The sequence below is a fragment of the Paraburkholderia unamae genome (assembly GCF_003268775.1).
In the GTDB taxonomy this organism is placed as follows: domain Bacteria; phylum Pseudomonadota; class Gammaproteobacteria; order Burkholderiales; family Burkholderiaceae; genus Paraburkholderia; species Paraburkholderia unamae.
Window position 1 is genome coordinate 1 of sequence record NZ_QLSU01000048.1, and the last position, 57,671, is coordinate 57,671.

Genomic DNA, 57,671 nt, shown 5'->3' on the forward strand with positions numbered 1-57,671 from the left:
GCGCCGCGTGGTCCCGTCATCGGCCTTGATGCTGAAGACCGCGTCACGGCTCAGGAAGTCGGCGCGCAATAACTGCTGCGGGTGGGTTAGCTCAACATGGACGATGTTGGGTTCGCCCATCTTTTCGGTGGCTGTGAACGACACGACCGAGAATTGCGCCGCGCTTTCCGTTCCCGGCACCGCCCGGTGGTAGGACTGACGCCCCGAGATATTTCCAGGCAATAGATCAAACTCGGCCATGCTATCTCCATATCAAATTAGTATTCCTGATTCTGCCGCTCTTGAATTTGTGCAACAGCAGACAAATCCTAAATACGGATGCGGATTGGGCAAAGTCCGGCCCGCTTGCCTGATAGCAAGCGGCCTCTCGCACGACAAGTCACTTGCTCGCTGCCATTCAGGCGGCAGCGCTCACTTCGGGAAGCTGCTCAAGAAACGTTTCAGCGGCACTTCGAACGAGATCGAGCAGGCAGCGTGTAGCCTTCTGCCGGTGCTGGTCAGTTGCGACCTGCTCGATACGGTCTGCCAGGAGAGACATGCATTCGCGGAAAGCAAGCTGCCGTTCAAGCAGCAGGTTCAGGCGCGCGATTTCGCTACCCAACTCGTCGCGGGCATATCCACCAGGAAACTGACGTTGCACGTTTTCCGCTCCGGTTCAGGAAACGGCCCGCCCGGTGATATGGGGGAGTAAGGGTGAGCGGGCACTGAACAGGGTTAACAGACTGGGCATGGCGACCAGCGAGCCTCGCGGCTCCCCCGCCCAGGCCCGCCCACAGAAACCTGTGGACGAACAAAGGCTGTCCCACACCCTTGCAGGTGTGGGAGTCATGCTTTCCGGCTGTCAAACCGATCCTGCACCACCAGCCGAGGCTGGCGGCCTGAAGATTCTGAACCGGCCCGCAATTTCCACCATGACAGGCGTCAAGGCTTGCGGAGAGACCGGCGCAGCAATTTACGCTGTGCTTGAGCCGGTCGGCCAGCCCAGAAGTCGTCTGAAAATCACAGGGTGTGATTTTTGTGATTCTGTACATACAGTCTTTTAACCTGCATCATGCGCCCGCCACCCCTGACCGCCGCCGAGCTGGCGGCCATCTACGACGCCGAGCCGACCGCGACCGTCTAGCGGCTCATGCACGAAATCCGGCGGTTGCACGGAGTTATGCGCCGCGCGCGCCAGATCCGCACGATGATAGGGCCGCGCCACCAAGGGGTCACAGACGCCGTATGGATGGCCTTCAAAACGAGCTGGTTGCGGAGCCGTACCTGACCGACCCACCGACGCCCAGGCAGCAGGCCAGGGTAGGCCGGATGATCGAACGGCGAACGCGGAAATAAAAATGCGACCCCGAAGGGTCGCCAGAAATGTTCCGCCATGGAACGACAGCAGCAGTAAAGCGGGGCTGTCGCCCCTGCGAGTGGGCGCGGCGCTGTCAAGCCTTGTCGTGGCCTTCGAGATCCGGCAGCACAACCGGCTCCGTTGAACCGGCAGCCGCAAGAATGCGTCGCGCTTCGCTAACGTCCAGCACGCCTTCCCATCGCGCGATCACGATCGTTGCGACTACGTTGCCGATCATGTTCACCAGTGCGCGCACCTCGTTGAGAATCCGGCCGATGTCAATGATGAGCGCGACCCCTGCGACCGGAATAATGTCGCGCGTCGATTGCTACCGATCGTGAACGCCGCCATCGCGCAACAGTCTCCTGTGCGAACAGATTCGCGCCGGGACGCAAGATCACCTCATTGGTGACGGCGCGCTGTCCTGCTCGCCATGCGGTCCTCGATATTCGCCGGCACCCGGCGCGCGCGTAATTTGCCGCGGGCCGAGTGGTTCCTCAATACGGATCGTCTCGGCGGACTGCGATTCCTGTTCGACCTCGATCGATACCTCTTTCAATTGCTTCTTGACTTCTTCGATGCGCTTGGTGATTTGCGCTCTGGGGTTGCTGACGAATCCGTCGCCGTCGTCGGAAACTCTGGCGCGTTGCGCCAGAAGCGCCTTGAGTTCGGCCGTGAGGGCTTCCATTTCGAGAACAGCAACGTCGCCCAACTGCGGATAATGCACGGATAGCAGCAATGGGTGAAGAATGACGCACAGCCCAAGCTGCTCGCTCATTCGTTGTGCGAAATGGGCGATGACGACGCGCCGGACATCGTCCGAATGAAGGGCGGCGCGGGGCGTATTGATGACAATGCTCTTCAGCAGCTCCAGGCAGTCTTTGAGCGTGGATTTAATCAGCGCTTTATGTTGTTCGACGTCCAGCCGTTTCGCGTTGAGGTAAAAGCTCGTCCAGTTCTGCTGGTCTACCGATTCCACGAAAACCGACGCGTGGGCGTTGATGGTAATGGTGGTCTGGGTGCCGGGCCGCTGAATGAAAAGCGGCACCTCCTCGGAGAAAGGAAGCCGCGTCAGCTCATTCATCCGGTCGATGATCGGGTCCCTGCCCGGCTCCAGCCGGAACGTGATCGCCTCGAGTCCGTAAGTTCTGGCGAGTGTCTCATTCACCGCCTGAAGCACTCTGGCCGGCAGGTCCAGACGGCGAGCGGGCTGCACCGCGTCGTGAAACACTCCGCTTGCGTCTTTGGCCACGGGAACGCCATTGACATACGGAGAACTGTAGTAGTCGAGCGCGCTCTCCGAACTGAGCGCAGTGCGAACCGCTTCCGATATGGACACTTTTACGCGGTCCTCGAAATCGTCATATGCCGAAAGCGCCCGCGCGAAGGTGTCGCCGCCCTGCTGATGAACGCGCACCTCCACCTTGATCCTGACGACGGCCTTGATCGTCGGGTCCTGAAGGCCGTACTCTCCCTCGTCGATCGGGATCGGATGACCTTGAATGAAGTCGATCTGAGGAATCGCAAGAATCGCCGCCACCGAAACGATTCGATAACCCACCTGTGCCGCCGAGGCCTCGATGCTTGCCGTGATCGACCTGGAGAATTCGCGGTCGCCATCCACACCGTTGAGATAGTTTCCGATCACCTCCTCGAAGCGCTTGTTCAGCAGGTACGCCTTCGATGCTTCGGCGGCATAGCTCTTGAGAAATTCCTTCGGTATGGGCGCGCCGTTCGCCTCCCACCGGTCGCGGTCGATCAGTTTGTACTGGATGGCATGCTCGACTTCGATGCCATCCCCCTTCACGCCGTTGACCGGATAGCGTGCAGTGAATCTGATCGTGGTTTCGGCGGGGGCCGCCTCGGCATCGAGCACCGGATAAAGAATCAGCGTCTGCACGATGCGGCCGGTTCCGGGACCGAGCGCGAGGGACAGTTTGCGGGCCAGCTCGCTGCAAAATGCCGGCGTCGCCGCGCAGATATTGACCCACGTTTCCTTCGACAGCTCCTCCGCAAGCAGCGCCCGAAACCACGCCTCGACAGGTTGAATCTGGTTGGGCATCCATGGATTCCTGAGCCGCGCGCCCGGCTGACGGCCCTCGACCGTACCGTCGTAGGTCAGCCGTGCGACCGAACTTTGCTCGGTCGTCCCCCAAGTGAGTCGGGCCTTGTAGCCGATCCGGTTACTCTGCAACATGTCCGACGTGCGTACCGTCAGCGAATTGGACGGGTCGTTGAAATCGACGGATTCGCGCGTGTCCGCCGTAACAGACCTGATCAGCACGTTCTCGATCGGAAAGTTCTGTTCGGTCAGCGCGTCCTTGATCGCCGCGCACCAGGGCTCCCAACCGGGGCGTCTGTCCCAGCGCCTCGCAAACGTATCGTGAATATCGCGGCCATAACGTGCCGTGGCGTTGCCAATCGCCTCCTTGAATGTCGTTTCGAAGTCGAAATCGATCTTGAGCGCGCGCTGCAAGAACTTGCGCGCCGCCTCGGGGGTGGATGCCACTACGCCTTCAAGGCGAACCGCGCAGCGCATGACGCGCGTGGTCGAGGTGCTCATGTCCGGAACGTCGAGCTTGACCTCCGTGACGAACCGCCGGTTTGTGAATACGCGCACGACTTCGCGGTCCGAAAACAGACCGAGTATCGTGCCGATCCTGCGGGCCGCGCGCTCGATCGGAAATTGCCACTCATCGCGGGTCACGGGCGGCGGCTTCTTCCCTTTGGGAACGAATTCGAACAGCGACTGGATATCCATGTGACTCTTCTCTCCGTGTGAAACAGCCGTGCCAGGCGCGTACGCGCGCTCCAGCCGCAACGTGGCAGTCCGGTCTTCAGCCCAGCGCCTTGAGGCAATTGACGAACACCGTCAAGGTCGTGACGCGATCATCCAATGCGGCCTTGGCCTCGTCGAGGTCGACTTTCGGAAACTGGCTCTTTTTGATCCGATACCAGTTCGACAGCAGCGGCCAACAGTCGTCCACACACTTGAGCAATGCCTGCGCGCGCGATTGCGATCCTTCGCGACTGGTCAACCAGGTGCGCAAGGTGCCGGAAAACACGAAGTCACCGGGCCCGGCGGTTGCCGACTCGGGATGCGAAGCCGTGCGATGCGTCATCGCCATGAGAACCACCACCGGCAGCATCGCGAGCAACGGTCGAATGGCGGCGCCGAAACGAATCAGCCAGGGATGAGGGTCCGGGTCCGGCTTCACAAGGCTTTCCCAGTACCACCCGCTGGCAAACGGCGGCGTCCGAGGGTCGTTTGGATCAAGGCCCATTTGCAACGCGAGCCAACAGCTCAGCGCATCGTATTCGGCAGTGCCAAACGAAGCACAGGCGAACACCGCGTCGGCGACCTGGCGCGCGATGTACCACAACGTTCGCTCCTCAGCGTACACATCGTCCGGCGTGTCGGTCGCGGATCGCTCAATCGGAGTTTCCCGGTTGAGCCAGGCGCAGACGTACGGGCTCGACAGCACGTGCATCAGGCTGGTCTCGCGCTGTTCGGCCGCCACATTGCCGGGCTCGGCGGGAGCCCACGGTTCGACAGCCGACCAGCGCAGCCCCCACACGGCGCGATTCAGATAATGTGCGCAGGTTTCAGTGAGCAAGATCACGTCGGCGTGAGTCGGCGGCTCAGCCTTGATCCTGTAGAAGCAGCGAACAATATTGTCGATCAGGCCGACCAGCATCGTCAGGCTGTCAAAACCTGCCAAGGCAATCGGCCACCCCTCGCCTTTCTCGACAGAATGAAAGTGCTGGCGCAACGTGTTCACGAGTGCCGCGCGCGCGTCGTCATCGTCGGCGGTTCGGGCGAGGAACAGGCTTCGATAGCTTTCGAGTGTTATCCGGCGCGGATACTGGGTGTACAGATGCCAGAACAGCAGCGCCCTGCTCTCGGCAAGCAACACGCGGGGCAGCACCACATCGGGCATGGGGTCGGGCGAACACAGCGAGCCGATCACTTCCAGCAAGCGGTCGTCGGGCGAGGCGCCCGCGAGCTCGGCGATCAGGGCCGGCGTGCGCTCCACCGAGCGCGCTAGCGCACGTTCGTGGCTCACGAGCTGGGCCGATTCGGACACGCCGGGCCGGGGGGCGCGCTGGCATTGAAGGTCGCCGTACACGAGCCGCTTCAGTCGCTCTTGCGCCGCGACCTGGTCTTCGTAGATCAGTGACCGGATGGTGCCGAGCTCGAGCTCCATGAATCGCTTGGCGAGCGCGTTCGATGTGTGGCCGTGCGCAAGCCGATGACCGAGATGGCGAACGTAGCGTTCGCGCAATAACGGCGCTTCACGCTCGAACATCAACTGGAAGATCGCAGCGCGCCGGTGGCTGTCGACGTCCGTTTCGCCGTCCCGATCACGCGTGCCGGCCAGCTCCGCGATGGGCGAGCCACGCCCGGCTGGCGTAAAGCGGATGTTGCACTTCTCGAGGATGCGGTCCGTGATGCCATCGAAGCGGCGAACGCGATTGGACGGATACTGTTTCGAAGGGGTTTCCGATGCCAGTTCGTCCCCGAGTTCGATGATCTGATCGGCGCTCAACTGCGAAAAATGCGAGACCAGAAACAGACAGGCGGCTTCGCGAGGGGAATCTTCTTCGCCATCGAGAACACAGGTGCGAAAGAACGCCAGCGATTGCTCGTTTTCCGGTGACTTCGATTGCCAGGCCCTCTGGATGAAGGCCGCATGGCCCGGCATGTTCAGGCTTGCCAGGATGGCCTCGAGCGACCACGTCCTGTGCATGTTCAGGACCAGATCTTCAAGGCCACGCTCTTCATCGAGATCGAGCGACGCCTCGACACCGAGGTTACGGATCGTCTGCACGACGATCTCGAACGCACGCTCCGAAACGTTAAGCAATACCGGCAACGCGTCAACTGGCCCCATCGTGCGGGCGTTGTCTGCCAGCATCAGGCAGATCACGCCGTGCCGCAGCGCGGGTGCGGCGCAAGCGGACGCAAGCGATACCACGCTCGCGTGATCGATGTGTTCGGCATCCCAGGCGAGCATGAACAATGGGCCGTCCGGCGCACTCAGGTCCTCGCATTTGCGAAGGAAGTCTCGGGGACGACGGTGCATGCGCGTCACGCTGCTCAGCCGCTCGATGCCGGACGGTGGCGCGTCGCGCGGGATATAGATGTCCGGCGAGGCAAAGAGTTCAGCGGCGGCAAATCCCAGCAGACGCTCGTCCGCGGCGATGATCCCCGTGCGTGCGCCCGTGGCTGGAGAGCCGAGAACCTTGCGCAATGCGCCGACGACTGCATGCCAAAGCGTGTCGTCAATGCCGACTCTGAAGCGGAATGAAGAGAGGGCTTCAGCCGTGGAGAAGCCAGTGTCCTGACTGCCAACGGTGCGCGTCTGGGCGGGTCCGGGTCCTGCCGCTGGTCCTGCTGCTAATCCTGCTGCTAATCCTGTCACCGGTCCTGCCGATGCTCCCGCGCCGCTTGGCGATGGCTCGCCTGCGCTCGCCGCCACGCCAACCGCATCCTTTGCGCGATCCGGTGTCGAAGCATTGCCACCGGGCGCGGCATGACCGGCCGGTTTGCTCTCTTGGGGGGCTTGTGCCGCGCCTGCGGGTTCGTCAGTCATGGTCGCGCCCTGCCAACGTCTTGACGAGCACGACCGCGGTGGCTGCGCCGCCTTCCGATTGCCGCGTGAGTTGGCCGCCTTCGTTCAGGTGCCAGAAATTCGGTGCGCCGGCAACGAGACCCAGGCGATAAAGCGTTGCGCGCGGCAAGGCGTAGACTTCGCGAAGGCGCTTCGCCTGACTCGCGTCGGGAAGCGAGAGCCCGAACTGGCCGAGCCCGTCCTGCAAGTGACGTACCGACGATTCATTGACGGCCAGCGACCCCGCGTTGTCGGGCCGCGCCCCGCCGGGCAACATGTAGTCCTCCCAGAAACGGGCCCGGGAGGTCGCGAGCGGACCGCTCGAAACCCAAAAACCACGCATTGCATGATCGGCGGGCCAGATCAGCGTAAGACCGAGCGCCAGGCTCTCATGCTGGCAGATCGTCCGCCCCTCGGTCATCCGCCGCGCGAAGCCGCGTTGCTCGGCGCACGCTTGCGGAAGATCTCGCGCAGCCCAGCCTTGCGATTCGACCATCGAGTCTATTGCGGGCAGCCGCTTGATGAACTGACTATTCCAGTAACTCTCGAAGTCGGGCAAATCTGTGGTGAGAAAGTCGAGTAACTCCTGGCGTGTGATATTCAGCAGGTCGAAGATGTGCTCGTACTGATGTTTCACGCCCCTCATTGCGGTTTGCGCGGCGCTTTCATAAAACCCTGCGTCGGGCAACGCACCCTCCCGGTGCACGGAGAAGTCGAGCGGCGCGATGATATTGGAAAAGTTCCAGTCACGATGCAGCAGTTGGGTGTTCGGGCCGGTGACGCTTTGCCATTGATCGGGCGACATCGGATGCCAGCGAATCGGCACGATCATGGATTTACGCAGTTCATCGAGCGTGGACTCCGGGCACCCTTCGATGAAGCGGTCAGCGATGCGATCGACCCGGCTGCGGAACAACTCCATTTCGAAGTTGCACATCTCGCTAAAGATCCATAGCGGCGACTGATTCCAGAAAAACAGGATCGACGAGCCCGCAGCGCGAACCAGTTCGGCGCTCCAGTCGGCGCCCGAGCGGATGCCCCGCTCTTCGTCCGTATCCTTAAAGATCCTCACGGAAGCGGGTAACACGACTTCGGCGAGCCGCTTTTCCATCGACTGGAATAACGCGTCGAGTCCCGGTCCGCCGCGTTTGCGCGGGTAACTCCAGAAGGCGTTGACGCGATCGTTCTGCGGCCGGTTCATTGGCTGGCTCCGGGGCCCCCGCCAAGCGCGCTGCACGCACCCTGCGCGGCGCGCGCGGAGCTTTCATCGGTGATAAGGGCCGGCTGCCCGGCCACGTTGACGGTGAACCGATACTGTACGCAGCCGCCGTTTGCCGCCCCAGGTCGCGCCACACGGAAAAGAACGGTGACGCTCACCTCACACGTCGGCGACTGGGGATTGCAGGTGGCGGTTTGCGTGGAGGGCACGGGCTTGTAGTCGCGCTCCGGCCACTTGCTGAAAAGGTACGGAAAGTATTTTCCGGGTTGCGAGTGGGGATCGCCGCCGTAAGTGACCGCGGACGCTGCGTACAGCTTGAGCAGGGCGTCCGGATTGCCTTGCGGTGCGTTGATCGCGTCGAACCACTGGCTGATGACGGCATTGGCGCGTTGCTCCGGCGCGTTGCCATCGTTGCCGGCCGACGCGTGCTGCGAACTCTTGAGCACAATAAACGCCAGTGCACCTGCGGCTGCTATGCCGAACGCAATGAATGCGCGGCTTCGACGTGCCTGCGCCGGCGTCGGGCGCGACGGGGAAGACGGCCCCGGCGAGACCGGTGTTTGGCCGACCTTGTCCGAAGCGGGCGCCTCGCGCGCCGACGCGCACCACGGACAGCCGCCCTCCATATCGGCGCGGTATGTGTGCGTGTTGTCCACCTCGCATGTGCGCATCGACGATGCCATTGCCGCCAGTTCGCGCGACCAGCGTTCGGCGTCCGGGCGCGGCGTGGACCGCGTGCTGGAAGGGTCGGCAGCCCGACGGAAACAAGCGACGAGGCCCGGTGACAGCATGCTCGGCGTCACACGATGCGCGCCGCCTGCGGGCGCGCTGCGCGCGTGTTCGCCGTTGAATAGCGCCGCCCAGTCACCCACGCTATTCTGGGTCTGGCCGTCATCGAGAAACACGAGTTTGAAAATCAGCCGCGCCAGCGTGAAATTGTCGTGATCGATCGTTCTCACTGTGCTTTCGCCTCGCCCGGTTTGCAACTCCGGTGGCGGGCATTGCAGTTCGGCGGCTGAATCCGATGGATCGATCGCTTCTCCCTCGAGGAGAAAACTATCGCAGCGCGTAAGTATTAACTCGTTATGCGAATCGATTAGCACATTGTGCAAATCAAGGTCGCCCACCAGCATATTCTCGGCATGGACGGTCGCAACGCATTGCGCCAGTTGGCCGGCGAAGCGCACGACGCCGCGCCAGTCGAGATCGGGAAAACTCGCTTGACGCTTCGCAGGCGGTATCCGTTGCGCGAGTGTCGATTGGTGCGCGACGAACGCAACGGCGACAGCGTCTTTTTCCTGGAACGTAAACGTTTCCATGGGCCACGCACATCGCGCGCGCAGCCGGGACGAGCCCGACGAGATCAGGCGGCCGATGCGTTCCATCCGGGCCTGACTATGTGGCGTCCGATAGATTTTTAGCAACCTGTAGTCGTTCTCGAGACGATATGAATCCGACTGCCTGCCTGCACTCACGCGCTCGCGCAACTTCGGATGTTCGTTATCAAAACCCATATGCGGCGGCTCCAATACGGTACCGATTTGCCACTTGCGAACCACGGAACGGCCAGCAAACGCAGTCCGACCCGGCTGTTGCCAGCCCGGTCGTCAAATCAGTCGACATCGCCGGAGAATTCACATCGAAAACGTGAGCACGTTCCCGCATTAGAGTACGAGTATCGGTTCGGTCAGCAATGTGCGGCAACGCACATCCACGGGCAGCGAAGCGCCCTCCCCACGCCATGCGCACGAGATGCCTTCAACCTGATCGTGTCGAATCGGCGCTGGATCCGGGAACGCGGCTCCAGGGTGCGCGCCTGCTAAAGCGCAAAAGAGAATATGTAGTCCACGGCGCACAGCACCCCGGCGAACAAGATCGCCATCGACAATAGCCTCCTCTTTTGCGTTTCCCAATCGCCTAGCCTTTCGGACGCTTCGCGCCGAGTCACCCCGCGCAGGGCAAAGGGCTCGCTTTCGATCGCCTCCTTCATCCTCTTGATGTGCAGGCACAAACTGACATGTGACACCAGCGCGAATGTCCCGACAACGCCGACAATGCAAACCAGGTCCGCTATCTTCATCTGCGGTCCTGCGAAGATTCGACGGCAGTGGCCTGCTTCGGCAGGAACACCGCGACGAAGCCCAGCACCGGGAGCCACGCACAAAGTGTGTAGACTGCCGTGATACCCAAGTGGTCCGCCATCCAGCCCAACGTGGCTGCACCGATTCCCCCCAGACCGAACGCAAAGCCGAAAAACAAGCCGGACACCATGCCGACTCGTCCAGGCATCAACTCCTGCGCATAAACCAGAATGGCCGAGAACGCCGACGATACGATCAGGCCAATCAGCGTGATCAGGATCGTTGTGACCGCAAGATTGGCGTAAGGCAGTGCAATCGTAAAAGGCGCGGCGCCCAGGATCGAAAACCAGATCACGGTCTTTCTGCCGAGCCGGTCTCCCAATGGGCCGACAATCAACGTCCCCAACGCCACCGCGCCGAGAAACATGAACAGGTGCAACTGCGCCGCACGTACGCTGATTCCGAATTTCTCCGTTAAATAGAACGTCAGGTAGTTGCTGATGCTCACCGTGTAGAAATACTTCGAGAACATCAGGACCACCAGAATGCCGACAACCGGCGCCACCACACGCGCGTCGATTGGCGGGACGTTAGCCTTTGCCTTGCGGAGTTTTCTCTGCGCGAGCTGGTCGTCGTACCACCAGCTCACGTGCCACAGCAAGATCATCGCCAGCAGGGCCGCGATCGTGAACCATGCAATGCTACCCTGACCGTTCGGCACGACGACCAAAGCCGCAAGAAGCGGACCAATCGCACTACCGGCGTTGCCGCCCACCTGGAAGATCGACTGCGCAAGTCCATGACGTCCGCCGGACGCAAGCCGCGCCACGCGTGACGTCTCCGGATGAAATACCGATGAGCCGACGCCCACCAGCATCGCCGCGCCAATCAACGCGAAGAACCCCCGTGCAGCCGACAGCGCGAACAGCCCGCAGAAGCTGAATATCATCGCGAGCGGCAATGAATACGGTTGTGGCCGGCGATCCGTGAAGCGCCCGATGAGCGGTTGCAAAAGACTGGCGGTGAGCTGGTAAGCCAAGGTGACAAAACCGATCTGCCAATACGATAGATGCAGCCCAACCTTGAAAACCGGATACACGGCAATCATCAAGGATTGAATCATGTCGTTGAGCAAATGCGATGCGCTCGTGACGCCGAGTATCCCGAATGCCGTCTCGTGTCGAGCCTTGCTGGCCGGTTTCGATCGATCGGTGCTGTGAACTGGAGTGGGCGCGATCTTCATGGCGTGAAAGAGGGTGAAGTTGGCAGCGCAGTTTAGGGATACACTGATCACCTGTCTCACGAGAAATTCCGCCCAATCGTCGCAAAACGGACATGCCACGCCACGCTTCCACCCAACGCGATCATCACCGCGACACGGTCCCGGTGAGCAGCCGGGCCGTCGATTTCCCGGCTGGCCATATCCGCCCGTTACACCATCATTCCGTCGCACAACTGATTTATGCGGTCGATGGCGTCATGGTTGTCAGCAGCGAAGCCGGTCAATGGATCGTGCCGCCCACTCAGGCCATCTGGATGCCGGCTCACACGGCGCATACGGTGCGCATGGTGAATGCGGTGACGATGCGTACGCTCTATATTCAACCGGACGCCGCGCGCGGTTTGCCGCAGCGATGCCACACCGTTGCGATCTCCGACCTCCTGCGGCAGTTGATTCTGAGCGCCATGGACATAAAAGGCGACTACACAGCGGATTCTCGCGACGGGCGGCTGATGGGATTGCTTCTGGATGAGCTGAACTTCCTGCCCGTGCTCCCCCTGCATCTCCCGCTTCCCACCCATCCGTATCTCGTCGAAATTTGCCGACAGCTACTCGATGCGCCAGACGACAAGCGAACGCTGCTTGAATGGGCGCAGGTCGTCGGCGTCGATCCCAAAACGGTCCAGCGCACCTTCGCCCAGCAACTGAGCATGACCTTCGGCCAGTGGCGGCAGCAAGCCCGCCTGCTGATGGCGCTGGAGCGGCTCGCGACGGGTCGGAGCATTCTGGATGTCGCCCTCGGCCTGGGTTACGACAGCCCCAGCGCATTTACCGCGATGTTCAAAAAGCAGCTTGGCGTGGTGCCGAGCGAGTATTTCCGGCTCAGCGAGTGACCATAGCGCACGGCTGGATGCGCAGCGGCATCCGTTTCGCCGCGGCCTCCTTGTCCGGTTGCTCGACCGGCAGACCGGGCTTGACTTCGACTTTCGGTGAACGCGCAACGAAGCCGCTCAGTCGTGCAGGACCACGTTGAATCCCCTTGTCACGTGGTCACGTGGCCCACAACAACGCTGAACGGCCCCGAAAATCACCGGCATCTCTACGCTATACGCTCCAGTTCGCGCGAGTACTGTTGCCCCCGCTCGTGATACTCCAGCGCATTCGCATAGAGGCCCTGTGCAACGTCCGCCGTTACCGCGCGATGAAGCCTCGCGGGCGCGCCGATGAGCATGCTCTCGGCGGGAAATATCTTGCCCTCCCCAACCAGCGCGCCTGCGCCCACAAGGCAGCCATCACCGATCGTCGAACCGTTGAGCAGCACCGCCTGTATGCCGATCAGGCACCGGTTGCCCACCGTGCAGCCATGCAGCATCGCTTGATGGCCAATCGACGTCCACTCGCCTATCGTCGCCGGAAACCCCGGATCCGCGTGGATCACCGCGCCGTCCTGCACGTTGGTCCCGCGTCCGATGACAATGCGTTCGTTGTCACCGCGCAGGATCGCACCCGGCCACACCGACGCGTCCTCGTGGATTTCGACATCGCCTATGATGACCGCGTGTTCGGAAACGTAGGCCCCACGGTGCAAAGACGGCGTCTTCGTCCCCAATCGATAGACCGCCATCTCAGACCTTTTCCGCTTGATCGGCGCGGCTCGCCTCCCAGTCCGCCGCAAGCATCGCGCGCACATCCTTCTTCGTGATCTTGCCGTACGCCGATTTCGGCAATGTCTCCCAGAACACAAATTGTCGCGGACACTTGTAGCGCGCGAGCCTCCCGTCGAGATGTTCCAGCAGCGCCTCGGGCGTCACCTCGCATCCCGCGCGGCACACGACTACGGCCACACCCATTTCGCCCCATTTCGGATCGGGCATGCCGAGCACCGCGACCTCGTGCACGGCATCATGAAGCAGCAGCGCCTCTTCGACTTCGCGCGGATACACGTTGGAGCCGCCGGAAATATACATATCCGATGACCTCCCGGTGATATACAGGAATCCTTCACGATCCAGATGGCCGAGATCGCCTGTGTGGAACCAGCCGTGCTTGAAGGCCTTGGCATTCGCCTCCGGGTTGTTGTCGTACCCGCTCATCACGGCCGGCCCGCGCACGCAGATTTCGCCCGTCTCGAACGCTTCGAGCCGGTGACCGGCGTCGTCGAGAATCGCAATTTCGATGCCCGTGCGCGCGTAGCCGCACGTGCCGGGGCGGCTGCCGGGGTTGTCGTCGTCGGCTTCGTGCAAATGTGGCGGCAGCACGGTGATGTTGCCGGTCACTTCGCCAAGGCCGTAGTACTGCACGAGCACGCGCCCCAGCTTGCGCAGCGCGTGCTTCTGGTCGGCGCGATACATCGGCGCGCCGGCGTAGATCACGAACTTGAGCGAGCGGTGATCGTACTGATCGACCGCGGCGTGTTCCGTGAGCATCTTCACGATGGTGGGCACCGTGAACATGTTGTCGATACGATACCGCTCGACGAGCGCCCACACTTCCTCGGGATCGAGCTTTTCGCTGTTCGGCAGCACGCTTGCCGCGCCGCGCGCCGTGTTCACGATGGCGTGAATACCCGCGCCATGCGAAAGTGGCGCGACGACGAGCGAGCGCGAGCGCGCATCGAGGCCCGGCATCAGATCGGCGAGATGGTTCGTGACGACGAAAGCCATTTGCCCGTGCGTGAGCGTGCCCGCCTTGGGGTGCCCGGTCGTGCCCGAGGTATAGAAGAACCACAGCGGATCGTCGCGCTCGACTTCCTCCGCCCGGAAGCTGCCGCCAGGCTGCGCCGCCAGCGCTTCATACGCCAACTCTCCCGCGCGCGGTTCGCCCAGCGCGACCACGTGTTCGAGCGTGGGCGTGGCGGCGCGCACTGCATCGACATAGTGCCCGAAACCGTGGTCGTACAGCATCACGCGCGCCCCGCTCGAACGTCCGAGATACGCCGCCTCGGGCGGCGCGATGCGGTAGTTGGTCGGCACCCAGACGGCGCCCAGCTTGAACGCGACCCATGCGCTTTCGAACAGCGGCAGGTTGTTGCGCGAGTGAACCAGGATGCGGTCGCCCTTGCGCACGCCGCGCTCGCGCAGCGCGGCGCAAACGGCATCCACGCGGCGGTTGATCCCGGACCAGCTCCAGGTCGCGCCGTGCGCGATGAAGCCGGGCTCGTCGGCGTGGCGCTGCGCCACCTGGGTCAGCAGGTCGCCGAGATTCATGACATTCGTTAGCATGCTTTAACCTATGTTCGGATGACGAAGCCAATCGCCTTCAAAATTGCCGTTCGAGGATGCTCAGATAATTCGTGACTGCCGCGCCGCCCATGTTGAACACGCCTGCCATCGCCGCGTTGGCGATTTGCATGTCGCCGGCCTCGCCCGCGAGTTGCATCGCCGCCATCACGTGCATCGACACACCGGTTGCGCCGATTGGGTGCCCCTTCGACTTCAGGCCGCCAGAAGGATTGACCGGCAAACGCCCGTCCCGCGCACTCACGCCGTCCAGAATCACGCGCGCGCCCTCGCCCGGTTTCGCGAGTCCCATGGCTTCGTATTCGAGGAGTTCCGCAACGGTGAAGCAATCATGCGTTTCTACCAGCGCGAGATCATCGAGCGTGACCCGTGCTTCCTCCAGGCCGCGTTGCCATGCGCGGCGCGCGCCCGCGAACTCCGTGCGGTCGCGGCGCGAAAGCGGCAGGTAGTCGCTCACCTGCACACTCGCGCGAAAGCCGATGCCGCGCCGTGCGCCCTGGGCGCTGTCCGCGGCGGCGATCACCAGGGCCGCCGCGCCATCGGAAATCAGCGAGCAGTCGGTGCGCTTGAGCGGCCCCGCGACAAACGGATTCTTTTCCGACGGCGTGCGGCAGAAGTCGAAACCGAAGTCGCGCCGCATATGCGCATAAGGATTCGCCGTGCCGTTTCGATGGTTCTTCGCCGCAATGGCCGCGAGCGCATCGGACTGGTCGCCATAGCGTTCGAAATACGCCTGCGCAATGGTGCCGAAGATGCCCGCGAAGCCGCCGGGCACGCCGGCTTCCTCCTTCGCGTACGAGCACTTCTGCAAGATTTCGCCCACTTGCGCGGTGGGCAACCCGTTCATCTTCTCCACGCCGATGACGAGCGCGACTTTCGAGCGGCCCGAGCGCACCGCATCCAGCGCCGAATAAACGGCCGCTGATCCGGTCGCGCAAGCGTTCTCGCAGCGCACCGTGGACGCATAGCGAAGCTCGGGAATGGCGTTGAAAACGAGCGCGGACGGAAAGTCCTGGTACACGAAGCCGCCGTTGAACATGCCCACGTGCACCGAGTCGACGAGCGCGGCGTCGACGCCCGCATGGTCGAGCGCACCGCGCGCGGACTGGGCGATCATGTCTTCCGGCTCCAGCGCATCGAACTTGCCGAACGGCAGGTGGCTCCAGCCTACGATTAGAGGTTCTGCTTTCACGAAATATCCTTGATCATTAGCATGACTAATCACTACGGCGTCATTGACTTCGTAGCATCGCGTTGAAACCGCTCAGATTTCGAGCACGCCTGCCGCGACGAAGCCGCCGTCCACCGCGAGCGTCTGGCCGGTGACGTACGAGGCGTCTTCGGAAGCGAGGAACGCCACCGCCCCTGCGATCTCGTCGGGCGTGCCATAACGGCGCATCGGCACCGCGCGCAGATAGTTGTCGCGCGCCACGTCCGAATGCAGCGCCGCCACCATCGGCGTTTCGATCGGCCCCGGCGCAATGGCGTTGGCGGTGATGCCGTGATCCGCCAGCTCGATCGCCATCTGGCGCGTGAGCCCGATCACCGCCGACTTCGAAGTGCCGTAGGCCGTGCGCCCCGCGCTCGCGCGGATGCCGCTTACCGAGGCGATGTTGATCACGCGGCCCCAGCGGCGCTTGATCATGTGGTGCGAAACGCGCTGCGCGAGCAGCATCGGCCCCGTCACGTTCACCTCCATCACGGCGCGCCAGTGATCGACGGGATAGCTTTCGAACGGATAGGTCTTCGCAATGCCCGCATTGTTGACGAGCACGTCGCAGCGCTCGAAGCGCGTGCCGATCTGCTCGACGAGCGACTCGATCGACGCGGCGCTGCCGACGTCGAGCGCCATCGCAACGGCTTCGTGGCCCTGCTCGCAGGCTTCGCGCGCCGTGGCCTCGGCGGCCGCGACGTTGAGATCGGCGACGACGACGGTGAAGCCGTCGTCCGCGAGGCGGCGGGCGATGGCGGCGCCGATGCCCATGGCGCCGCCGGTGACGAGTGCGACGCGCCCACGCGCGTTGTTGACACGGCGGGCGGCAGTTTCGGAAACGGTGATATCTAGCATGAACGACTCCGGATTGCGGATCAGAAAGAAGGAGCGGCGGAAAGGAAGCCGGTGGAAATCCACGGCACGAACGTCACGACGACGAGCGCCACGAGGAGCGCGAGCAGATAGCGCCAGACGCGGCGGCCCACACCGTCGGGCGAGACCTTGCCGATTGCGCAGGCCGCATAGAAGCCCACGCCGAAAGGCGGTGCGAAGAGGCCCAGGCCCATCGCGAGGATCACGACCATGGCGTAGTGCACGTCGTTGATATGCAGCGCGTGCGCGGCCGGAAACAGCAGCGGGCCGAACAGCACGATGGCGGGAATGCCTTCGAGCACGCTGCCCAGAATGGCGAAGCAGACGATCGTGACGAGCAGGAAGCCGGTCTTGCCGCCGGGCACGCTCTGCATCATGTCGACGAGTTGGCCCGAGAAGCCCGAGCGCGTGAGCGCCCATGCCATCGAGGTCGCGAGGCCGATGATGAGCAGGATCGCGCCGGAAAGCGCGGCGGCGTCCACGAGCATGCGGTACAGGCGGCGCAGCGGCACGGGCTTGCCCGCCGCGCGAGCCGCGAGCGCGAACAGCAGCGTATAGGCCACGCCGAGCGTCGAGACTTCGGTGGCGGTGGCAATGCCTTCCACCACGGCCACGCGAATCAGCACCGGCAGCACCAGCGCGGGCAGCGCCACGACGAAGGTGCGCGCGATCTGCGCGAACGGCGCGCGTGCGGCACTGGCCGCGCTCTCGCGGCGCGCGCGCAGCCAGCATACCGCGCCGATCAGCAGCGTGGCGACCACGGCGGGCATCAGGCCGCCCACGAACAGCGCGCTGATCGACACGCCGCAAACCGCGCCGATCGTGATGAGCACGAGGCTGGGCGGAATGGTCTCGGTCATGGCGCCCGATGCGGCGAGCAGCGCGGCAAGCTCCTCGGGATCGGAGCCCCGTTTGCGCATCTCGGGAAAGAGCGCGGGCGCGACGGCGGCCATGTCGGCGGCCTTCGAGCCCGAAATGCCCGAGACGAGGAAGATCGCGCCGAGCAGCACGAATTGCAGACCGCCGCGTACATGCCCAAGCAGCGCGCACATGAAGTCGATGAGCGAGCGCGCCAGCCCGCTCATTTCGAGCAACGAGCCGAGCAGCACGAACACGGGCACGGCGAGCAGCACGAGATTGGCCATGCCCTCGTCCATGCGGCTCACCACGATGCCGAGCGGCGCATGCGTGACGAGCGTGAGATAGCTCACCGTGGCAATGCCAAACGCAAAGGCAATGGGTGTGCCCACAACGATCGCGCCGGCCACGAGCGCCACGAAGAACACGAGCAGATTGAGGTTGCCCATGGCGAGCAGCGCGGGCGCGGCAAGCCAGAGCGCAGCGGCCACGGCCCCTACCGTCACGATGGCCGCGATCCGCGCTCGCGTGCCGGGCAACGCAAGCATGCGCGCGACGGCCACGCAGAACATCAGCGCCGCGCCCACGGGCAAGGCCATGGCGCGCCAGCCGTCGGGCATGTCGAGCGCCGGGGTGGAGATCTCCATCTGGCCGCTCGCATGGTGCGCGGCGGGCACCACGATCATGGCCACGAACACGCACACGACGAGCGACGCAACGCTCTGCGCCCACGCCTGCCATGCAGGCGACCAGCGTTTGACCACGGCGGTCATTTTCATGTGCTCGCCGCGCAGGAGGGCGAGCACCGAGCCGAGCATCGCGAGCCAGCTAAAGAGCGCCGAGGCCAGTTCGTCAGACCACACGAGCGGCGAGTCGAGCGCATAGCGCCAGATCACGCCGCACAGCAGGATCCCGACTTCGGCCACCAGCAGCGCGGCGGCGGCGAACTCGACGAGATGAATCACGGCGCGCGACACCGCGCGCGCCGGACTGATGGGCGCGCCCGCCTGCGAGCCGCCCTGAGCGAGAGTTTGCGAAGTCTGCATGGTTCACCCCAGCTTGCCGGAATACTTTTCCAGTAGCGCCCACGCCTGCGGGCCGAATTTTTTCTGCCAGTCGGCGTAGAAGCCCGAGGCCTGCAACTGCTTGCGGAACGCGGCCTGATCCACTTCGTTGAACTTCAGCCCCACGCCTTCGAGCTTCGCGCGCAGGTTCTGGTCCATCTGGACCACGTCCTGACGCTGCTTGACCGCCGCGTCGTTCACGGCGTTGCGCACGATGGCCTGGAGATCGGGAGGCAAACGCGAGAACGAGTCCTTGTTGCCGAGGAACCAGAAGCCGTCCCACATGTGGTTGGTGAGCGAGCAAAACTTCTGCACTTCGTACAGCTTGCCCGTGTAGATGATCGAAAGCGGGTTCTCCTGGCCTTCCACCACATGCGTCTGCAAGGCCGAATACACCTCGGCGAAATTCACGCTCGCGGGCGAGGCGCCAAAGTCCTTGAACATGGAGGTCCAAAGCGGGCTGGGCGGCACGCGCAGCTTCACGCCCTGCAAGTCCTTCGGCTGCGCCACCGGCTTTGCGGCCATCGTGATCTGGCGAAAGCCGCCGTTCCAGATCTTGTCGAACGCGAAGATCGAGGTGGCGCCGATCTGCTTGCGCACATGCGCGCCGAGGTCGCCGTCAAGCGCGGCCCAGACGTTGTCGTAGTCCTTGAACGCGAATCCCATGCCGCTGATCTGCGCGGCCGGAATGAAGGTGCCGAGGATGAGCGGCGAGAGCGTGAAGAAGTCCACCGCGCCCGAGCGCAATTGCGAAAGGGTGTCGGTGTCGCTGCCGAGCTGGTTGTTCGGGAACACCTGGAGCTCCACGCGCCCTTTCGACTCCGCGAGCACGCGCGCGGCCATCTCTTTCGCGCGGGCGTTCATGGGGTGCGCGGCCGGCAGATTGTTCGCGTAACGCAGCGTGAATTCGGCGGCGCGCGCGGGCCGCGAGACGAGCGAAAGCGCGGGAGCCGCGGCGGCGAGCGAGAGCGCCTGAAGGAACGAACGTCTACTGATGTGCTGCATGGTTGTCTCCTGTTGAGCCGGTGTGCCGGCCTTATGTGAAAACCGCGGTGAGAACAGCAGTCAAAACGGCGGCGCTCACCACTTGAACCTGCGGAAATGACGTTGAGTCGCCAAAGCGCTGGCGTGCGCCCCGGCGCTACGGGTCAGGCGAACCGGGGGCGACCTGGCCTGCCGAGGCCGGCTTGCGCCCATTCGCTTTCGAGAGCGTCGGACAGCGCGAACGATTCGCCATCGACGAGCGTGGCGCCCGAGTCGCGAATATGAGGAATCCCGAGCGACTTGAGCTGACGATAGAGCGTCGATCGGCAGATGCCGAGATCGCGCGCAGCCACCGAGAGGTTCCAGCGCGTATGCGCGAGCACGCGAAGCACGCGTTCGCGCTGCGCGCCGCGCTTCGTATGCGGATCGGCACTGACCTGAGGTGGCGCGCTACGCGGTGCAGATGCGTGGAGGCGTGATTCGGCATGCGCCCGCACGCGCAGCAGTTCGTGGGGAAGATCGCCTTCCTCGATATGCGCGTTGCGAGCCACCGCGCAGGCATAGCGCAGCGCGGCGCGCAACTGCCGCACGTTGCCGGGCCACTCGCACGCGAGCAGGTGCTGCCATGCAGCCGATGTGATCGTCACCGCACGTCCGCTTTCTTCCTGCGCGATGGCGAGGGCCAGCGCGCGCAGATCGCTGCGCTCGCGCAGCGGCGGCAGATGCAGCACGCCCACGGCAACGCGGTAATAGAGGTCGGCGCGAAAGAGTCCGGCTTCGACGAGCGCATCGAGCCGCTGATGCGTCGCGCAGATGAGCTGGAAGTCGAGCGCGACGGGCGCGGCGGCGCCCAGCGGCGTGATTTCGCGTTCGGAGAGCGCGCGTAGCAGGCGCGCTTGCTGTGCGGCCGGCATATCGCCAATCTCGTCGAGGAACAGCGTGCCGCCGTGCGCCTGAGCGAGTTTGCCCTTCATGCCGCCTGGCAGCGCGCCGGAAAACGCACCGCGTGCATAACCGAAGAGTTCGCTCTCGATGAGCGTCTCGGGAATCGAGGCGCAGTTCAGCGCCACGATCGGTTCGGCACGGCGCGCGCCGTACGCGTGCAGTGCGCGGGCGAGCAGCTCCTTGCCGGTGCCGGTCTCGCCGAGAATCAATACGGGTAAGCCACGATCGATAAAGCGCTTGCCGCGAATCATCACCTCGCGCATGGCGCTGTCCATCTCTGCCTGCTCGTCCAGATCGTGGCGCGGGTCGTTCCCTTGGTGCCAGACTGGGACGTGGTGGGCTGCTTTGTGGGCGCTCACGAATGTCTCCGTTCTTGGGGGCGGCGGCCGTGGCCGCCTGCTTTCGGTCTTCGCATGCCTGCCCGCTTCGGCTTGTGGCGCTCGCGTGCTGCATTGCTGTAGCGGTGAGAGTAGTGCGCGCGATTAATATTTTCCAATACAATAATCGTCACGCTGTAATACCTCTTGGGTATCAATGCATTCGCACGGGCATCAGAGGCTTGCACCGCAGCCGGCAAGCCGCGTTCGCAGGCCCGCTATTCATGGAGACAGGCCCTCATATGGAATTGCGGCATCTTCAGTACTTCGCGGTGCTGGGCGAAACCCTGCATTTCGGGCGCGCGGCCGAACGCCTGCACATCTCGCAGCCGCCGCTGTCACGCCAGATCGCGTTGCTCGAGGAGGAGTTGGGCGTCGTGCTGCTCGATCGCACGCGGCGCTCGGTCAAGCTCTCGGCGGCCGGCGAACGCTTTCTTCAGGACGCCAAGGACATCCTCGCCTCGGTCGAGCGCGCCAAGCGCAACGCGCTCACGGCAAGCCTCGGCCATAGCGGCTCGCTTTCGGTGGGCTTCATGTTCGCCGCGGCCTATAGCGTCGTGCCACCCATCACGCGGGCGTACACCTCCGAGTTTCCGGGCGTGGACGTGCACCTCACCGAGTCCATTCCACGCCTGCTGATGCAGGACATTCGCGAGAGCAACACCGACGTCGCGATCATGTATCCGCCGAGCGAGCTTGAGGGGCTGGAAACCCGCACCGTGTTCAGCGAGCCGCTCGTGGTCGCCCTGCCCGCCGAGCATCCGCTCGCACGGCGCACCGGCACGCTCGACGCCGCCCAGTTGCGCGGCGAGTCCTTCCTGATCTCGCCGCGCGTGGCCGCGCCGTACATCTACGATGCGATCGTCTCGCACTGCAAGCGCTGCGGCTTCACGCCCAAGATCCGGCTGGAAACCAACTATCAGCAGACGATAGTCAACCTCGTGGGCCAGGGGATAGGCGTCGCGCTCGTGCATCGTTCGATGAAAACCGCCCGGCCGATCAACGTGAAATTCCGCACGCTCGCGAATCCGCCTTACGTCGACGTGAACGTGACCTGGAACGGGCTCAACCACAATCCCTGCATTCAGACCTTCGTCGCCCTCTCGGAAAAACTGGGCGCGGAGCTGAAGCCCGGCGGCTAAAGATATACGCGGACATGCGCGGGCATGCGCGACAGGTGTCGCGTTTTCGCGCAACACCTGTCGCATGGCGGGACACACGCTGCATGCCCGCGCGCCGCCCGTTCGTATCGGCGCAACGCCGCCGCCACGGCCTTCGCATTCGTTGCGCACGCATCGTTTTCACACCGGCATCGTTCTTGCATGAAGGCAGCCGCCCTATCCGGGCATTGCCAGGAGAACCCCTTCCATGCTTCAAACGATGTTTCCACCGGACGGCCTTGCGGCACAAGCGCAAGCCGCGCGCCGGAATCTGGCCGGCACGCCGGTTTTTGCCGCTCTCGTCACGCATCCGGGTCGCGCGCAAGCGCCCCGCGTGCTCGACGCCACAACCGGAAATCGCACGCGCGAGTTCAACGTCATCCTGCCCGGCGGCACGCGGGTTGGCGCCGCGTTGCGCGGCCTGCTCGATGGCTGGGGTGCCGGCGCGGGCTGCGGCCGCATCGTGGCCGGCGCGTGCGCGCGGGTGCAGTACCACGTCATGACGCACGCCACCGAAGGCCCGCGCCCCTATGTGTATGGACCGCCCATCGTCACGAGCGGCGAGAACACGCTAATCGGCGCGGCAATCACCATTGGCCGGCGAGAGGATGGCGTGCGCATTCTGCACTGCCACGGCGGCTTCGTCGACGCGCAGGGACGACATCACGGCGGCCACGTGATTCTCGATGAAACATTCGCGGCCGCCACGGGCCTGCATATTCGCCTGTGCCTGTTCGACGGCATCGATCTGGTGGTCTCGCCCGACGCCGAAACAACTTTTGATCTGCTCCAACCGGTCTGAATCCATGAACACATCCGCCCCTTCTACCATCACCGTCGAATCGGGCCACTACGGCCGTCTCGTTGTCGCCCGCCTCAAACCCGGCGAGGATCTCGTCGATGCGCTCGTTCAGTTGTGCGAGTCGCATGGAATCCGGCGTGCTGTTGTTCGCAGCGCGGTGGGCAGTCTGCTGGAAGCGCGACTCGCGCACGGGTCCGCAGAGGCCGCGCAATCGGTCAACGTGCCGGGGCCGGGCGTGGAAATTCTCAACGCGTTCGGCGAAGTCTCGCTCGACGACGGCGCGCGCACGTCCATTAGCGGCATGGTGGCCGACACGCAGGGCCGCATGTACGCGGGCTACTTCGTGCCCGGCGCGAACCGCTCCTTCATTACCATCGAGGTGACGTTGCAGGAATGGATCGTGGAGGGATGGACGCAGGAGAGCGTGCCTGCGTGATCGTGATTGCCGCAGCGCCGCCGCGCCGCCGCGTCATTAAGCGGGCGGCGGCGTGCGTGACGCCGCGCCGCCTCGCCTGGTTGCGCCGTGCGGCATGCGCAATCAGGTGCTGGCTTCAGGCGTAGCGAGCGGAACACCGAGCGCGGCTCGTCTCGACAACCAGGGGCTGGGTCGATAACGCGGCTCGCGGTAACGTTCGTGCAGCGCCTCAAGAATCCGCAACACCCCCTTCGCGCCAAGCGAATCGCCAAGCGCAAACGGTCCTTGTGGATACGCCAGGGCCAGCTTTACCGTGTTGTCGATATCGGAAGGCGACGCGATGCGCTGCTGCGCCATATTGCACGCCACATTCACGATCGACGCGCAGATTCGCTGCGCGACAAAACCAGGACTATCGTTGATCACCGAAACAGGTATCCCGTCTGTCGCCAGAAGGGCCTTCGCCTGATCGCGAAACAAGGCGTCCGTGACCGGCGTGAGCATCACCGTGCGGCGCCGGTCCAGGAATAGCGGGTCGACCGCCACCGTATGGCGCGGGTCGGTTTGCTGGCGAACGCAAGCTGCCGTCGCGTCTTCGCCAATGGGAAGCAGGATGGCCAAAGCCCCGGCGGAGGGCTTTTCGCCCGCTTCCAGATGGACGTTCGACGCGCGCACCAACGCGCGTATCGCATCGTGGCCGGACGTGTCGCCTGCCTCGACCCAAACCGGAATGTCGCGAAGCGCGGGCGCGCTCGCGGAGGCGCCTGGATTGCGCCTGCCGCTTTCGTCGTACTCGTAAAAGCCCCGCCGCGTCTTTCGCCCGAGGAGCCCGCCCGCCAGGCGCTGACGCGTGATCAGCGAAGGCTGAAACCTCGGCTCCTCGTAAAACTGCCGATAAATCGATTCCCCGGCGACATGCGACACATCGAGGCCGGTCAGGTCGAACAGTTCGAAAGGCCCCATACGGAACTCACACGCGTCACGGAGAATCTCGTCGATCACGGCGAAATCCGCGACGCCTTCGGACGCAATGCGCAACGCTTCGGGGCCGTAGCCCCTGCCCGCATGATTGGCGATAAAGCCCGGGCTGTCCTTTGCGCGAACAGGCTCGTGTCCGATCCGGCGAACGAGGTCGACGAGACGATCGCAGACCCACGGCGCGGTTCGCACACCGTCAATGACCTCAGCGATTTTCATGCGCGGCACGGGGCTGAAAAAGTGCAGCCCGGCCACGCGCTCAGGATGCGCGCACCCTGCGGCGACTTCCGTCACCAATAACGAAGACGTATTGGTCGCCAGCACACAGTGCTCGCCCACGATCGACTCCAGGCGCCGAAGCAGTTCCTGCTTGGCGGGAAGCGATTCGATGATCGCCTCGATAACAACGGAGCACGATGCCACCTCCTCGATCTGCATGGCTGGCGCAAGCCGGTTGCATGAGCGCGCTGCGTCTTGCGGATTCAACCGCCCCTTGTCGACCAAAGCATCCCATGCGTGTTTGATCTGTCCGCAGGCTTCGACGGCAGCGCCGGGCTTCGCATCGTACAACCGCACGCGGATACCGGCCTGAGCGGCGACTTGCGCGATGCCCCGCCCCATCAGCCCGGCTCCGATCACGCCGATTTCGAAGTCACTATCGAACACAGGCTTCATCGCATTCATTCCGCGTCGTTGTTCAACGTGCACTGGCGATCACCGTGGCCTGATTGAGATGATCGCGGCCGCTCCGCAGAACAGCACCGCGGCAGCAACGTAAGATCCCGCGCTGAGTTGATGCGTGACGCTCGCCATCCAGCCAATGACCGACGGCGCGATCAATCCGCCGATCTGGGCAACGCTGCTGATCAGCGCGATCGCCCCTGCCGCCGCCGTCCCGGTCAGAAAGCCGGTGGGAATGGTCCAGAAGATCGCCACACACGACAAATAGCCGACCGCCAGCACGGCAAGGCACACAATCGCCATGACGGTGTCGCCATGCAACAGTCCGAGGCCGATCGCACCGAACGCCGAGAGCGACGCCAGCGCGCCGAAGTGAAAGTGTCGTTCCTCGGTCGCGTCCGAATGACGGGAGAACAGGATCATGCCGATCGCGCCGACAATGAACGGCACCGCGGACAGCAAGCCGATGTGCCAGGCGCCCGTCACGCCCGACTGGCGGATAATCGCCGGCGCCCAGTAATTGAGGATGCTTCCGGCCCACGTGAGCGAAAACCAGCCCAACGTGCAGATATAAACCTTCGGATTGCGAAGCGCCTCACCAAAGTGATGCGTCGCCTTTGTCACACCGGCCGCCACCTGGTGGCGCGCGAGCTCGTCTTTAATGGCTTCACGCTCGGCCGCTGACAACCAGCGCGCATGGTCGGGACTATCCGGCAAATACGCCAGCGCAAAGAGTCCGGCAAGCACCGCCGGGATCCCTTCGAGCAGGAACAGCCACTGCCAGCTGCGCATGCCGTGCAGGCCTTCGGTCGAAGAGAGTATCCACCCGGATATCGGGCCGCCCACGATGCCCGCCACCGCAATGGCCAGCACGAACGTCGAGATGATGCGGGCGCGCAAGTGGTCGGGGAACCACGAGCTCAGGTAGAAGATGATGCCCGGAAAAAAGCCCGCTTCGGCGATGCCGAGTACGACGCGCGCCGTGTAGAACTGCATTGGCGTTTGCACGAACATCATCCCGGCCGACGCGATGCCCCACAAGATCATGATCCGTCCGATCGTCTTTCTCGCGCCGATCTTGCGCATGAGAAGATTGCTCGGCACTTCGAACAACACATAGCCGACGAAGAAAATACCGACGCCGAAGCCGAACGCCGCTTCCGAGAGGTTCAGATCGGTGCGCAGTTGCAGGTGCGCGAAGCTCAGATTCACGCGATCGATGTAATTGATCACGTAGCAGAGAAACAGGAACGGCACGAGCCGCGCCGCCACTCTCCGGAAAACGGATGCCGTCTGCTCGGCGGAGAACGCCGTGCCCGAAGGCTGCCCGGACGCCACCATCGGGTCGTTCGGGTTGTCTGCAAGTTGATGCGTGCTCAATGGGGTCTCCTCTATTAGTCTCGTCTGGTGGGCCGCCCGCTGCGCGCGGCGGCCCTCGTCAATGCGCGCCTAGTCGAGCGTCTCGACAGTTGGCGCGAACGCGAGGCGCGCGCCGGATGCGGCCTGAAGCGCTTCCCGACTGATCCCGCGTGCAAGCGCGCGGACCACGAAACCGCGCTCGCGCTCCACGTCGAGAATCGCCATGTCGGTGTAGACCGTGCTCACGACGCCCTTGCCGGTCAGCGGGAACGTGCAGGCATCGAGCAGACGCGGCTCCCCTTTACGGGTCGTATGCTCCATCGCCACGATCACACGCCGCGCGCCGGCGACGAGGTCCATTGCGCCACCGATGCCGGGCACGCCGTCGTCGCCGGTAGACCAGCTCGCGATATCGCCGCTGCTCGACACCTGAAACGCGCCGAGCACGGTCGCGTCGAGGTGGCCTCCGCGCATCATCGCGAACGACAGTGACTGGTCGCTGATCGAAGTTCCCGTGACCATCTGCACATAGCCCTTGCTCGCATTGATCAGGTCCTGATCCTGCGGCTGCCCCGGCTCCAGATCCCTGAGCCCGAGAATGCCGTTCTCGCTGTGCAGGACGATTTCCTTCGTGGGATCGAGATAGCGCGCCACCAGCGTGGGAATCCCCAGTCCCAGGTTCACATAGCTGCCCGGTGCAATGTCCTGCGCGATGATCTGGGCAACGCGCTCCCGGCTCAATCTGTTCTCAGCGCCCACGCCCGCTCTCCTTTTGAACGATGGCTTCGATAAAAATGCCGGGGGTCATCACCGACTCCGGCGCAATGGCGCCGAGCGGCACGATGTCGTCGACCTGCGCGATCGCATGCTTCGCCGCCATGCACATCACCGGGCCAAAGCCGCGCGAGGCGAGGCGCCAGGTCAGGTTCCCCCAGCGATCCGCGTGATAGGCCTTCACGAGCGCGAAGTCCGCATGCAGCGGCACTTCGAGCACATAGCCCTTGCCGTCGTATTCGCGCTGTTCCTTGCCCTGGGCGATCGGCGTACCGTAGCCCGTCGGCGTGAAAAACGGGCCGAGCCCCGCGCCTGCCGCGCGCATGCGCTCGATCAGCGTGCCCTGCGGCACCAGTTCGAGTTCCACCCGCTTCGCTTTGTACAGCTCGGCGAACACGTCCGCACCGGACGATTTCGGATACGAGCAAATCACCTTGCGCACACGCCCCGCGAGAAGCAGCGCCGCCAGCCCGTTCGTGCCCGTTCCGGCGTTATTGCTGATGATGGTGAGGTCTTTCGCGCCGTGCTCGACCAGCGCGTCGAGCAGCTCGAATGGCAGCCCCGAGTCGCCGAATCCCGCCACCATCACCGACGCTCCGTCCGTGATTGGCGCCACGGCATCGCGCAGGGTGGGAACAATCTTGTTGATCATTGTCTTTTGGTCCGTCTTTTCAGAATCGCTTTCGCGTCCCTATGGATTGCATCGTTCACAACGCAGCGGCCGAGCCGAGAATGGCGGTCGACTGGCTCGACAGGGTCGCGCCGTTGCCGTGCACGAGCGCGATGTCCACCGGCCGCTGGCGCGCGCCTGCATCGCCGCGCAACTGCGTGACCGCCTCGATGATCAGGAACACGCCATACATGCCTGGGTGTCCAAACGATAAGCCGCCGCCGTTCGTATTCACCGCGAGCGAGCCGCCTGGCGCCAGCGCGCCGCCCGACACGAAACGCCCGCCCTCGCCCTTCGGACAGAAACCGAGGTCTTCGAGAAAGAGAATCACATTGATCGTGAACGCGTCGTACAGGCAGGCAAGATCGACGTCGCGCACGCCGACGCCCGCCATTTCGAATGCACGCCGGCCCGACGCACTGGCGGCAGTCACCGTCAGGTCGTCCATCGACGAAATCTGCCGGTGCCATACCTCGGTGGCATTGCCCAGCACGTAGGCCGGCTTGTGCGGACCGTGGCGCGCGCGGTCCGCACGCATCAAGACGAACGCGCCCGCGCCGTCGGTCAGCAGACAGCAGTCGCGCACGGTCAGCGGATCGCACACAGGACGCGCGTTCAGCACGTCGTCGATCGTCAGCGGGTCGCGCGAGTACGCGAGCGGATTCAGCCTCGCCCACTCGCGCGCGGCCACCGCGACTTCCGCGAGCTGTTCGCGCGTCGTGCCGTATTCGTGCATATGGCGCGCCGCGGCCAGTGCATACGCACTGATAGGCTGCATCGGCTGATACGGCGTTTCGTAGGGCTGGGGATCGAGCACCTGGCGCATCTTGCCGACGGCCGCGCGATCGACCTTGCCGGTGCGCTGCGTGCTGCCGTAGCAAACGAGCACCGCATTGCAGGTGCCGTCCATCAACGCATGGATCGCCGGCCACAGATGCGCGACGAAGCTCGACCCGCCGAGCATCGTGCTGTCGATGAACGCCGGGCGGATACCGAGATACTCGGCCACCGGCATCGCCCACATGGTGGCCGACGCGCTGCACGTGCAGAGGCCGTCGATATCGGCCATCGTGAGCCCGGCGTCGGCCACCGCGTTCATGGCGGCTTCGGCCAGGATTTCCATTTCGCTGAAGCCGCGCGCCGCGCCGAGCCCTGCCATACCGATGCCGGCAATCGCGGCCGCGCCGCGCAACGGGGAAGTCGTACTCATGCGTTGTTCTCCTCGCGCCGGAACAGCACCAGCGGCGTGTCGCCCGTCATGTCGATGAAGGCGCGCACGCGCTCGCCGCAACGCGGCGCCCCCGGATCGACGCCCACCACACGCGACATCATTCGCACGCCTTCGTCGAGATCGACGAGGCACAGGTTCAGATCGCCGCCCGCTTCGGCGGGACGCCGCATCGCCGTGCTTGCGTAAATCGTGCCGAGTCCGCTCGGGCGTTTCCAGTCGAACGCACGGCCGCTACAGAACGGGCAGACGATGCGGGGATAGAACACCGCACGCGAGCACGACGTGCAGTGAGGAATGCGCCATTCGCCGGACGCCAGCCAGTCGAAATAACGCTGCTCGGGACCGCCCGGCGCATCGACTGCGCGCCCGCTCCCGTTCAATTCTGAGGTCATCGGTTCATCACCTTGCTTGTGTTGGATCGGTTCCCGGCCGAACGCGGCAAATCAGGCCGCCTCGTCCATCGCCCGCGAGAGGGCCACCGCGCGGTCCGCGAGCTGCGGCGCGAGGCCGAGATAGTTCGTGGGATCGGTCATCCGTTCGATCGCCGCGCGGTCGAAGTGCTGCGCAACCGCCGGCAGCGCGATCAGCGCCTCGGCAAGCGTGCCGCCCTTCCCGGCTACCGTGCGGCACGCGTCGTAGACGATGTCATGCGCCTGTTGCCGCCCGATGGCCGGCGCGAGCGCCATCATCACCGCCTCGGCAACGATCAGCCCCTTCGTGATGTCGAGGTTGCGGCGCATTTGCGCGGTATCGACGATCAGCCCGCCGAGCGCGAACTTCGCCTGATTCAGCGCACCGGCCGTCAGGATGAAACTTTCCGGCAAGGCAACCCATTCCGCGTGCCACGGCCCCGTCGCGCGCTCGAAGTCCTGCACCATCGCGTCGATCATCAGGCCTGCATGCTGCCGCACCGCTTTCGCCGCCGCGAGCATCAGTTCGCTGGAGATCGGATTGCGCTTCTGCGGCATCGTGCTGCTCGCGCCACGCCCCTTCACGAACGGTTCGTAGATTTCCGCGAACTCGGTCGACGCCATGATCATCAGGTCGTACGCGACCTTGCCGAGCGAACCGGTAATCAGCGCGAGCAGGTTGACCGCTTCCGCGAAGCCGTCGCGCGCGACGTGCCACGTCGTCGCCGGCATGCCGAGGCCGAGTTCGTCCGCCAGCGCCCGCTGCACGTCGAGCCCTTTGTCGCCGAGCGAAGCCAGCGTGCCGGCCGCGCCCGCGAACTCGACGAGCAGCACACGCTTCCTTAGTTCAGCCAGGCGTTCCTGATGACGATCGAACATGGCGAGCCACACGCCCGCCTTGTAGCCGAACGTCACCGGCAGCGCCTGCTGGAGATGCGTGCGCCCCGCCATCGGCGTGTCGCGATAGCGTTGCGCGAGATCCGCAAGATGGCCGCGCACGGCACGCAGATCCGCTTCGACGAGCGCGAGCGCGTCGCGAATCTGGAGCACGTTCGCGGTGTCCATGATGTCCTGGGTCGTCGCGCCCCAATGAACATAGCGACCGGCTTCGCCGCACATAGGGACCAACTGGTGCACGAGCGGCAGGATCGGATAGCCGACGATGTCGGTTTCGTCGCGCATCAGGTCGAAGTCGATACGCTCGATGCGCGCCGACTCCGCGATGGCATCGGCCGCTTCACGCGGAATCACGCCGCAGCGCGCCTGCGCACGCGCGAGCGCGACTTCCACTTCGATATAGCGGGCGACGAGCCGCTTGTCGGAAAACACGTCGCGCATCTCGGCGGTACCGAATGCGTTGCGGAACAACACGGAGTCGATGACGGTACTGCTGCTCATATTGTGAATGTCGGTAGGCATATGTTATATTTAAACGGACATATCTACATGTCCGAACATATGCATCGTAGGCACCTCAGCACCTCGTCACTATGAGGGGAAACCCTATGCATTTACCCGAAGGCCAGTCCATGTCCGGAACGACAAAAATTCGACATAGCGAAATCGCGCGGCAGCTCACGGAGGCGATCCGTTCGGGCCGGTACCAGGTCGGGGCGCTGCTGCCCACGGAACTCGAACTGTGCGAGCAGTTCGGGACGAGCCGGCACACGGTGCGCGCCGCGTTGCAGGAGTTGCAACAGCTCGGCTTCGTGTCGCGCCGCAAGAACGTCGGCACGCGTGTCGAATCGAGCCGGCCGACCGGCGCCTATCAGGCGCTCGCGACCGTCGACGACCTTGCGCTGTTTGGCGCGACGCACGTGCGTGTGGTCCGCAACATCCAGCAGACGGTCGTGGATCTCGACACCGCGCGAGAGCTCGGCTGCGTCGGCGGCTCGCGCTGGCTCCAGATTTCAAGCCTGCGAATGGACGAAGCGAATTCCGGGGAGCCGATCGGCTGGACGGATGTTTATATCGAGCCTGGCTACAAGGAAGTGGGCGACATGATCCGCGCCGCGCCCAATACGCTGATTAGTTCGTTGATCGAAACGCACTACGGGCGGCAGATCGCGCACATCCAGCAGGAGATCCATGCGGTTGCCGTCGACGCGACGCTCGCCGGTGAGCTGAACGTCGATGCGGGCACGCCCGCGCTGAAGATCATCCGGCGCTACATGGATTCGTCAAACCAGATCTTCGAGATCAGTGTGTCGATTCACCCGGCCGACCGCTTCACGTTCTCCATGCAACTGACGCGCGACGCGCGTCGCTAACGAATCGAGCCGACGCATGGGTGCGCGCGTGCATCACGACAAGCTCGAATGATGGCGTGGCATCGAAAGACGATGTCATGCGCACACGCGCGCTCCACAAGGATTCTCCTGCACGCCCTCGACGCATGCACTACGATGTATTGCGAAGAAGGCGTATTCCACAAAGGAGCCGCTCATGCCCAACGTAACGATCGATTCCGCGCGTACGTATCTGCTCGGTGTCACGCTGCCGCCCGTCGACAAATCGCATGCATCGCTATTGCTCGACGACACCACGCCCAGTTTCGACGCGAGCAAGGACCAGGCCGTCGTCGTGGGCTCGGGTGTCGTGACGTTCGCGCAAGGCGTGCCGCCCGAGCGCCGGCTCGCCGTCACGAACTCGCTGTTGCTCGCGCAACTCGTTGCGCGCCGCGCGGTGCCCGACGGCGGCGACCTCGACGACTGGTACAAGCAATACACCTCCGTGCTCGCGAACATCGGCTGGCTCGTGCAGACAACCACGACGACTCACACCGCCAACACGGCGAACGAATTCGAAACGCACGAAGCGATTCTCGCCGTCGCGACGCTCCTGCTCGGCCCCGGCGCGGTGAGCGCCCTTGCGCTGATCACCACGACGCTCAACGCGCTCGCCAGCATGGACACGAGCAAGCCCTGGATCACGATCTTCGACCGCGAGACGCAGGCCGTGAATGCTTCGAGTTTTCAGGTCGCGCTGGCCCAAACCGAGCCCGACGGCAGCTTCGTCGTCTCGCTGATGGCCTTCGTCATCAAGGCCAACGCCGTCGTCACGCAGGTGCTCTTTTTCAAGGCGAAGCAGGAGGACGTCCAGTTCTCGCACTACGCCTCGCAGGCGCAGATCGACACCACGATTCTCGACTCGCTCGAACCCGATCTCAGCAATCGCGTCGCGCAGCACAGCAAGAGCTATATCAGCCAGTTGCCGGACCTTTGACGGCGCATGCCGGGCGCGCGGCCATTACGGCCCCTGTGCCGTATCGGTCGCGGTCCAGTCGTGCAGTTGCGTGAGCAGCGAGTGGGCCGCGTCGCGTTCGAGGCTGGCCGACGCCTGCGCGTATTCGGCCAGCACGAAATCGCACTGATCGTAGAGCGCGCTCCAGTTGTTGCGGGCAGGCAGGCAGCGGTGCAGATCCGCGAGATCGCTCATCACCTGCTGCATGTTTTGCGCCAGCGCGCAGTGCGCGACGCTCTGATAAATCCAGACCGTACTGCGCGCCGAACGGCTCCAGAAGTCAGGCTCGGTCTCATCGTCCTCCGGTGAATCCGCGCCGATCAGGTTCCAGTCGGGCTCGCGGTATTGCTCCAGTTGCCCGGCGAGATGGGCAACAAGCTCGATCGCACAGCGCTGAATACGTACGTAGTACACCCTGGCATCGCCTGTGTCGCTGCCTGTCGCCTCCGCTCTCGCGTAGTGGCTCATGGCCTGGGCGATCGCGGCGAGTTGCGCGTCGCGGCAGCCTGCGAAGCGCTCGACCATCGCCAGCCGCATGCATGTCGAGCCGCATAGCGCAAGCCGCTCCATCGACGGGTACAGCGTGACGAGGTGCCCGAGGCTTGAGGTCGTCGTCACGTAGATCCTGCGCGCCGCCTCGATGGCCGTTTGCAGTCGTGCCGCATCGCCCTCGAACGCAGCCTCCCGCACACGGTGCAGCGACAGCCGGACCTGGGTGAAGGCCAGCTGATCGGTCGCATGCAGTGTCGCGCTGCCGTCGTTGGCCTGAACCGCCATCTGATACCACTTCGCGGCCTGCTCCAGATCGCCGGTTTCCTTCCAGGCGTCGGCGAACGCTTCGGCCACTTCGCCGATGCGCTCCCAGTGCGGCGCCGGTTGCGCATACTGCGCATGGAGGAATTCGAGCCGGACTCTGGCCGCTTCGATATCGGCGTTGTTCACGCGCAGTTCGGTCTGGATCTGCCGCAAGGCGATCATCAGGCCATGCGAGGAGGCGATGCACGCATAGCGGTCGGTCAGCGCCTTCTCCGCGTACTCGCGCCGACGCACGCCGTCGGCCGTCGGCCTGTCCTGGTCCAGCAGCGGCGCACGCAGATACCAGTCCGGGTCGCCATAGCACTGGTACGCGGCCCAGGTGTTGTTCTCGGGCGAATAAGCGGCTTCGCGCGCGATCGCCACGGCGTCGAGAAAGCGGCGGCGATCGAGCAACGCGTCGTAAAAGCTCGTGGCGAATTTCGCGGCGGCCACGTCGTCGACGGCCCATCCCGCCGCCACCACGCAGCGCACACCGATGCGGATCAAGGCCTCGGCCACGCTCGCGGCGAAGTACGGCCGGTTCAGCGGCGGCACGACGACTTCGAGCAGACTGCCCGGGTCGCTGCGCGCCAGATAGCAGCAGTTGATGAACACCAGTTCCGGCACGCGCTGCATCTTCGCAAATTCGTCCGCGCCGAGAAATACGCCGTTCGAGAGCACCACGCCGCCCGCGCGCGCGGCGGCGCTTTTCGGGGCGGCGGCCCCTTCGTTGGGGCGGGCGTCGGCAGGCCCCGCGCCATTGCCGTTTGCCGACGCCCCGGCGGGCGGCGCGCCGGGGCTGCCCGTGGCCATCGCGGCAGGCGCGGTAAAAGCCGCCGGCCCGGGCGCAAAGGTGTCGGCGGTCGCGAGGTGGTCGGTGACCGGCAGGCCATGCCCCGCGATATGAACGACGCCCCAGTCGCTGTCGAGCAAGTTGACCACCACCTGGCGCGCGTCGGGGCCGCGTGCGGTGTCCGACTCCGCGACGAGCGTCGTCACGCGGCGCGCCCCGGCAAGCCCGTTCGTCAACAGATCGCGCACCGCGCGCACTTCGCGCCGCGCGCCCGGCAAGAGCGGATAGCGGCGGTCGTCGGCGCATGGGTCGCCTATCAGCAGGATCGGCGCTTCCCGGCCCGTATCCTCCACCTCGCGGCGAAACTCCTGCGTACGCAGCTTGCGCAGCAACTTGGTCCGGATCGCCCAGGGCTTGTGGCCGCCGCTCCCGGTGTTATCCGCGCTCTCCAGGTCGCGCGTCGTATCGAGCAGTTCCCACGGAATGGCCGCCGTGCCGGAATCGAGCTCGATCTGCATTTCGCTCGACCCGTCGAGCAATGGCCGCATCTCCACGGGCACGAGCAGCTTGAACAACGTGCGCCCGACGCTCGCGTCGTTGCACGTGCTCGACGACGCCACGCTGACGAGTTCCTGAAGCAGCCGCCCTTGCGCCGCGACCGCGCGCACTTCGGTGCGGGCGCGGCGCGTGTCGAGCGTATACACGATGGACGACGCGCCGTCCTGATCGACCTGCGTGGCGGCGGAAATCAGGTCGAAGTCCGCGCCGCGATAGCTCGACTCCAGCGGACGCAGCAGCGCGCCGGTGCCGATGCGCACGTAGTGCTGCACGTCATAGCAGCCGCGTGCCGAGTCGCTCAGCAGTTGCACGGCGCGCCAGCCTTCGACGGCGCGGTCGAGATACAGTTCGACCAGCGTCAGCGTGCCGACTTTCGGCCAGTTCACCGAAGCGAGCATGCGGCTCGCCTCCAGCACGCCTTCCGCCACCGACCGTGCAGCCAGGCCCGGCGACATGCCGGTGCCGCCGCTGCCCACCAGGGTGGCCGCGAGATCGAACCACGCGGGCACGCCGACCGCGCCCGTGCGCCTGCGCGCCTCTTCGGCCACATGTTGCGCCCAGGCGATGACGCCCAGCCGTGCCGCGCTAACGAGGCCGCTCGCGCGCAGATGCCCCTCGTCGCCCAGCCCCACGACGATCACCCCCGCCGGACGCGGCATGCTGCGCAGCGGATTGACGCGATCGACCGACGCGTTGACGAAGACCTGTTGCGCCTTGAGCGCCTGGGGATAGCGCCCGAGCCGGATCGACGTGCTCATCGCGCGGCCCACCAGCCAGTCGAGCACGCACTCCGCGCCGGCCAGGACGCTGCCGCGATAGTGGCCGCACATCACAGCCTCGTCGACGAATTTCAGGTCGGCGTTGATGACCTCGATGCGCAGCGGCGCGTTGGACACGGTGGATGCGTTCGACGCGTCGGCTTGCGCCGGGTCGCGCAACCCGGGGTTCGTCAATACCGGATGATGCTGGCCGAGCGAGACGCCGCGCAGCGCCACGACGTCCGGCGAGTCGCGCGGCGCGGCGGGCGAAGGGGGGGCGGCCGGGTCCGGCTCGCCGCCCAGGCCATAGACGACGCTCATCCCGCCGCTCCTGCCGCGCTCGCGCTCGCATCGCCGGGACGCTGCGCCGCTGCGCCTTCGGCAGCCGCCGCAGGCGCCGCCTTCGACGCCTGCAACGCGGGATCGATCCGCGTGTCGGCGTCGCAATGCACGGCGTAAAGCAGGCCCAGCGGGTTGAAATGCGCTTTCAGGAACTCGTCGCGCAGGCCGAGCATGACGTTGCCTAACGCTTTGCCCGCCAGGAATTCCTCGAAGAAACGGTTGGCCCACGCCTTCGCGAAGAGTGCCGGCGTCTTGCACTCGGTGCCGATCACGCCGCGCGCGCCCTTGTCCATGAAGTACGGTGCGAACCCGTCATAGAACGTCGACGACATTTCCGCCGACTCGCACGCGTTGATGAACACGAGCGGCTTGCCGGCCAGTCGCGTGTCGGTCGGCGCGCGCAGCTTCAGATCGTTGAGGCTCACAAGGCGGTCGGTGAGCTCGATGCAGGACGCGCCTGGGCCGCCAGGATCGGTCAAGCCCTTCGAGACGGCGTGGCAATACAGATAGAGAATCTGATCGGGCGTTTGCGCCTGACGCAGCGCCTTGATGAAATCGTCGCCGCTCTCGCGGTCTTCGATGGTCGTGCCCGCGCGCCCCTGCCAGAACGCGCGCTGCGAGGCGACCACGTCGACGCCCATCTGCGCATCGATGCCCGCATGAAAGTTCAGGCTCACGTTCAGGCTCGGCGTGCTCGTGATCTCCGGCTCGGTCACGGCCATCGGATTCTGCAACGGGATTTGCTCGATGATGTGCCGCATGCCGAGAAAATTGTCCCAGCTATACGGTACGTCGCCGCTCACGTCGCCGAGGTACAGCAGCGGCCACGGCACCGGCAGCGTCTGCGCCACGATCTGGATCTTCAGCCGCAGATCGGCACGCGTGCCGAGTTGCCGCAACGCGTTGCCGACGGCGCGCACGTCGTCGCCCGCACCGGGACCATAGAAAAGCGTGCTCAGCAGGAGCGCACCCGCGTCCGCCATGATCGGCAATGCCTTGTCGAGCGCATCCTGTGTCGCGTCGATGCCGCTCTGAAACACGTAGTTGCCGCCCGCGTCCCGGTACATGACGACTTTCATGAGGCTGTCGCGCGCGCTGCGGATATAGGCGTCGATCAATGCGGCGTTGACCGGCAGGCGCACGTGCGTCGCGACCGCGCCGCACAGCACGCACTCGTAGTCGCCCGCCGCGCCCGGATAGATTTGCAGGCTCAGGTCGCGCGGCTGTAGCACGGCAAGGCCGTCGAGTCCGCGGCCGCGCGTGGCGACCTGCACGGCCGGGGCCGCCGCCGATCCCACCTCGAAAACCAGGTCGATCTGCTGGATGAACTGGCCGTCCTTCAGGATGGTCGCTTTCAGCGCGCACGGTCCGTCCTTGCGCGGCGCGATGTCGAAGCGCGCCTTCGAATAGCCCTTGCCCGTGGGCGGTATGCGCATCAAGCCCGTCTTCCCCGAAATGTCGAAGTCGTCGGTGTCGATCTGCACCGTGAGCACGACAGTGGCGTCGTCGGGCCCGAACACGCCGCGCTCCGCGAACGGCACGCTGACCGGCGCGTCGTGGTGCGCGGTCACGTCCACGCCGAAGGCGAGCGTATGCCACTGCCCTTTGACGAGCGGATCGGCGGGCTCCATGTCCTCGAATTCGGCATTGATCCAGCGTGACGTTGCGGCGGGCGCGGGCGCGCTGCCGGGCGCGGCGGCCATGGCCGCCGGTGGTGGCGGTGGTGGCGGCGGCGATGCGGCCGGTGCGGCCGGTGCGGCGGCGCCTGACGACGCGGCGCCATCCGCAGCCATATCGGCAGGCGGCGCATCCGCGATATCGAGCAGCCCGCCGCGCTGCACGTCCGCCACGCCAGCGGGTGACGGCAACGTGTCCTCGATGTCGAGCAGGCCGCGTCGCGGCGGCAACGCGCCCAAAGGCGGATGCGCAGCCGGCGGCGCGGTGGGCTTGGCGGCAGCCGCGGCCGCCCCATCCGCCGACGCGCCTTCGAGCGCCGCCGACCAGAACGCATGCGCGACCTCGGGATGCGCGATGTCGCTATGCGCACCGGCCGGGCCGCTGCCGTTGCGGATCACGCCGCTCGCGTCGAAGTTGAATACGTGCGCGTCGCTGAAGTCGTAGCGCGCGTCGATCGCACCGAGCGTCAACGCCACCGTTTCGGGCGCGCCCTGAATGCCGAACGCACCCACGCCGCCGTACTTCGGAAACGCATCGGCGCCCAGCAGAAATTGGCCCTTCGCCGCCGCGCCGAGCGGATAGAACTTGCCGACGGCGGTGTCCCAGCTCGACTGCGTCGTGAGCAGCGGCCCGCAAACCAGCGCGCCGTCGAGGATGCGCGAGAAGTAGCCCGGCGTGCCCGGCGCAAACGGCACATCGGCCGCAAACGACCACAACGACAGTGCGCCCTGCACGAGGAATAGCGAATCGATGGGACGGTGCAGCGCCGGAATCGGCGTTTCAGTGCCCGTCGTGGTCTCTCCGGCGACCATGCCCGAGACGACGATGCAGCCGAAGCTGTGCCCCATCAGGTGAAAGCGCGCGTTGGCGCTGGCGTTCTGCATCGCGCCGAGCAGCGCGTGCGCGCCGCCTTCGCCGAACGTGCGGGCGCGGTCCTTCATCTTCCAGAACGAGAGTTGCCGCAGCGGCGCGAGCACCGCATCCTTGAGCGCGCCCACGATCCCGAGCACATGCGGGGCCGCCGCGCCTGCACCCGCACCGCCGGGCACCGCTGCCGTCGCGGCCTGCGGCGCGACCGCGTCGACGATCGCCTGCGGATCGAAGCCGTCCTGATCGGCGCCCGGCCGGCCGGCGGCACTGCCCGTGCGCAGTTTCGAAGCGGTGAATAGCGTCTCGAAGTCCGCCAGCACATGGCCCGGCAAGTTCGTGTCGCTTGCAATATCGGCGAAGGCGAAGATGCGTTGCAGCGCGCCTCGCGTGTCGGCATCGGCGCCCAGTTGCCCGGCCAGCATGTCGATCGCGTCATGACTGGCGGCGTCCGCGCCGGTCGACAGCACACCGGCCGGCGACGCGGCACCGGCGGCGCTCGCGGGTACGGTCTCCATGCCCCACGGCAGGCTCGGCCAGTGCACGCCGATCACCATCGGATTGAAGGCCGGATTGCGCGCTTCCATGGCGGCGAGGTCCGCCTCGCACTGCGCCATCGCGCCAATCCAGCGATCGTACTGGTCGATCGCCGCCGGCACGTCGCCTTGCCAGCCGTGGCTGCATACGAACACGTCGGTGACGGGATCATCGGCCGCCGCGAGACGCGCCATGACCGCGGCGCTGAGCATCGTGCCGTCGGCTTCGGCACGCTCGCGGCCGTTCTCGTCGAACAGGATCAGGTAATAGGCAATATCGCTACCGGGAATGTTGCGGATCGGCATCGTGGTCTCCTTCGCGTTCTGTCTGCGCGGGGGCCTCGCACTTCACTCACGCGGCAAGCCCCTCTTCGAACAGCACGGCCTCCAGCTCACGTCGCTGCACGAGGCCGGCCATATTCGGATCTCCGGCCCATAAACGCTTCATCGAGCGAATCTGGGCGGGAATGTCCGCTAACTTCTGATTCTGGATGTCGCTGCTGATTGCGCGCATCTCGGTGTAGCGATCGCCCGCGGCGTTGAACGATGCACCACGGTTGTACACGAGCGACACCAGGGCGCCGAGGCAATCGGGATTCAGGTTGGCCGCGGCTGGCGGCAGCGCCCCGAGCGTGCGCGACGTGTAGCGCGGTACGTCGGTCTGCCGGAAAACCGCGTTCGCCGCCGCGAACGGCACGGTCACGCCTTTGGTCTGCGGCAGGATCTGGCTGGCCGCCGCTCCCGTTTTGCCGCATGCCGGCGTGAGTGTCGCGACGGCCGCCGCGCCGAGCGACGCCGTCCAGTCTTTCGCAAGCTGCGCGGCGCTCGTATAGCCGAGGTCGTATCCGATGCCGATCGTCACGCCCGAGTTGCCCTTCGGCCAGATCGGGTGCTGATAAAGCCTGTTATACGCAGCTTCGCTCGTCACCTCGAAGGCGATGATCATGTTGATCGCGCGGTCGGAAATCGGTGCGACGTCGAGCACGAGCAAAGGCGGTTCGGGATGTTCGCTCTCGAAAAGCTTGCGCTCCTCATCGAGCGGCACGTCGGGCGACAACAATCCCGGCGTCTGAATGGTTTGCAGGAGCAACTGGTCGAAGGAAGACATGGTGTTCACCTCGTGTACCTTCTGGCACGCGCGGTTCGTCCAGACGCACCGCGTCCTGTTGATATACAAAGGACTGCAAACAAAGTAATGGATACAGCAGGCAGATCACGGGCCGACGTCCGGCGAGCAGGTAGACAGGGAGTGTGGTCGGCGATCAGCGGGAACTCAAGTAACCCCACTGAAAGAATAGACGAAAATCTCCGCTGGCAATGCGGTTTTTTTATGGATTCGCGAGGCGTCGCCGCATGCTTTGCACCGGTTTGCTAACGCGAGGTGCGTACCCGACCCTCCAACGAGGCGAACATGGAATGGATCGTTGCCCGCCGGGTGACCCGGCGTGACTCGAACGTTCGTGCGCTCAGGAAACGACGACGGTAAATTCGACGCCTGATTCAAAGTCCAGCGTGGTGGTCGAAAAGCGCGGGTCGTTGTCGAGGTAGTGCTTGTAAGGCCGAACCGCGTCCTCGGCCGTGTACATGTTGTCGGCGAGCACGATGGTTCCCGGGCGTAGCAGGCGCTCGATCTGCCTGAACAGTTTCAGATACGCATCGGCCCATACGTCGATAAACACCATGTCGAACGTGCCGTCGAATTCGGCTACGGTCTGGAAAACATCGCCCTCGTGCAGGTCGACCCAGGCGTCCACGCCCGCCGCTTTGACGTGGGATCGAAGATACGCGCATTTGACGGCATCGAGCTCGGTCGCGACAAGGGTGCCGCGGCCCAATGTGCGCAGGGCGTCGGCAAGATACAGCGTGGACACACCGCAGGAACTGCCTAGCTCGAGAATTCGAGCCGGTCTGTGCGAAAGAACCATGTTGTACAAGAACCGCCCCGTTTCCGCTGAAACGGCCAACGATAGCGGCGTGCCTTGCGAGGATTCGAAATCTTCGCTCGACAGCCCGAGCGTTTCGAGAAAGCGCCCACGCAGTCTGGGCGCAATCATTTCGTATTCCTCGGTGAGCGTGAGCCATTCCTCGCTCGGACCCTGGAACTGCGCGCGTGCGCGGGCCATCACTTCTGACTGGCTCTGTTCGTGAAGCCGCCGCAAAAGAACGGAGGTCGATGAAGTCATGTTTCTTCCCGGACAATATCGTTAGTTATGCTGACACATATAGCTGATTGTCACTCCGTCAATCGGCCCCACCCACAGCGAAACCGGGCTAACGCGATGCCGCTCTGGCGAGCTTGATCGCGCGCTCGGGGCACGCCGTCACGCAAAGCCCGCAAGACCGGCAGGCGTCCGCGTTCGGCGTGTAGGCGACTTTCATGCCATGCACGCGCAGCTTGAGGCGGTTCATCCAGCCGAGGCCGAGATAATCGGCCTCATCGATTCGCCGGATCTCGAACACGTTCTCAGGGCAGACTGCCAGGCAATCGCCCTTGCCTTCACAACGTTTCAGATCGACGACCGGTGCAATCACACCCGGCTGCTGTTTGCAGTCGCCCGTTGATTTCTCGCGCATGCTCATTCTCCCGCGCGCGGACCGCGCCCCGTTCGCCACGCCGTCTTGAAGTGCTCGCGTTCTTCGGGCGTCATCGCCTCCCATTTGCGCCAGTGACGCCGTTCGCGCCAGCCGCCGCCGTGCCCGCGGAATCCGCCAAACAGAATGCGGCTCAACACGAGCAGGCCCAGCGCATGCGCGAAGTCGATCGCGCGCGCCCCCACGAATAGCGCTGGAATCACCCAGTTCCACAACGTCATGACCACCCACCCGAGCACGCCGATGGCGACCACCACAAGCAGCGCTTTACCTGCGCATCTGATTCGAAATTTCATCCATCGACTCCTCTAAATATCCAGTTCGTCATAAACGGTTTGCAGCCGGGCGCGCAGATGCAAGACCGCATAGCGCTTGCGCGCGAGCAGCGTATTGAGCGTGACACCGCTTTGCGCGGCCATGTCCTTGAAGGCGCGCCCCTCCAGCTCGTGCGCGATAAACACCTCGCGTTGATTCGGCGGCAACTCGTCGAGCGCGTTCTGCAACGCCTCGAGCAGCACCGCGCGCGCGTACAGGGCTTCGGGGCCCGCATCGTGCGCCGGCAGGGCCAGGTCGAGGCGGTACTCGCTGCCGGCTTCCTCCTCGTCCCCGTCGAGGTCCACCAGCGGCAGCTCTTTTTTCTTGCGAAAGCGGTCGATGATGCGGTTGCGCGCGGCACGAAACAGCCACGCGCTCGCCTGCTCGATCGGAGCGGGCAGCCGGTACGCCTGCACAAATTCGGAGAACACGTCCTGAAGGATGTCCTCGGCATCGTCCGGGTCGCCGATTCGGCGCCGGATAAAATTGACGAGCCTCGTGCGCTCACGCACCACGGTCGCCGTAATGTCGCTGTCTCGGTCGGTCATCGGGTGCGGGTTGGGTCGTGCCATGCCCCTGAAGACGTTTCAGGCGCGCGAATATTGTAGCGAGCACGAAAAATCCTTCCGCGAGCCGTTGCCGGTTCGCTCAGGGCAGGACCAACCGGGGTTTCGCGAAGCGCGTTCAGCCACTCAGTTGTTGAACGGCACGGGCGCGCTGCGCCTGCGCTTGCTGGAGAAGGCGATACGAAGCGTAATACTTGAAGATGTTCCGGACATACGTGGTCGTCTCCATGCCGACCTTCTCGGCTACCACGATTTCAACATTGTTGAACCAGACGTCAGGATTCAGGCCGCGCTCCGCAGCCAGTTTGCGCATCTTTGCGATGGTGCCGGGTCCGGCGTTATAGCTGGCGAAGGCAAACAGCGGCCGGTTCACTTCCGAGAAATGGGCATCCTGGAAGTAACGTGTCATCAACTGGTCCAGATACTTCGCCCCCGCGTGAATATTCGACTGCGCGACCTTGATGTCCCCGACCTTGAGCTCCTTCCCGGTGGCCGGCATCAGTTGCATGATGCCGACCGCGCCCACGCGACTCTTCGCATCCTGATTGAGCTGAGACTCCTGAAACCCTTGCGCCGCGAGCATTAACGGGTCGAAGCCATATTGGTGACCATACTTATCGAAGAAGGCCACGGTTGCCTTGAAGCGCGCCAGCTCGGCACTTTCCGTATTGTTGTGGATCTGCTTGATGCCCTGCATGTACTGCTTCAGGCGGACCTCCGCCACGCTTTGCTTCCGGATGAAATTGTCGTAGAAGTTGCTGACCACGGCCTGCAACTGCGGACTCTGCTTGCGGATGGCCCAGCCGACTCGACCGCCCTCGCGTACGGCGATGTCCTCGTGCACCTTGATCTGCGGCAGGATCTGCGCCCACATGCGCGCCTTCCAGTCGTCGACCACGAGGATCTGAAGCAGGCCGACGTTGAGCATTTCCATCGCATCCTCGTCTTCGAGCGCATCCGGCAGCAGCACGAGCCGCATCGGCGGCTTGCCGGCTTTCTGGAAGCGGGCATTCAGCGCGCTCAGGCTCTCGTAATAGCTGCTGGAGCGGCGCACATGCACGGTCTTGCCGCTCAGGTCGTCGAGCGTCGACAATGCGGGCGACTTGGGCCCGGTCAGCACCAGTTCACGGGTTGGCTTGAGCGCATGGGCGCTGACGAAGTCCACCACCTTCTGGCGGTCCGGCGTGATCGTCAGGTTGCCGGCGGCGATATCGCCGGCGCCTGCCACGAGGCCGGGCAGCAGCCGGTCACGCGTCGTGGGAATCATGACGACCGTGATCGGGCGTTTGCCGAGCCGATCGGCATAGGTCTTGTTGATGAACCGTTCGAAGTCGCGCACGAAGTCCGCGGTCAACCCGCGCTCGTGCCCGCGATCATTGAAATACAGCGTGCGACTGTAGGGAACCAGCACGCGAATCACCCGGCGATCGAGCATCGCGTCGAAATCGCCGCGCCACGGCTTGTTGGTCAGATCCATGCGGCGCGGCGCACTGGCGGGGACGGGCGCGGAAGCCGCCAATGGCGACGACGCCGGAGCCGACGCCGCGGGAGCCGCCGCCGCCGGCCGTGCCGGCGCAGCGGCGGCGCACGTTGCACTGCACGCGCACAGCGCCACACCCAGGAGCCCCGTTACCAGCCACGCACGAACGAAATGCATGATTCACACCATTGCCGTTGGTCGTTTTTGGCCTGGCGCCCCGATCGGGTCAGTGGTTCACCCGGGCCTATTAGTCTGATCTTTGCGTCTGAGCGTTCGACGCGTTTCGCGTGCCCGCTTCGACTCTTACAGCATAGTTGCGCGTGAAAGCGGTTCAAGGCCTTTCATGCTGTCAGGTGGCTTGCCGCGCCCACGGGTCGAGTCTCGCGCCGCGCCGGTCGCAACCGTGACACACAGGGCTTTCCATCAATGCGCGAAGCTGATCGGCATGCCGCCGTCCGGATGCGCAACGATGCCCATTGGAATGCCGTAGATCGCGCTGAGCGTATCGGCGCGCATCAACTCGGCGGACGGGCCGTGCGCGAGCAGGCTGCCGCCCTTGAGCGCGATGAGTTCGTCGCAGAAGCGGCCCGCCATGTTGATGTCGTGCAGCACCACCACCACGCCGATGCCGCGCTCCTCGCTCAGCCGCCGCACGAGCGCGAGCACGTCGATCTGGTGCGCGATGTCCAGCGCGGAGATCGGTTCGTCGAGCAGCAGGCAATCGCTGTCCTGCGCGACCAGCATCGCGAGCCACGCGCGCTGGCGCTCGCCCCCCGACAGGCTGTCCACGGCGCGATCGGCGAAACGCACCACGTCGGTCTGCTCCATCGCCGCGAGCACTTTCTGCGCGTCGGTGCGCGAAAAGCGGCCGAGCGCGCCGTGCCACGGATAGCGGCCGAGCGCAACCAGTTCGCGCACGGTCATGCCGTCGGCGGCGGGCAGTTGCTGCGGCAGATAAGCGACCTTGCGCGCGAACGCACGGCTTTCCCACTGCGCCAGCGGCCGGCCCGCGAACGCGAGCGTGCCCGCGGCGGGCTGCTGCTGGCGCGCGAGCAGCTTCAAAAGCGTCGATTTGCCCGAGCCGTTGTGGCCGATCAGACCGTACATCCGGTGCTTCGCGAGCGTCAGCGACAGGGGCTTGAGCAGCGTGCGGCCACCCGCCTCGAACGCAACGCCCTCCAGGGTGAAAAGCGCCTGCGCGTCGCCGTCGGGCGAAAGCGTCGTGGGCGCATTCGTTGGCAAACGCGTTGACAAACTCGTCGGCAAATTCATTGGCAAAACTCCCGGCGTCGATTATTTATTTGCATAGCGAATCAATGTGCGGCGGGCCGCGCTTGCGTCACTTCGCCGGCACCCGCGCCGGTTTGCACAAGCTGACCGTATTCGAGCTTGATATGGCGATCGGCAAGATGGAAATAGCGGTCGTCGTGCGTAATGACCACTACGGTCTTGCCCTTCGCCTTCAACCCCGGCAACAGCTTGCGATAGAACACATCCTTGAAGAGCGGGTCCTGATCGGCGGCCCATTCGTCGAACAGATAGAACGGCCGGTCTTCCAGGTACGCCACCAGCAGCGCGAGGCGCTTGCGCTGCCCCTGCGACAGTTCGAGCGTGGAAAACACGCCGTCCTTGATGCTGACCTTGTGATCGAGTTGCAGATGCACGAGCAGGTCTTGCGCCGTCTGGTCCAGCCCGTCGAAGCGCATGCCAAGCAGGTTGTCGAACAGGAAGAAGTCGCTGAACACCACCGAAAAAAGCTGTCGATAACTATCACGATCGGCCTCGCCCAGCGGCACGCCGTCGAGCACGATGCGTCCGCTTTCGGGCGCATAGAGGCCCACGATCAGCTTCGCGAGCGTGGTCTTGCCGCTGCCGTTGCCGCCGATCAAATAGACCAGTTCGCCCGGCTCGAACGTGAGACTGACCGGCCCGAGCGTGAACACGTCGTTCTCTTTCTCGCGAAAGTAGCGATGCGTGACGCCGTCGAGCACGATGCTCCCGAATGCGCGCTTCTCCGGCGCGTCGAGGCCGTTTTCGAGCGGCAGTTCGGCGTTCACCGCCTCGATGCGCTCCAGCGCTACGCGCGCGGTGCCGATGTTCGGAATCGCCGACAGCAGCGACTCGATCGGCATGATCATGTAGAGAAACACCATCGCGTAACCCGACATCACGTGCGAACTCATGGGAAGCACGCGCGCGACCACGAACAGCGTGATGCCGATGAAGGCGAACAGGATGAAGCTGCCCCAGCTCGCCGCCGCCGCGTAGAGCACGTAGCCGCGCGTACGCTGCACGCGCACCGCTTCCACGTTGGTGGAAAGCGTGCTGTCGATGAATGCGGCGCGGCGCAGGCGATGCAGCTTGAGTTCCTTGGCGCCGTCGAACAGCGCGCGGAAGTGGCGCACCAGATCGTCCTCGCGCTGGCGCGACGCGCGCAGGTGAAAGAGCGCACGGCCGTTGGCGACGCGAAAGCCCGCCGCGCCGATCCCGATCGTCACGATCGCCACCAGCAGAATCTGCCACGACAGCACGCTCAGATAAGCGAGACAGCCGACGATGACCGCGCTTTGCATGGCGAGCGCGGGCATGCGCACGAACAGCATCACGATGGCGTCGAGATCCTGCGTGAGCACGGCGAGCGAGCGCGCCGCGCCCTGCTGCTCCAGGTGACGAAACGAGGCGTCGCCCAGACGCCGGATCGTCTGCATGCGCAGGCTCGCCTTGGCGCGCTGGCCGAGCCCCATGAAGAGCGTCTGCGACACCGTGCGCGTGGCGAGCACGACCACGCCGAGCGCGACGAACTGCCAGCCGAGCTGCGCGAGTTGCGCCGCCGAAGCCGACAGCGCCTGGTTGATGAGCGCGACCAGGCCGGCATTGCCGAAGCCGCTGATGAGACTGGTGACGAGTGCCACGCACAAGGTCCAGCGTGAATGGCGTGCGAGCTTCAGGAGCAAAGACATGAGGTTCCTTGAGACGGTGCGTCAGGAACCGGGCCGGTCTAGCGCCGGTCTCCGGAACATTGTGAGGATCAGATAGAGTCCGCCGAGCAGCGTGGCCATCACGCCGGCCGGCATTTCCTGCGGGAACAGCACCCAGCGCCCGAGCCAGTCCGAGCCGATCATGAGCGTCGCGCCGAACGCGGCGGCGACGAACAGCATGGGCATGGCGCGACGGATGCCGAGCATGCGCGCCATATGCGGCGCCATCAGGCCGATGAACGAAAGCGGCCCGATCACGAGCGTCGCCACGGCGCTCAACAACGCGCTCAGCATCAGCAGACCCAGGCGCGCGCCGGCAATACGCACGCCGAGCCCGGCCGAGACCGCGTCGCCGAGCGGCAGGATTTCGAGCCAGCGGCGGCACAGCGGCACGGCCGCGAGCGCCAGCAGCGCGCAGGCGGCCACCAGCGCGGCCATCCACGGCCCGACGTTGTAGGTCGAGCCCGCCAGCAGGTTGTAGAGAATGATCACGCGCGGATCGCCGCTCGAAACGGCGATCACGGAGACGGCCTGGAACGCCGCGCTCAGCGTCATGCCCGCGAGGATCAGCGTGGCGGGCGAAAACGACGAGGCACGCGCGATCAGCACGAGCGCGCAGAGCGTGAGCATCGAGCCGGCCGCGCACCACGCGAGGAAGGTCGGCAGGCCCGGATGCGCGGTGAGAAAGAGCGCGCCCGTCAAACCGAGCGCGCCGCCCGCCGAGATGCCGAGCAGATCGGGACTCGCCATCGGATTGCCGGTCATGCGCTGCACGATGCCGCCCGAGAGCGCGAGCAGCACGCCCACGCCGGCCGCCGCCACGACATGCGGCAGGCGCAGGAACAGCAGCGCGGCGGCTTCGTGTGCATCGCTCAGATGCCAGCCATCGAGGCCGCGCCCGAGCGTGAGCGAAAACAGCACGACTGCGGCCAGCGCCGCCGCACTCGCGAGCGCCGCGATGCGCAGGCCGCGCGGCGAAAGCGGCGCGCCGGGCTGTGTGGGCGTTTGCGCGAGATCGGGACGGCCGCGCAGGCGGCGCAGCATCGCGAGCAAAAGCGGCGCGCCGATCAGCGTCGTGATCGCGCCGGTGGGAATCGCCATGCCGAAGCGCGCCGCGCCGTGTTGCGCGAGCTGATCGGCGAGCCATAGCAGCGCCGCGCCGATCAGCGGCGACCAGATCACGCGCTCGCGCAGGCGGCGCGCGCCCGCGAGCCGCGCAACGGCGGGCGCCGCGAGGCCGACGAAGCCGATCACGCCCACGGCGCTCACCACGAAGGCCGCGATCAGCAGCGTGAGCCCGAGCGTGATGCCGCGTGTGGCGCGCAGCGAGACGCCCAGGCTCGACGCCACCGTCTCGCCGAGATCGAACACGGCCATCGGCCGCAGCAACAGCAGCAGCAACAGCGCACACGGCGCGAAGCGCAAGGCGAGTGCGAGGGCCACACGCCAGTCGTGCTGTGCGAACGAGCCGCCGCCCCAGACCAGCAGGCCGCTCAACAGGTCGTAGTGCGAGATCGCGAGCGCGAGACAGAACGCGCCGCCGCAGAGGTTCACGATCATGCCCGCGAGGATCAGCGCGAGCGGCGACATGCCGCGCCGCGCCGCCAGCGCGAACACGGCGGCCAGCGCCGCCGCGCCGCCCGCGAGCGCGACCGCGTCGCGGCCGCCGGCGAGCAGGAACGGCGCGTAGACGGTGGCGAGCGCGAGCGCCAGCCACGCGCCCGAGAAGATGCCGAGCGTCATCGGTTCGGCGAGCGGATTGCGCAGCACCTGCTGCGTCGCGACGCCCGCGAGGCCGAGCGCGGCGCCGCACAGCAGCGTGACGGCGACGCGTGGAAAATCGCCGTAGTGCACCAGCAGTTGCGTCACGTCGCCGGGCGCGGGCGCAACGAGCGATTGCCACCACAGCGCGGGCGGGAGCCGTGCGTCCAGGTGCTGCGCGAACAACAGCGCCGCGATGGCGAACAGCGCGCACACAGGCACGAGCGGCGTGCGGCGCATCGCCACGAAGGGCCGGGTCATGGCATCCCTCATGCGGCCTCCGAAGCTTGTGCGGCAGGCAGCCTGGCAGGCAACGCAGCCAGGGCATCGACGAGCGCGTGCGCGAAATACGCCGCGCTCAGGATGCCGCCCTCGGGCGGCACCTCGGCCAAACCGGTCATGCGGCCCGCGCGCGCGAACGGCATGGCCTGCCAGACGCGGCTCGTGCGCATCATCATCGCGGTCATGGCGGGCAGTGGCTTCACGTACACGAGCGTTGCGCGCGGATCGGCGTCGAGCGCGTCGAAGCCGATCATCGCCGCGGCCGCCGCGCCGTCCCACGCATTGCGCAGGCCCAGTTGCGCGAGCAACTCGCCAAAGAGGCTACGCGCGCCGAACACGCGCAAACGCGATTCGTCGATGAAGCGCGCCACGTACAGGGGCGTGTCGCCGCGAGCGTTCGCATACGCGGGCAGCGCATCGAGCCGCGCGCGCGCCTGGGCGATCGCGCGCCGCGATTGCGCCACGGCGGCTTCGCCTTGCGCCTCGCGGCCGAACAGTTGCGCGAGCCGCATCGACTCCTCGCAGGCCCCCGTATACGGCGCCGGGCTTGCGCGAAACTGGCCGAGCGTGACGGTCGGCGCGAGACGCTCAAGCGCGCCGCGCAGCGACGCGTGCGCGGGCGTGATGACAATGAGGTCGGGCTTGAGCGCCAGCATCAACTCCATGTTGGGCTGGAACATCAGGCCCAGATCGACCACGGAATCCGGCACCGGACAGGCCGTGAAATATCGCCGGAAACCCGGCGTGTTCGCCATGCCCACCGGCACCACACCGAGTGCGAGCGTCAGCTCGGCCAGGCACCAGTCGAGCACGATCACGCGGCGCGGCACGGCGGGCCGCGCGCGCGCGCCGGGACTCACGAGGTTCAGACAAGCGCCGCCCAGCAGCGCGGCGAGCAAGGTCCTGCGTTTCATTGCATCAAACCGGAAAGAAGGATTGCGGAATCACCACTGATACTTCGCTCCCGCTGTGAGCAGGCGGCCCTGCCCCCAGTAGCAGTAGTTCGTGCCCGTGCACGAAGCGAAATACTTGCGGTCGAGCAGGTTCGAGACATTCAGCCACGTGGTCCAGCCTTGCAGGCCGGAGAAGCGGCGGCCAAGGTCATAGCGCAGCGAGAGATCGACGAGCGTCGCTGACGAGGTCATGAACGAGTTCGCCGTATCGCCATACGAGCCGCCGATATAGCGCACGCCGCCGCCGAACAGCAGCCCGGCGAGCGGACCGGCGGAGACCGAGTAATCGGCCCACAGCGAAGCGGTATTGCGCGGAATGCCCACCGGCACCTTGTCGAGAGACGCCGAATTGCTCTTGGTGTTGAGCAGGTTCGTGTAGGTATAGCTCGCGATCAGTTGCAGGTTGTTGGTGAGGCTCGCGTGACCTTCCACTTCGAAGCCCTGCGAGCGCACCTGGCCCGTGAGCACGCTGAAGCCGCTATGCAGCGGGTCGGTGGTCTGGACGTTGTTCTCGGTGAGATGGAACGCCGACACCGTGACGAAGCTGTTGAAGCCCTTCGGCTGGAACTTCACGCCCACTTCGTACTGCTCGGCCGTGAGCGGCGAGAACGCTTCGCCGCCATACGAGGTGCCGAACTGCGGCTGGAACGAGCGCGAATAGCTGAAGTACGGCGCCACGCCGCTGTCGAACTGGTACACGCCGCCCGCACGCCACGTGAATGCGCGGTTGAACTGCGTCGTGGTCGCGCCGGTCTTGTACGAGGTTTGATCTTCGTTGGCCCAGTCCTCGCGCACGCCGAACAGGAACGACCACTTGCCGATGTCGAGCTGATCCTGCGCGTACACGCCGAGCTGCTTGATCGAGGTGGCGTTCGACGTCGCGAACATGAAGTTCGGGTAAGGAATCGTCTGGCCGTAGATCGGGTTGCTTTCCGTGAGACCCGGCGTGGAAGTCAGATTGCCGTAGAAGTAATGGTCGAACTGCATGTTCTGGTAGTCGAGGCCGACCGTGACGTTGTGCTTCACCGGCCCCGTATCGAACTTCGCGTTCAACTGGTTATCCACGGTGTGCGCATTCAGGCTTCCGTAGTTCAGATACGCGGTGCGCGCGAGCGTGTCGGTCCCCGCCTTGAAGCCGTCGTTGCCCACGTACTGGATCGTCTGCGTGTTGCGCAGGAAGCGATAGCTCTGCTTGAACGACCACACGTCGTTGAAGCGGTGCTCCAGCTGATAGCCGATCGACGCCTGGGTCTTGCGGAAGCTGTCCCAGGTCGGCTCGCCCGGATTGAGGCTGCGGCTCTGCCACGTGTACGGCACCGAGTTGTAGATGCCCGCTTCCGGGTCCGACTGATAGTTCGCGAAGATCGTAAACGTCGTGTCTTTCGTCGGGCGGAACTGGATCGTCGGCGCAATCGAGAAACGCTGCTGGTTCACGTAGTCGGTCTGGGTGCCGGTGTTGAAGCCGTCGGCGGTGACGCGGTAGAGCACCTTGCCGTCCTGGTCGACGGGGCCGCTCATGTCGAAGAAGCCCTGCACGCGGCCATAGCTGCCCGTTTGCAGACCGATTTCATGGTACGGCGTGACGGTGGGCATCTTGCTCACGAGATTGACCGTGCCGCCGGGCGAGCCCTGGCCGTACAGCACCGAAGCCGGGCCGTGCAGCAGTTCGATGCGCTCGAACAGGTACGGATCGAAGCTCGTGACGTTGAAGCCGAAGCCGCCGTTCGGGCCGGGCGTGCGCAGCCCGTTCCAGAATTCGTCCACGAGGAAGCCGCGCGCGTAGAGGTATTCGAGCGAATCGGTATTGGTGCCGCGCTGCTCGGGGTTGATGCCCGAGGTGTAGCGCAGCGCCTGCGCCACGCTTTGCGCGCCCTGCACGTCCGTCTGGTCGCGCGTGACGACCGAGATCGACTGCGGCACCTTGATGATCGGCGTGTCGGTCTTGGTGCCCGCCGTGCTGCGCCTCGCGACATAGCCCACCACCGGGCCCGTGCCCGTTTCGGCGTCGCGCGCGCCCTGCACGACCACGGCCGGCAGTTGCCCGCCCGGCTGTGCGGCAGCGTCCGACGCCGCCACGGGCGCCGCTGCCGTTTGCGCGCTGGCCATCTTCGCGATCGCGAGCGCCACGACGGCGGTGATCGTGCGCACCTTGATCCGCCGCGTCTTGCCCGCCGCGTCACCGACGTTGTTCGACGACTTTATGATCCTTCCCCGATTCATCCCACGCACCCCGTTCAAGATTTAATCTTCGCCACATTAAGAATGCGAATCATTTCGATTGTTATTCATAACTCGGCGGACGGACGATAGAATACGGGCGAAGCTTTGCCGACGTCCTGTCAATTCGCTACGCAAAGCCCGCGAAATTTGACGGTTTTGCCGCACTTCCTCTCAAGATTCACAAATGACCGATATCTGGCAGCGCATGACCGGCACGCAGCGGCGGCAACTCAAACGTCCTGTCATCGCCAAACGGTACGATTTCGAGTCCGGCGACAGCGAAAGCTGGCACTCGCACACGCAACCGCAGTTCGTCTACACGACGCGCGGCGTGCTGCGCGTCATCACGCCCGACGGCGCCTGGACGCTCGGCCCGTACCGCGGCCTGTGGATCGCGCCGCTCGTCGCGCACGAATTGCAGGCGGTCAGCGCGGTGGAGATGTACACGGTCTATTTCGAAGTCGACGTCGCCCCGCGCGACGAGCCGAGTTGCCACGTGCTGATGATTTCGACGCTGCTGCACGCGCTGGTGGGCGCGCTCGTGCTCGATCAGCACAACGGCCATCCCGAACGCCGCTCCGCATTGATCGATCCGCTGCTGCTCCAGGAGATGCACGAGGCGCAACTGGCAACCGAAGGGCTGCTGCCGCTACCGAAGGACCGCCGCCTGCAACAGATCTGCGGCCAGTTGATGGACGCGCCCGCCGACAACACGCCGCTCAACGACTGGGGCATGCGCGTGGGCGCGAGCGAAAGCACGCTGGAGCGCGCCTTCAAGGACGAGACCGGCCTCACCTTCGGCCAGTGGCGCCAGCGCTTGCGGCTGGTGGAATCGATCTCGCGGCTCGCCAGGGGCATGGCGGTTTCGACCATCGCCACCGAACTCGGCTACCGCAACTCCAGCGCCTTCATCACGATGTTCCGGCGCGCGATGGGGGAAACGCCGCAACGCTTCCTGCGCAACCGCAGCGGGCTGGAGCAGGCTACGGCGCAGCAAACGCAATAAGCGGCGCTCGCCCTGCTTCGGTTTTTCTATCGCAGGGCGCAAAAAGAATCGGCCCCGCGCGGGGCCGAACGAACGCCTAGCGTTTTTGCTCCTCGATCTGTTGCCGCAGGCGTTTTTCCTCGTCCTGAAGCTCCGGCGTGAAAGCCTCGCCGAAGTCGGCCGGTTCAAAGAAAGGCCGGATCTCGATCTCCGAATCGCTGACCATGGGATTCGGGCAACGCTTGACCCATTCGATCGCCTCGTCCATCGATTGAACCTGCCACAGCCAGTAACCGGCAATCAGTTCCTTGGTCTCGGCAAACGGGCCATCAGTAACGGTCCGGTCCTTGCCGGAGAATCTCACGCGGGCACCGGCCGAACTCGGCTTCAGGCCATCGCCGCCTTGCATGATTCCGGCCTTCACCAGTTCCTCGTTGTACTTGCCCATCGCCGTGATGAGTTCCATGCTGGGCATCTGCCCCGCCTCCGACTCATCGGTTGCCTTGATAAGGACCATCACACGCATTGCGCTTCTCCTGTCAATAATGGGGGGTGTCCCGGTTGGGTGCCCGGTGGCTGACGCAGCCTCCACGACTACGACGCGCGAGGTGGCAAGAAATCGACAAACAATCGATAAATAATCGATGTCACCGTTTGCCCGACACCGCCATCGTACAGGTCTCCTCGATGCGTTACGTGTGCCGGACGCCGCCTGAATCACGACAACGCGGGCGGCTCGCCGATCGGCGCGCGAATCAGCAGATACGGCGGCTCGCGCAAGTCGTGTCCGTCATTGAAGCCGGGCAGCCGGTTCCATTGCTCCAGGGTGCAGGTGTCGCCGTACCGGTACGGCGCCCCAACAATCTCCGCTCGTGGATCGGACGCGCATACCGGTGCGACATCCAGACCGGTACGCACCCCACGCGTAGCTACGTTGAGGCGCACCGTGCGGCGCTTGAGTGGATACGCGAGCACAATCACATCAACGATGCGCACTGCCAGGGCGCGCTATTCGATCATGCGGACGCGGCACAGGAACAGGCGCGCCTGACGCTCGAATGAAAAGTCCCGCCGAAGTGGGACGAAGAAACGCCGCAACAGACTACGCCCGCTCATCATAGGACACCAGGCTCCAGTCCGCATCGGTGCTGTACTTGCGCATGCCCAGCAGCGTATCGATCAATGCAATGGGGCGGCGATTGTCCATGACGAGTTGCGGCATCGTCTCGCCTTTCCTGAAATGCCGTGTCGCCTCATAGGTGACCGATGTCCAACGCCTGTCACACCACACGCCATCCTCGGGACAGACCTCGCCAGTCCGTACCACGGTCCCCAAGGGCACGCGCTCGGCCTTCTTTTCGGGCTCAAGCGGCAGGCCCGTCGCGGGGTCCAGGTTCTTCTCCTTCGCCATGCGCACCACCAGCCCCTCGTCGGGTTTCTGCGGCGGCTTCGCGGCGTCCTGCTCCTTCTGCCACTGGAACGTGCCGTCCCACTCCGGCAGCTTCGCGGGCGGCAACGGTACGATCTGGTCGATGTCGGGCACCTTGGGATTCAGGCCGTCGTTGTTGTCGATAAACTCCCCGATGAGTTTGTAGCGACGCGCGCGTTCGGTATCGTGCCCCAGTCCCACGTAATACAGCACATCGGACGACGTTGTATCGAACCCATTCCCCAAAAATCGAGCCGATTGCTCGTCGCCTGCCTGCACCCCTTTTTGAAAAACCTTAACAGCCTCCGTGTATAACCTATTGGTCATCAAATCTATAGCGAGATAACTTGCCGCTTTTCCATACCCTTGGTCTATCGCGCAATCCAGCATCTGCCGCGAAATGTGCGGGGCAACGTCCTTTGGTGAAAGCAGGTCTCCCACGTAATACTGCGCGTCGGGATTTCCAAGGTCCGCTGCCTTGCGAATAAAGACCAGCGCTTTCTTCTCGTCCTTGACCACACCATAGCCAAATTCAAGATAGTGGCCCATATCGTAGTAGCCGCCTGGAACGCCTGCGGCGATTAACTGCTCGGCCAGATCAATCGTTTCCTTTTGCGCATCAGGAGACGAAGCCAGTTCCGTGGACACTAGCAGTTGCAAATTGTTATTGGCCTTGTAGTGACCATGCGCGGCAGCGATCCGGTAGTAGCGGGCGGCAGCATTGAAGTCCTTCGGGCCGGGCTTCTTTTCGATAAACAGCCCGTACTTGAATAATACGTCGGCCTGTGCATTGAGCGGAGGCAGATGGTCCGCCTCATGGACGCAGGTAAAAGCCAATCGCGATCGTGCGGCATTCATATCGACCTGGGATGGCATTGCACTCTCCTTATTCGAGCAAGCGCCGAGCAACCCTGCCAGCACCAATAGAAAGATCAATTTCGTCATGCTTCAGTCCATGCGTGTCCGCTTCGTCGTCATGCTCTTAAAGCCGACAAGCGAAGCGACAGGAGACAAGCCGTTTTTTTGATAGCTGGAATTCTTATTGATAGCATCCCCCCAAGCGTCGAATGCGTCTTTCGGAATATCCGAAGCCCCATTTTTTACTCCTGCTGTATGGATGCTCCACAGATGCCTCCTTAACGGCTGCGTCACGTCCATGCGCTCATGGCAGATGTTCAGTTCGCTGTCCACCTCCATGCTGCGCCGGTTGACGTTGGCCGAGCCGTGCGTGAGAAACACGTCGTCAATAACCATGATCTTGCTGTGGACGTAGACCGGCATCCAGGCACCGGGGGGAGAATCCGGCGCAACGAGCGTGCAGACGAGCGTTTTCAGGCCAGGAATTGCTGGTATCGGAATATCCTCGTCCTTCATGCTGCGCAACTTGACCTTTTGCTGATTAATGGAATCAATGTCACGGAGTGCATCGTGAGTTTGTGTGCCGGGACTGGCCTGCAATATCTTCTTCATGGCAGCATTGTTCTGTGACGCTACCATCGCGCCTGAAATACATCGACGGCTGGAAGCCCCAGCAAATGTAGTCGATAGTTTTAGTCGCCTTGTCGATGGCATCGTAGAGTGCGCCGAACGCCTTCAGACCATTGACCAGCGGTTTGTAGGTGGCCTGGCGCGGTGGATATTCCGATGGCCCCTCTGGCGTGAAATCGACAAACCAGGGCGAGCAGAAGTCGGCTTCCGATCGTTCGTTAAGCGCGATGGGTACAACGATATTGGATGGATTTGCCACGCCTATTCTCCTGTTTGCTTGCCAGGTTCATCGTCCAGCAGACCGCTGTAATCCTGTCGATGCACAGCCCGGTCAAAGATGGGTGTAATGTCCGGGTCTTTGCCATTCTCATGAAACTGGAACCCCCCATTCGCGAGCGCAGCGTTTTCCGCGTGACCCTGGTACTGTTTTGCAACAGGAATCGTATAGGTCACGCCGCTGGCGAGCTTGAGCGTGTATTGCTGCGTCGTGGGGTGGTGATCGATCTGAAGCAGCCCAGTTTCGTCAAACACGCCCTGCTTGACCAGCGTGCTACCCGCGAACAGACTGTAGGGCATGTTCGCGGACATCGCGCTCCGCGAACCGGGTGAGGCGTACGCATAGAACGTCAGGGGCGTGGTCGGCAACCCCGAGAGCGCCGGATGAGTCAGGTCCAGCGGCGCGTTCAGCGACGCCTTGCCCTGCTTCTGGATCGTGATGAACTTGAGGAACAGGTCCGCAGGGCCACCGAGTGTGATATTGCCGTCCTTGAGCTGGATAAATGCACCGCCGCATTCGAGCGTGATTTCCTGCTTCGCGACAACACGCACCGTGCCGTTCACGCTTGATATCGACATGTCCTGATCGGAGTACATCGACATGGCGTCGGTTTGTGCCTGGAGTTCGACCGGTCCCTTCGCGGCGTAGATTTTGATACCGAACTTCTGCACGAACAGCGAAATCTTCTCGCCCGCCGCCACCGTGAAGCGCTTGAGCACGCTCCAGTCCGCATTCTTCCCGGCCACCCCCGAGATGTCGCCCTGCACCGCGAACTGAATGCCCTGACCCGTGACAAGCGCCGCCGAGGCCGGTGTGCTCATCAGCAGCCCCGGTTTCTTCAGGCCGTCCAGATCATCCTTCATCTGCTGCTGCACGTCGGTGTCGGCAGGTTCGGCCTTCGCGCTGCTGGCGGATGCGGCCAGCGCCTTCGCGGTCGCCAGCGCGCTTTCGAGTTGCGCGATGGTCTCCTGCATGTCCAGTTGCTTGCCTGTGGCACCAGGGCGGTCGTAGGCCGTCAGCATCAGCCCCTTGCCCGCGCGATTGACCCCGTAACCCGATGTTCTCGCCTCGAAGCCTTCGCCCCGGTATTCGAGTTTGTTACTAACCAGGTAACCGAGATTCAGTTGTGACTTGCCCGAATGCTCCGTGCTGAGCTTGACACCCTCCTGGCCCGCCCAGTCCTCCATGCGCAGCTTGTTGTTGCTCTGTGTGCGGATCGTGTTGCGCGAGAGCCAGCGCCGGTCGCTCGTGATGAGATCCCTAGCCTGGC

General features: G+C 64.4%; 49 protein-coding genes (1 of these 49 running past the window's edge). 7 read left to right on the forward strand and 42 right to left on the reverse strand.

The features are described from left to right. The 9 genes from C7401_RS41760 to C7401_RS41800 all read right to left on the reverse strand — a co-directional run. The coding region (locus C7401_RS41760; RefSeq protein WP_146758086.1) for a hypothetical protein at positions 1-240 on the reverse strand (240 nt) is incomplete at its 3' end. 157 nt (positions 241-397) lie between these two features. After that, positions 398-640, reverse strand: coding sequence for a hypothetical protein (locus C7401_RS44715; protein WP_146758087.1), 243 nt, complete (start codon positions 638-640; stop codon positions 398-400). A 790-nt stretch (positions 641-1,430) separates the two neighbouring features. Beyond that, positions 1,431-1,592, reverse strand: a complete 162-nt coding sequence (locus C7401_RS41770) for a hypothetical protein (protein ID WP_181565825.1) — start codon at positions 1,590-1,592, stop codon at positions 1,431-1,433. A 141-nt stretch (positions 1,593-1,733) separates the two neighbouring features. Next, a complete protein-coding gene (locus tag C7401_RS41775) occupies positions 1,734-4,097 on the reverse strand; it encodes a hypothetical protein (RefSeq protein ID WP_112177914.1) in 2,364 nt (787 codons plus the stop codon). 76 nt (positions 4,098-4,173) lie between these two features. Next, the gene (locus tag C7401_RS41780) at positions 4,174-6,933 is read right to left on the reverse strand and encodes a hypothetical protein (protein WP_146758088.1); all 2,760 of its coding nucleotides are present in this window, start codon (positions 6,931-6,933) and stop codon (positions 4,174-4,176) included. Continuing rightward, the gene (locus C7401_RS41785; protein WP_181565826.1) at positions 6,926-8,188 is read right to left on the reverse strand and encodes a hypothetical protein; all 1,263 of its coding nucleotides are present in this window, start codon (positions 8,186-8,188) and stop codon (positions 6,926-6,928) included. The genes C7401_RS41780 and C7401_RS41785 overlap by 8 nt, the downstream gene beginning before the upstream one ends. Next, positions 8,149-9,684: a hypothetical protein gene (locus C7401_RS41790; RefSeq protein WP_220092907.1), complete on the reverse strand. Its 1,536-nt coding sequence runs from the start codon at positions 9,682-9,684 to the stop codon at positions 8,149-8,151. The genes C7401_RS41785 and C7401_RS41790 overlap by 40 nt, the downstream gene beginning before the upstream one ends. 305 nt (positions 9,685-9,989) lie before the next feature. Further along, on the reverse strand, positions 9,990-10,250 hold the full coding sequence (locus C7401_RS41795; RefSeq protein WP_112177918.1) for a hypothetical protein: 261 nt from the start codon (positions 10,248-10,250) through the stop codon (positions 9,990-9,992). Next, positions 10,247-11,494: an MFS transporter gene (locus C7401_RS41800; protein ID WP_112177954.1), complete on the reverse strand. Its 1,248-nt coding sequence runs from the start codon at positions 11,492-11,494 to the stop codon at positions 10,247-10,249. Before C7401_RS41800 ends, C7401_RS41795 begins: the two co-directional genes overlap by 4 nt. Positions 11,495-11,586: 92 nt before the next feature. Between C7401_RS41800 and C7401_RS41805 the strand changes: the two genes are divergently transcribed. Then, positions 11,587-12,366 (forward strand): AraC family transcriptional regulator, encoded by a 780-nt coding sequence (locus C7401_RS41805; protein ID WP_112177919.1) that lies wholly within the window; start codon positions 11,587-11,589, stop codon positions 12,364-12,366. Positions 12,367-12,572: 206 nt separating this feature from the next. Here C7401_RS41805 and C7401_RS41810 read toward each other — a convergent pair whose 3' ends face one another. The 7 genes from C7401_RS41810 to C7401_RS41840 form a co-directional block, all read right to left on the reverse strand. Then, the gene (locus C7401_RS41810) at positions 12,573-13,097 is read right to left on the reverse strand and encodes a gamma carbonic anhydrase family protein (protein ID WP_112177920.1); all 525 of its coding nucleotides are present in this window, start codon (positions 13,095-13,097) and stop codon (positions 12,573-12,575) included. A gap of 1 nt (position 13,098) precedes the next feature. Further along, positions 13,099-14,694: an acyl-CoA synthetase gene (locus tag C7401_RS41815; RefSeq protein WP_112177921.1), complete on the reverse strand. Its 1,596-nt coding sequence runs from the start codon at positions 14,692-14,694 to the stop codon at positions 13,099-13,101. Positions 14,695-14,731: 37 nt separating this feature from the next. Beyond that, positions 14,732-15,904, reverse strand: coding sequence for an acetyl-CoA acetyltransferase (locus tag C7401_RS41820; protein WP_112177922.1), 1,173 nt, complete (start codon positions 15,902-15,904; stop codon positions 14,732-14,734). A 72-nt stretch (positions 15,905-15,976) separates the two neighbouring features. After that, entirely contained in the window at positions 15,977-16,780 is an 804-nt protein-coding gene (locus C7401_RS41825) for an SDR family NAD(P)-dependent oxidoreductase (RefSeq protein ID WP_112177923.1), read from the reverse strand. Between the two features lie 20 nt (positions 16,781-16,800). Next, positions 16,801-18,702 carry a TRAP transporter large permease gene (locus C7401_RS41830; protein ID WP_112177924.1) on the reverse strand — a complete coding sequence of 634 codons (1,902 nt, stop codon included), beginning with the start codon at positions 18,700-18,702 and terminating at the stop codon, positions 16,801-16,803. Positions 18,703-18,705: 3 nt separating this feature from the next. Next, entirely contained in the window at positions 18,706-19,725 is a 1,020-nt protein-coding gene (locus C7401_RS41835) for a TRAP transporter substrate-binding protein (protein WP_112177925.1), read from the reverse strand. A 143-nt stretch (positions 19,726-19,868) separates the two neighbouring features. Further along, on the reverse strand, positions 19,869-21,008 hold the full coding sequence (locus tag C7401_RS41840) for a sigma-54-dependent Fis family transcriptional regulator (protein ID WP_258397445.1): 1,140 nt from the start codon (positions 21,006-21,008) through the stop codon (positions 19,869-19,871). A gap of 260 nt (positions 21,009-21,268) precedes the next feature. Between C7401_RS41840 and C7401_RS41845 the strand changes: the two genes are divergently transcribed. The 3 genes from C7401_RS41845 (at position 21,269) to C7401_RS41855 (ending at position 23,424) form a co-directional block, all read left to right on the forward strand. Then, a complete protein-coding gene (locus C7401_RS41845; protein WP_112177927.1) occupies positions 21,269-22,168 on the forward strand; it encodes a LysR family transcriptional regulator in 900 nt (299 codons plus the stop codon). 226 nt (positions 22,169-22,394) lie between these two features. Continuing rightward, positions 22,395-22,988, forward strand: coding sequence for a PPC domain-containing DNA-binding protein (locus C7401_RS41850; protein WP_112177928.1), 594 nt, complete (start codon positions 22,395-22,397; stop codon positions 22,986-22,988). A 4-nt stretch (positions 22,989-22,992) separates the two neighbouring features. After that, entirely contained in the window at positions 22,993-23,424 is a 432-nt protein-coding gene (locus C7401_RS41855; protein WP_112177929.1) for a PPC domain-containing DNA-binding protein, read from the forward strand. Between the two features lie 102 nt (positions 23,425-23,526). On the opposite strand, the gene C7401_RS41860 is transcribed toward C7401_RS41855, so the two are convergent. The 7 genes from C7401_RS41860 to C7401_RS41890 form a co-directional block, all read right to left on the reverse strand. Beyond that, positions 23,527-25,065, reverse strand: a complete 1,539-nt coding sequence (locus C7401_RS41860) for a 3-hydroxyacyl-CoA dehydrogenase (protein ID WP_258397447.1) — start codon at positions 25,063-25,065, stop codon at positions 23,527-23,529. A 30-nt stretch (positions 25,066-25,095) separates the two neighbouring features. Beyond that, on the reverse strand, positions 25,096-26,442 hold the full coding sequence (locus C7401_RS41865) for an MFS transporter (protein ID WP_258397448.1): 1,347 nt from the start codon (positions 26,440-26,442) through the stop codon (positions 25,096-25,098). A 69-nt stretch (positions 26,443-26,511) separates the two neighbouring features. Next, positions 26,512-27,180, reverse strand: a complete 669-nt coding sequence (locus C7401_RS41870; RefSeq protein ID WP_112177930.1) for a 3-oxoacid CoA-transferase subunit B — start codon at positions 27,178-27,180, stop codon at positions 26,512-26,514. After that, on the reverse strand, positions 27,170-27,847 hold the full coding sequence (locus C7401_RS41875; protein WP_112177931.1) for a 3-oxoacid CoA-transferase subunit A: 678 nt from the start codon (positions 27,845-27,847) through the stop codon (positions 27,170-27,172). The genes C7401_RS41870 and C7401_RS41875 overlap by 11 nt, the downstream gene beginning before the upstream one ends. A gap of 55 nt (positions 27,848-27,902) precedes the next feature. Then, the gene (locus tag C7401_RS41880; RefSeq protein WP_112177932.1) at positions 27,903-29,075 is read right to left on the reverse strand and encodes an acetyl-CoA acetyltransferase; all 1,173 of its coding nucleotides are present in this window, start codon (positions 29,073-29,075) and stop codon (positions 27,903-27,905) included. Continuing rightward, positions 29,072-29,488, reverse strand: a complete 417-nt coding sequence (locus C7401_RS41885; RefSeq protein ID WP_112177933.1) for a Zn-ribbon domain-containing OB-fold protein — start codon at positions 29,486-29,488, stop codon at positions 29,072-29,074. Before C7401_RS41885 ends, C7401_RS41880 begins: the two co-directional genes overlap by 4 nt. 51 nt (positions 29,489-29,539) lie before the next feature. Then, positions 29,540-30,904: a class-II fumarase/aspartase family protein gene (locus tag C7401_RS41890; protein ID WP_112177934.1), complete on the reverse strand. Its 1,365-nt coding sequence runs from the start codon at positions 30,902-30,904 to the stop codon at positions 29,540-29,542. Positions 30,905-31,035: 131 nt separating this feature from the next. Here C7401_RS41890 and C7401_RS41895 point away from each other — a divergent pair, with 131 nt between their 5' ends. After that, on the forward strand, positions 31,036-31,776 hold the full coding sequence (locus C7401_RS41895; protein ID WP_112177935.1) for a GntR family transcriptional regulator: 741 nt from the start codon (positions 31,036-31,038) through the stop codon (positions 31,774-31,776). A gap of 175 nt (positions 31,777-31,951) precedes the next feature. Continuing rightward, positions 31,952-32,731 (forward strand): hypothetical protein, encoded by a 780-nt coding sequence (locus tag C7401_RS41900; RefSeq protein ID WP_112177936.1) that lies wholly within the window; start codon positions 31,952-31,954, stop codon positions 32,729-32,731. Positions 32,732-32,755: 24 nt separating this feature from the next. Here the strand turns inward: C7401_RS41900 and C7401_RS41905 are convergent, their stop codons facing one another. The 13 genes from C7401_RS41905 to C7401_RS41965 form a co-directional block, all read right to left on the reverse strand. Further along, entirely contained in the window at positions 32,756-35,974 is a 3,219-nt protein-coding gene (locus C7401_RS41905) for a CHAT domain-containing protein (protein ID WP_112177937.1), read from the reverse strand. Continuing rightward, entirely contained in the window at positions 35,971-39,381 is a 3,411-nt protein-coding gene (locus C7401_RS41910) for a CHAT domain-containing protein (protein ID WP_112177938.1), read from the reverse strand. The genes C7401_RS41905 and C7401_RS41910 overlap by 4 nt, the downstream gene beginning before the upstream one ends. A 46-nt stretch (positions 39,382-39,427) precedes the next feature. Continuing rightward, on the reverse strand, positions 39,428-40,183 hold the full coding sequence (locus C7401_RS41915) for a DUF8812 domain-containing protein (protein WP_112177939.1): 756 nt from the start codon (positions 40,181-40,183) through the stop codon (positions 39,428-39,430). 358 nt (positions 40,184-40,541) lie between these two features. Next, a complete protein-coding gene (locus C7401_RS41920; protein ID WP_112177940.1) occupies positions 40,542-41,258 on the reverse strand; it encodes an O-methyltransferase in 717 nt (238 codons plus the stop codon). An 88-nt stretch (positions 41,259-41,346) separates the two neighbouring features. Next, entirely contained in the window at positions 41,347-41,649 is a 303-nt protein-coding gene (locus C7401_RS41925) for a 4Fe-4S dicluster domain-containing protein (protein WP_112177941.1), read from the reverse strand. 2 nt (positions 41,650-41,651) lie between these two features. Continuing rightward, positions 41,652-41,963 (reverse strand): hypothetical protein, encoded by a 312-nt coding sequence (locus C7401_RS41930; protein ID WP_112177942.1) that lies wholly within the window; start codon positions 41,961-41,963, stop codon positions 41,652-41,654. 12 nt (positions 41,964-41,975) lie between these two features. Beyond that, complete coding sequence (locus tag C7401_RS41935; protein WP_112177943.1) at positions 41,976-42,530, reverse strand: RNA polymerase sigma factor; 555 nt, start codon at positions 42,528-42,530, stop codon at positions 41,976-41,978. A gap of 136 nt (positions 42,531-42,666) precedes the next feature. Next, positions 42,667-44,205 (reverse strand): MltF family protein, encoded by a 1,539-nt coding sequence (locus C7401_RS41940; protein WP_112177944.1) that lies wholly within the window; start codon positions 44,203-44,205, stop codon positions 42,667-42,669. Positions 44,206-44,451: 246 nt separating this feature from the next. Beyond that, a complete protein-coding gene (locus C7401_RS41945; RefSeq protein WP_258397449.1) occupies positions 44,452-45,270 on the reverse strand; it encodes an ATP-binding cassette domain-containing protein in 819 nt (272 codons plus the stop codon). A 71-nt stretch (positions 45,271-45,341) separates the two neighbouring features. Then, entirely contained in the window at positions 45,342-46,988 is a 1,647-nt protein-coding gene (locus tag C7401_RS41950) for a cyclic peptide export ABC transporter (RefSeq protein ID WP_112177946.1), read from the reverse strand. Between the two features lie 21 nt (positions 46,989-47,009). After that, positions 47,010-49,028: a Fe(3+)-hydroxamate ABC transporter permease FhuB gene (gene fhuB / locus C7401_RS41955; protein WP_112177947.1), complete on the reverse strand. Its 2,019-nt coding sequence runs from the start codon at positions 49,026-49,028 to the stop codon at positions 47,010-47,012. Positions 49,029-49,036: 8 nt separating this feature from the next. Beyond that, positions 49,037-49,963 (reverse strand): ABC transporter substrate-binding protein, encoded by a 927-nt coding sequence (locus C7401_RS41960; RefSeq protein ID WP_112177948.1) that lies wholly within the window; start codon positions 49,961-49,963, stop codon positions 49,037-49,039. Positions 49,964-49,993: 30 nt separating this feature from the next. Then, positions 49,994-52,222: a TonB-dependent siderophore receptor gene (locus C7401_RS41965; protein WP_112177949.1), complete on the reverse strand. Its 2,229-nt coding sequence runs from the start codon at positions 52,220-52,222 to the stop codon at positions 49,994-49,996. 184 nt (positions 52,223-52,406) lie between these two features. On the opposite strand from C7401_RS41965, the gene C7401_RS41970 reads away from it, so the two are divergent. Further along, complete coding sequence (locus C7401_RS41970; protein ID WP_112177950.1) at positions 52,407-53,228, forward strand: AraC family transcriptional regulator; 822 nt, start codon at positions 52,407-52,409, stop codon at positions 53,226-53,228. 76 nt (positions 53,229-53,304) lie between these two features. Here C7401_RS41970 and C7401_RS41975 read toward each other — a convergent pair whose 3' ends face one another. The 6 genes from C7401_RS41975 to C7401_RS41995 all read right to left on the reverse strand — a co-directional run. Continuing rightward, the gene (locus C7401_RS41975) at positions 53,305-53,733 is read right to left on the reverse strand and encodes a YciI family protein (RefSeq protein ID WP_112177951.1); all 429 of its coding nucleotides are present in this window, start codon (positions 53,731-53,733) and stop codon (positions 53,305-53,307) included. A 191-nt stretch (positions 53,734-53,924) separates the two neighbouring features. Beyond that, positions 53,925-54,203, reverse strand: a complete 279-nt coding sequence (locus tag C7401_RS45270) for a hypothetical protein (protein WP_112177952.1) — start codon at positions 54,201-54,203, stop codon at positions 53,925-53,927. Between the two features lie 106 nt (positions 54,204-54,309). Then, entirely contained in the window at positions 54,310-55,581 is a 1,272-nt protein-coding gene (locus C7401_RS41985) for an SEL1-like repeat protein (RefSeq protein ID WP_258397450.1), read from the reverse strand. Positions 55,582-55,584: 3 nt separating this feature from the next. After that, the gene (locus tag C7401_RS41990) at positions 55,585-56,106 is read right to left on the reverse strand and encodes a phospholipase D-like domain-containing protein (protein WP_309252028.1); all 522 of its coding nucleotides are present in this window, start codon (positions 56,104-56,106) and stop codon (positions 55,585-55,587) included. Beyond that, positions 56,051-56,383 (reverse strand): phospholipase D-like domain-containing protein, encoded by a 333-nt coding sequence (locus C7401_RS45875; protein WP_258397452.1) that lies wholly within the window; start codon positions 56,381-56,383, stop codon positions 56,051-56,053. The genes C7401_RS41990 and C7401_RS45875 overlap by 56 nt, the downstream gene beginning before the upstream one ends. Positions 56,384-56,385: 2 nt before the next feature. Then, positions 56,386-57,671 carry part of the coding region annotated (locus C7401_RS41995) for a DUF2345 domain-containing protein (RefSeq protein WP_112177958.1) on the reverse strand (this coding region is incomplete at its 5' end). The annotated region continues 700 nt past the right edge of the window, so 1,286 of the 1,986 annotated nt are shown.

Excerpts from the sequence above, each read along its gene's own strand:
- C7401_RS41775 (WP_112177914.1), bottom strand. The coding sequence starts at position 4,097 with ATGGATATCCAGTCGCTGTTCGAATTCGTTCCCAAAGGGAAGAAGCCG.
- C7401_RS41780 (WP_146758088.1), bottom strand. The coding sequence starts at position 6,933 with ATGACTGACGAACCCGCAGGCGCGGCACAAGCCCCCCAAGAGAGCAAA.
- C7401_RS41790 (WP_220092907.1), bottom strand. The coding sequence starts at position 9,684 with ATGGGTTTTGATAACGAACATCCGAAGTTGCGCGAGCGCGTGAGTGCA.
- C7401_RS41795 (WP_112177918.1), bottom strand. The coding sequence starts at position 10,250 with ATGAAGATAGCGGACCTGGTTTGCATTGTCGGCGTTGTCGGGACATTC.
- C7401_RS41800 (WP_112177954.1), bottom strand. The coding sequence starts at position 11,494 with ATGAAGATCGCGCCCACTCCAGTTCACAGCACCGATCGATCGAAACCG.
- C7401_RS41805 (WP_112177919.1), top strand. The coding sequence starts at position 11,587 with ATGCCACGCCACGCTTCCACCCAACGCGATCATCACCGCGACACGGTC.
- C7401_RS41810 (WP_112177920.1), bottom strand. The coding sequence starts at position 13,097 with ATGGCGGTCTATCGATTGGGGACGAAGACGCCGTCTTTGCACCGTGGG.
- C7401_RS41815 (WP_112177921.1), bottom strand. The coding sequence starts at position 14,694 with ATGCTAACGAATGTCATGAATCTCGGCGACCTGCTGACCCAGGTGGCG.
- C7401_RS41825 (WP_112177923.1), bottom strand. The coding sequence starts at position 16,780 with ATGCTAGATATCACCGTTTCCGAAACTGCCGCCCGCCGTGTCAACAAC.
- C7401_RS41830 (WP_112177924.1), bottom strand. The coding sequence starts at position 18,702 with ATGCAGACTTCGCAAACTCTCGCTCAGGGCGGCTCGCAGGCGGGCGCG.
- C7401_RS41835 (WP_112177925.1), bottom strand. The coding sequence starts at position 19,725 with ATGCAGCACATCAGTAGACGTTCGTTCCTTCAGGCGCTCTCGCTCGCC.
- C7401_RS41845 (WP_112177927.1), top strand. The coding sequence starts at position 21,269 with ATGGAATTGCGGCATCTTCAGTACTTCGCGGTGCTGGGCGAAACCCTG.
- C7401_RS41850 (WP_112177928.1), top strand. The coding sequence starts at position 22,395 with ATGCTTCAAACGATGTTTCCACCGGACGGCCTTGCGGCACAAGCGCAA.
- C7401_RS41855 (WP_112177929.1), top strand. The coding sequence starts at position 22,993 with ATGAACACATCCGCCCCTTCTACCATCACCGTCGAATCGGGCCACTAC.
- C7401_RS41860 (WP_258397447.1), bottom strand. The coding sequence starts at position 25,065 with ATGAATGCGATGAAGCCTGTGTTCGATAGTGACTTCGAAATCGGCGTG.
- C7401_RS41875 (WP_112177931.1), bottom strand. The coding sequence starts at position 27,847 with ATGATCAACAAGATTGTTCCCACCCTGCGCGATGCCGTGGCGCCAATC.
- C7401_RS41880 (WP_112177932.1), bottom strand. The coding sequence starts at position 29,075 with ATGAGTACGACTTCCCCGTTGCGCGGCGCGGCCGCGATTGCCGGCATC.
- C7401_RS41885 (WP_112177933.1), bottom strand. The coding sequence starts at position 29,488 with ATGACCTCAGAATTGAACGGGAGCGGGCGCGCAGTCGATGCGCCGGGC.
- C7401_RS41890 (WP_112177934.1), bottom strand. The coding sequence starts at position 30,904 with ATGAGCAGCAGTACCGTCATCGACTCCGTGTTGTTCCGCAACGCATTC.
- C7401_RS41895 (WP_112177935.1), top strand. The coding sequence starts at position 31,036 with ATGTCCGGAACGACAAAAATTCGACATAGCGAAATCGCGCGGCAGCTC.
- C7401_RS41900 (WP_112177936.1), top strand. The coding sequence starts at position 31,952 with ATGCCCAACGTAACGATCGATTCCGCGCGTACGTATCTGCTCGGTGTC.
- C7401_RS41905 (WP_112177937.1), bottom strand. The coding sequence starts at position 35,974 with ATGAGCGTCGTCTATGGCCTGGGCGGCGAGCCGGACCCGGCCGCCCCC.
- C7401_RS41910 (WP_112177938.1), bottom strand. The coding sequence starts at position 39,381 with ATGCCGATCCGCAACATTCCCGGTAGCGATATTGCCTATTACCTGATC.
- C7401_RS41915 (WP_112177939.1), bottom strand. The coding sequence starts at position 40,183 with ATGTCTTCCTTCGACCAGTTGCTCCTGCAAACCATTCAGACGCCGGGA.
- C7401_RS41920 (WP_112177940.1), bottom strand. The coding sequence starts at position 41,258 with ATGACTTCATCGACCTCCGTTCTTTTGCGGCGGCTTCACGAACAGAGC.
- C7401_RS41925 (WP_112177941.1), bottom strand. The coding sequence starts at position 41,649 with ATGCGCGAGAAATCAACGGGCGACTGCAAACAGCAGCCGGGTGTGATT.
- C7401_RS41930 (WP_112177942.1), bottom strand. The coding sequence starts at position 41,963 with ATGAAATTTCGAATCAGATGCGCAGGTAAAGCGCTGCTTGTGGTGGTC.
- C7401_RS41935 (WP_112177943.1), bottom strand. The coding sequence starts at position 42,530 with ATGACCGACCGAGACAGCGACATTACGGCGACCGTGGTGCGTGAGCGC.
- C7401_RS41940 (WP_112177944.1), bottom strand. The coding sequence starts at position 44,205 with ATGCATTTCGTTCGTGCGTGGCTGGTAACGGGGCTCCTGGGTGTGGCG.
- C7401_RS41950 (WP_112177946.1), bottom strand. The coding sequence starts at position 46,988 with ATGTCTTTGCTCCTGAAGCTCGCACGCCATTCACGCTGGACCTTGTGC.
- fhuB (WP_112177947.1), bottom strand. The coding sequence starts at position 49,028 with ATGACCCGGCCCTTCGTGGCGATGCGCCGCACGCCGCTCGTGCCTGTG.
- C7401_RS41960 (WP_112177948.1), bottom strand. The coding sequence starts at position 49,963 with ATGAAACGCAGGACCTTGCTCGCCGCGCTGCTGGGCGGCGCTTGTCTG.
- C7401_RS41965 (WP_112177949.1), bottom strand. The coding sequence starts at position 52,222 with ATGAATCGGGGAAGGATCATAAAGTCGTCGAACAACGTCGGTGACGCG.
- C7401_RS41970 (WP_112177950.1), top strand. The coding sequence starts at position 52,407 with ATGACCGATATCTGGCAGCGCATGACCGGCACGCAGCGGCGGCAACTC.
- C7401_RS41975 (WP_112177951.1), bottom strand. The coding sequence starts at position 53,733 with ATGCGTGTGATGGTCCTTATCAAGGCAACCGATGAGTCGGAGGCGGGG.
- C7401_RS41985 (WP_258397450.1), bottom strand. The coding sequence starts at position 55,581 with ATGACGAAATTGATCTTTCTATTGGTGCTGGCAGGGTTGCTCGGCGCT.
- C7401_RS41990 (WP_309252028.1), bottom strand. The coding sequence starts at position 56,106 with ATGAAGAAGATATTGCAGGCCAGTCCCGGCACACAAACTCACGATGCA.